The 56,567-nt window shown below is 59.1% G+C and carries 56 protein-coding genes and 1 tRNA gene (2 of these 57 only partly in view); 26 read left to right on the plus strand and 31 right to left on the minus strand.

The annotated features are described in order from the left end of the window. The 8 genes from AAID99_RS04415 to AAID99_RS04450 all read right to left on the minus strand — a co-directional run. Window positions 1-473, minus strand: the beginning of a protein-coding gene (locus AAID99_RS04415) for an ABC transporter permease (RefSeq protein ID WP_188426507.1). 544 nt of this gene lie to the left of the window's left edge; 473 of the gene's 1,017 nt are visible here — the first part of the coding sequence; its start codon is at window positions 471-473; the stop codon falls past the left edge of the window. Further along, entirely contained in the window at window positions 463-1,968 is a 1,506-nt protein-coding gene (locus tag AAID99_RS04420) for a sugar ABC transporter ATP-binding protein (protein ID WP_498493249.1), read from the minus strand. The genes AAID99_RS04415 and AAID99_RS04420 overlap by 11 nt, the downstream gene beginning before the upstream one ends. Window positions 1,969-1,985: 17 nt before the next feature. Then, a complete protein-coding gene (locus tag AAID99_RS04425) occupies window positions 1,986-2,912 on the minus strand; it encodes a substrate-binding domain-containing protein (protein WP_188426505.1) in 927 nt (308 codons plus the stop codon). Between the two features lie 30 nt (window positions 2,913-2,942). Further along, window positions 2,943-3,410, minus strand: coding sequence for an RpiB/LacA/LacB family sugar-phosphate isomerase (locus tag AAID99_RS04430; protein WP_188426504.1), 468 nt, complete (start codon window positions 3,408-3,410; stop codon window positions 2,943-2,945). 23 nt (window positions 3,411-3,433) lie between these two features. After that, entirely contained in the window at window positions 3,434-4,261 is an 828-nt protein-coding gene (locus AAID99_RS04435) for a DeoR/GlpR family DNA-binding transcription regulator (protein WP_188426503.1), read from the minus strand. Beyond that, the gene (locus AAID99_RS04440) at window positions 4,258-5,025 is read right to left on the minus strand and encodes a triose-phosphate isomerase (RefSeq protein ID WP_188426502.1); all 768 of its coding nucleotides are present in this window, start codon (window positions 5,023-5,025) and stop codon (window positions 4,258-4,260) included. The genes AAID99_RS04435 and AAID99_RS04440 overlap by 4 nt, the downstream gene beginning before the upstream one ends. A 329-nt stretch (window positions 5,026-5,354) precedes the next feature. Continuing rightward, window positions 5,355-7,046, minus strand: coding sequence for a glycerol-3-phosphate dehydrogenase/oxidase (locus AAID99_RS04445; protein WP_498493250.1), 1,692 nt, complete (start codon window positions 7,044-7,046; stop codon window positions 5,355-5,357). Window positions 7,047-7,100: 54 nt separating this feature from the next. Beyond that, window positions 7,101-8,642: an FGGY-family carbohydrate kinase gene (locus AAID99_RS04450; protein WP_498493251.1), complete on the minus strand. Its 1,542-nt coding sequence runs from the start codon at window positions 8,640-8,642 to the stop codon at window positions 7,101-7,103. Between the two features lie 282 nt (window positions 8,643-8,924). Between AAID99_RS04450 and AAID99_RS04455 the strand changes: the two genes are divergently transcribed. Continuing rightward, on the plus strand, window positions 8,925-9,740 hold the full coding sequence (locus AAID99_RS04455; RefSeq protein ID WP_188426499.1) for a DeoR/GlpR family DNA-binding transcription regulator: 816 nt from the start codon (window positions 8,925-8,927) through the stop codon (window positions 9,738-9,740). Window positions 9,741-9,787: 47 nt separating this feature from the next. Here AAID99_RS04455 and AAID99_RS04460 read toward each other — a convergent pair whose 3' ends face one another. From AAID99_RS04460 to AAID99_RS04495, 8 genes are all read right to left on the minus strand, one after another. Beyond that, the gene (locus tag AAID99_RS04460) at window positions 9,788-10,843 is read right to left on the minus strand and encodes an NAD(P)-dependent alcohol dehydrogenase (RefSeq protein WP_188426498.1); all 1,056 of its coding nucleotides are present in this window, start codon (window positions 10,841-10,843) and stop codon (window positions 9,788-9,790) included. A 121-nt stretch (window positions 10,844-10,964) separates the two neighbouring features. Beyond that, a complete protein-coding gene (locus AAID99_RS04465; protein ID WP_188426497.1) occupies window positions 10,965-14,105 on the minus strand; it encodes an efflux RND transporter permease subunit in 3,141 nt (1,046 codons plus the stop codon). A gap of 2 nt (window positions 14,106-14,107) precedes the next feature. After that, window positions 14,108-15,277 carry an efflux RND transporter periplasmic adaptor subunit gene (locus tag AAID99_RS04470; protein WP_498493252.1) on the minus strand — a complete coding sequence of 390 codons (1,170 nt, stop codon included), beginning with the start codon at window positions 15,275-15,277 and terminating at the stop codon, window positions 14,108-14,110. After that, complete coding sequence (locus tag AAID99_RS04475) at window positions 15,274-16,557, minus strand: TolC family protein (RefSeq protein ID WP_498493253.1); 1,284 nt, start codon at window positions 16,555-16,557, stop codon at window positions 15,274-15,276. The genes AAID99_RS04470 and AAID99_RS04475 overlap by 4 nt, the downstream gene beginning before the upstream one ends. 174 nt (window positions 16,558-16,731) lie before the next feature. Continuing rightward, window positions 16,732-17,073: a hypothetical protein gene (locus tag AAID99_RS04480; RefSeq protein ID WP_498493254.1), complete on the minus strand. Its 342-nt coding sequence runs from the start codon at window positions 17,071-17,073 to the stop codon at window positions 16,732-16,734. A gap of 14 nt (window positions 17,074-17,087) precedes the next feature. Beyond that, on the minus strand, window positions 17,088-18,572 hold the full coding sequence (locus tag AAID99_RS04485) for an efflux transporter outer membrane subunit (RefSeq protein ID WP_498493255.1): 1,485 nt from the start codon (window positions 18,570-18,572) through the stop codon (window positions 17,088-17,090). After that, window positions 18,569-21,724 (minus strand): efflux RND transporter permease subunit, encoded by a 3,156-nt coding sequence (locus AAID99_RS04490; RefSeq protein WP_498493256.1) that lies wholly within the window; start codon window positions 21,722-21,724, stop codon window positions 18,569-18,571. The genes AAID99_RS04485 and AAID99_RS04490 overlap by 4 nt, the downstream gene beginning before the upstream one ends. Window positions 21,725-21,733: 9 nt before the next feature. Further along, complete coding sequence (locus AAID99_RS04495) at window positions 21,734-22,969, minus strand: efflux RND transporter periplasmic adaptor subunit (protein WP_498493257.1); 1,236 nt, start codon at window positions 22,967-22,969, stop codon at window positions 21,734-21,736. A 170-nt stretch (window positions 22,970-23,139) separates the two neighbouring features. On the opposite strand from AAID99_RS04495, the gene AAID99_RS04500 reads away from it, so the two are divergent. Further along, entirely contained in the window at window positions 23,140-23,832 is a 693-nt protein-coding gene (locus tag AAID99_RS04500) for a TetR/AcrR family transcriptional regulator (RefSeq protein WP_188426491.1), read from the plus strand. A gap of 42 nt (window positions 23,833-23,874) precedes the next feature. Here the strand turns inward: AAID99_RS04500 and purF are convergent, their stop codons facing one another. The 6 genes from purF to AAID99_RS04530 all read right to left on the minus strand — a co-directional run bounded on the left by purF (window position 23,875) and on the right by AAID99_RS04530 (window position 29,369). Beyond that, a complete protein-coding gene (purF, locus tag AAID99_RS04505) occupies window positions 23,875-25,302 on the minus strand; it encodes an amidophosphoribosyltransferase (protein ID WP_229719797.1) in 1,428 nt (475 codons plus the stop codon). 54 nt (window positions 25,303-25,356) lie between these two features. Continuing rightward, on the minus strand, window positions 25,357-25,884 hold the full coding sequence (locus AAID99_RS04510) for a CvpA family protein (RefSeq protein ID WP_188426489.1): 528 nt from the start codon (window positions 25,882-25,884) through the stop codon (window positions 25,357-25,359). Continuing rightward, the gene (locus AAID99_RS04515) at window positions 25,884-26,306 is read right to left on the minus strand and encodes a hypothetical protein (RefSeq protein WP_498493258.1); all 423 of its coding nucleotides are present in this window, start codon (window positions 26,304-26,306) and stop codon (window positions 25,884-25,886) included. The genes AAID99_RS04510 and AAID99_RS04515 overlap by 1 nt, the downstream gene beginning before the upstream one ends. A gap of 90 nt (window positions 26,307-26,396) precedes the next feature. Next, window positions 26,397-26,726, minus strand: coding sequence for a DMT family transporter (locus AAID99_RS04520; RefSeq protein ID WP_229719795.1), 330 nt, complete (start codon window positions 26,724-26,726; stop codon window positions 26,397-26,399). A gap of 208 nt (window positions 26,727-26,934) precedes the next feature. Continuing rightward, window positions 26,935-28,806 (minus strand): phosphomethylpyrimidine synthase ThiC, encoded by a 1,872-nt coding sequence (gene thiC, locus AAID99_RS04525; RefSeq protein WP_498493259.1) that lies wholly within the window; start codon window positions 28,804-28,806, stop codon window positions 26,935-26,937. 314 nt (window positions 28,807-29,120) lie between these two features. Beyond that, on the minus strand, window positions 29,121-29,369 hold the full coding sequence (locus tag AAID99_RS04530; RefSeq protein ID WP_188426486.1) for a hypothetical protein: 249 nt from the start codon (window positions 29,367-29,369) through the stop codon (window positions 29,121-29,123). A gap of 221 nt (window positions 29,370-29,590) precedes the next feature. Here AAID99_RS04530 and AAID99_RS04535 point away from each other — a divergent pair, with 221 nt between their 5' ends. Together AAID99_RS04535 and AAID99_RS04540 are read left to right on the plus strand one after the other, a co-directional pair. Further along, on the plus strand, window positions 29,591-30,664 hold the full coding sequence (locus AAID99_RS04535; protein ID WP_188426485.1) for a quinone-dependent dihydroorotate dehydrogenase: 1,074 nt from the start codon (window positions 29,591-29,593) through the stop codon (window positions 30,662-30,664). A gap of 88 nt (window positions 30,665-30,752) precedes the next feature. Continuing rightward, window positions 30,753-33,116, plus strand: a complete 2,364-nt coding sequence (locus AAID99_RS04540; protein ID WP_498493260.1) for a mechanosensitive ion channel domain-containing protein — start codon at window positions 30,753-30,755, stop codon at window positions 33,114-33,116. Between the two features lie 80 nt (window positions 33,117-33,196). Here the strand turns inward: AAID99_RS04540 and ubiM are convergent, their stop codons facing one another. Further along, on the minus strand, window positions 33,197-34,405 hold the full coding sequence (gene ubiM, locus AAID99_RS04545; protein ID WP_498493261.1) for a 5-demethoxyubiquinol-8 5-hydroxylase UbiM: 1,209 nt from the start codon (window positions 34,403-34,405) through the stop codon (window positions 33,197-33,199). Next, the gene (locus AAID99_RS04550) at window positions 34,402-35,010 is read right to left on the minus strand and encodes a nitroreductase family protein (RefSeq protein ID WP_498493262.1); all 609 of its coding nucleotides are present in this window, start codon (window positions 35,008-35,010) and stop codon (window positions 34,402-34,404) included. Before AAID99_RS04550 ends, ubiM begins: the two co-directional genes overlap by 4 nt. Window positions 35,011-35,088: 78 nt before the next feature. Here AAID99_RS04550 and hisB point away from each other — a divergent pair, with 78 nt between their 5' ends. The 8 genes from hisB to AAID99_RS04590 all read left to right on the plus strand — a co-directional run bounded on the left by hisB (window position 35,089) and on the right by AAID99_RS04590 (window position 39,813). Next, window positions 35,089-35,685 (plus strand): imidazoleglycerol-phosphate dehydratase HisB, encoded by a 597-nt coding sequence (gene hisB, locus AAID99_RS04555; RefSeq protein ID WP_188426481.1) that lies wholly within the window; start codon window positions 35,089-35,091, stop codon window positions 35,683-35,685. Continuing rightward, window positions 35,682-36,029, plus strand: a complete 348-nt coding sequence (locus tag AAID99_RS04560; protein WP_498493263.1) for a hypothetical protein — start codon at window positions 35,682-35,684, stop codon at window positions 36,027-36,029. Before hisB ends, AAID99_RS04560 begins: the two co-directional genes overlap by 4 nt. Then, window positions 36,026-36,667, plus strand: a complete 642-nt coding sequence (hisH, locus tag AAID99_RS04565) for an imidazole glycerol phosphate synthase subunit HisH (protein WP_498493264.1) — start codon at window positions 36,026-36,028, stop codon at window positions 36,665-36,667. The genes AAID99_RS04560 and hisH overlap by 4 nt, the downstream gene beginning before the upstream one ends. Window positions 36,668-36,708: 41 nt before the next feature. After that, on the plus strand, window positions 36,709-37,998 hold the full coding sequence (gene hisA, locus AAID99_RS04570) for a 1-(5-phosphoribosyl)-5-[(5-phosphoribosylamino)methylideneamino]imidazole-4-carboxamide isomerase (RefSeq protein ID WP_498494258.1): 1,290 nt from the start codon (window positions 36,709-36,711) through the stop codon (window positions 37,996-37,998). Continuing rightward, window positions 37,998-38,759: an imidazole glycerol phosphate synthase subunit HisF gene (gene hisF, locus AAID99_RS04575; protein ID WP_498493265.1), complete on the plus strand. Its 762-nt coding sequence runs from the start codon at window positions 37,998-38,000 to the stop codon at window positions 38,757-38,759. The genes hisA and hisF overlap by 1 nt, the downstream gene beginning before the upstream one ends. 42 nt (window positions 38,760-38,801) lie before the next feature. After that, a complete protein-coding gene (locus AAID99_RS04580) occupies window positions 38,802-39,299 on the plus strand; it encodes a phosphoribosyl-ATP diphosphatase (RefSeq protein WP_188426477.1) in 498 nt (165 codons plus the stop codon). A 3-nt stretch (window positions 39,300-39,302) separates the two neighbouring features. Beyond that, on the plus strand, window positions 39,303-39,692 hold the full coding sequence (locus tag AAID99_RS04585; RefSeq protein ID WP_498493266.1) for a histidine triad nucleotide-binding protein: 390 nt from the start codon (window positions 39,303-39,305) through the stop codon (window positions 39,690-39,692). 45 nt (window positions 39,693-39,737) lie between these two features. Beyond that, a tRNA-Glu gene (locus AAID99_RS04590) sits at window positions 39,738-39,813 on the plus strand. A gap of 55 nt (window positions 39,814-39,868) precedes the next feature. Here AAID99_RS04590 and AAID99_RS04595 read toward each other — a convergent pair. The 6 genes from AAID99_RS04595 to AAID99_RS04620 form a co-directional block, all read right to left on the minus strand. Beyond that, on the minus strand, window positions 39,869-40,846 hold the full coding sequence (locus AAID99_RS04595) for a site-specific integrase (RefSeq protein WP_498493267.1): 978 nt from the start codon (window positions 40,844-40,846) through the stop codon (window positions 39,869-39,871). A gap of 50 nt (window positions 40,847-40,896) precedes the next feature. After that, window positions 40,897-41,127, minus strand: coding sequence for a helix-turn-helix transcriptional regulator (locus tag AAID99_RS04600; protein ID WP_498493268.1), 231 nt, complete (start codon window positions 41,125-41,127; stop codon window positions 40,897-40,899). Between the two features lie 5 nt (window positions 41,128-41,132). After that, on the minus strand, window positions 41,133-41,447 hold the full coding sequence (locus tag AAID99_RS04605) for a helix-turn-helix domain-containing protein (RefSeq protein WP_498493269.1): 315 nt from the start codon (window positions 41,445-41,447) through the stop codon (window positions 41,133-41,135). Next, entirely contained in the window at window positions 41,444-41,692 is a 249-nt protein-coding gene (locus tag AAID99_RS04610) for a hypothetical protein (protein WP_498493270.1), read from the minus strand. The genes AAID99_RS04605 and AAID99_RS04610 overlap by 4 nt, the downstream gene beginning before the upstream one ends. Next, window positions 41,689-41,976 (minus strand): hypothetical protein, encoded by a 288-nt coding sequence (locus tag AAID99_RS04615; RefSeq protein WP_498493271.1) that lies wholly within the window; start codon window positions 41,974-41,976, stop codon window positions 41,689-41,691. The genes AAID99_RS04610 and AAID99_RS04615 overlap by 4 nt, the downstream gene beginning before the upstream one ends. Window positions 41,977-42,375: 399 nt before the next feature. Next, entirely contained in the window at window positions 42,376-42,816 is a 441-nt protein-coding gene (locus AAID99_RS04620) for a helix-turn-helix domain-containing protein (RefSeq protein WP_498493272.1), read from the minus strand. Window positions 42,817-43,173: 357 nt separating this feature from the next. Between AAID99_RS04620 and AAID99_RS04625 the strand changes: the two genes are divergently transcribed. The 3 genes from AAID99_RS04625 to AAID99_RS04635 all read left to right on the plus strand — a co-directional run bounded on the left by AAID99_RS04625 (window position 43,174) and on the right by AAID99_RS04635 (window position 45,580). Next, window positions 43,174-43,680, plus strand: a complete 507-nt coding sequence (locus AAID99_RS04625) for a phage regulatory CII family protein (protein WP_498493273.1) — start codon at window positions 43,174-43,176, stop codon at window positions 43,678-43,680. Further along, window positions 43,677-44,903, plus strand: coding sequence for a hypothetical protein (locus tag AAID99_RS04630; RefSeq protein WP_498493274.1), 1,227 nt, complete (start codon window positions 43,677-43,679; stop codon window positions 44,901-44,903). The genes AAID99_RS04625 and AAID99_RS04630 overlap by 4 nt, the downstream gene beginning before the upstream one ends. Window positions 44,904-45,079: 176 nt before the next feature. Further along, window positions 45,080-45,580 (plus strand): hypothetical protein, encoded by a 501-nt coding sequence (locus AAID99_RS04635; RefSeq protein WP_498493275.1) that lies wholly within the window; start codon window positions 45,080-45,082, stop codon window positions 45,578-45,580. Window positions 45,581-45,680: 100 nt separating this feature from the next. On the opposite strand, the gene AAID99_RS04640 is transcribed toward AAID99_RS04635, so the two are convergent. Continuing rightward, window positions 45,681-46,811, minus strand: a complete 1,131-nt coding sequence (locus AAID99_RS04640) for an FAD-dependent oxidoreductase (protein ID WP_498493276.1) — start codon at window positions 46,809-46,811, stop codon at window positions 45,681-45,683. A gap of 43 nt (window positions 46,812-46,854) precedes the next feature. On the opposite strand from AAID99_RS04640, the gene AAID99_RS04645 reads away from it, so the two are divergent. The 11 genes from AAID99_RS04645 to AAID99_RS04695 form a co-directional block, all read left to right on the plus strand. Then, entirely contained in the window at window positions 46,855-47,295 is a 441-nt protein-coding gene (locus AAID99_RS04645; RefSeq protein ID WP_309680162.1) for a MarR family winged helix-turn-helix transcriptional regulator, read from the plus strand. Window positions 47,296-48,226: 931 nt separating this feature from the next. Beyond that, window positions 48,227-49,018: a tyrosine-type recombinase/integrase gene (locus AAID99_RS04650; RefSeq protein WP_498493277.1), complete on the plus strand. Its 792-nt coding sequence runs from the start codon at window positions 48,227-48,229 to the stop codon at window positions 49,016-49,018. Window positions 49,019-49,059: 41 nt separating this feature from the next. Further along, window positions 49,060-49,257, plus strand: coding sequence for a hypothetical protein (locus AAID99_RS04655; RefSeq protein ID WP_498493278.1), 198 nt, complete (start codon window positions 49,060-49,062; stop codon window positions 49,255-49,257). Then, window positions 49,254-49,865, plus strand: coding sequence for a DUF3164 family protein (locus tag AAID99_RS04660; protein WP_498493279.1), 612 nt, complete (start codon window positions 49,254-49,256; stop codon window positions 49,863-49,865). Before AAID99_RS04655 ends, AAID99_RS04660 begins: the two co-directional genes overlap by 4 nt. A gap of 25 nt (window positions 49,866-49,890) precedes the next feature. Beyond that, complete coding sequence (locus AAID99_RS04665; RefSeq protein WP_498493280.1) at window positions 49,891-50,199, plus strand: HNH endonuclease signature motif containing protein; 309 nt, start codon at window positions 49,891-49,893, stop codon at window positions 50,197-50,199. 153 nt (window positions 50,200-50,352) lie between these two features. Then, entirely contained in the window at window positions 50,353-50,916 is a 564-nt protein-coding gene (locus tag AAID99_RS04670; protein ID WP_498493281.1) for a helix-turn-helix domain-containing protein, read from the plus strand. Beyond that, entirely contained in the window at window positions 50,906-52,705 is a 1,800-nt protein-coding gene (locus AAID99_RS04675; protein WP_498494259.1) for a terminase large subunit, read from the plus strand. The genes AAID99_RS04670 and AAID99_RS04675 overlap by 11 nt, the downstream gene beginning before the upstream one ends. Continuing rightward, a complete protein-coding gene (locus tag AAID99_RS04680) occupies window positions 52,702-54,033 on the plus strand; it encodes a phage portal protein (protein ID WP_498493282.1) in 1,332 nt (443 codons plus the stop codon). The genes AAID99_RS04675 and AAID99_RS04680 overlap by 4 nt, the downstream gene beginning before the upstream one ends. Beyond that, window positions 54,026-54,655: an HK97 family phage prohead protease gene (locus tag AAID99_RS04685; RefSeq protein WP_498493283.1), complete on the plus strand. Its 630-nt coding sequence runs from the start codon at window positions 54,026-54,028 to the stop codon at window positions 54,653-54,655. Before AAID99_RS04680 ends, AAID99_RS04685 begins: the two co-directional genes overlap by 8 nt. 79 nt (window positions 54,656-54,734) lie before the next feature. Further along, window positions 54,735-55,940, plus strand: a complete 1,206-nt coding sequence (locus AAID99_RS04690) for a phage major capsid protein (protein ID WP_498493284.1) — start codon at window positions 54,735-54,737, stop codon at window positions 55,938-55,940. Window positions 55,941-55,951: 11 nt separating this feature from the next. Then, window positions 55,952-56,567, plus strand: the 5' portion of a protein-coding gene (locus AAID99_RS04695) for a hypothetical protein (RefSeq protein ID WP_498493285.1). 44 nt of this gene lie beyond the right edge of the window; 616 of the gene's 660 nt are visible here — the first part of the coding sequence; its start codon is at window positions 55,952-55,954; its stop codon lies beyond the right edge, outside the window.

Raw genomic sequence — 56,567 nt, forward strand, 5'->3', positions numbered from 1 at the left:
AGCACCAGATTGGCGCCGCCATAGACTCCTGCCATGCCGATGGTAAGCACGAGGGAGTGCAACTTCAGCTTCGTGATTAACAGACCGTTCAGCAGCCCGCATCCCGTGCCAAGCGCGAGGCAGAGCACAAGAGAGAGCCAGGGATCGAGCCCTGCCTGCACCATAAAAATGCCACCCGCAACGCCAGCGAGACCGCCTATGGCACCGACGGAGAGATCGAGTTCGCCGAGAATCATCAGAATGGCCTGGCCGATCGTGACCAAGCCGACGAAGGCGAGCGAGCGCGCGATGATCTTCATGTTGAACGCTGTCAAAAAATTCGACGAAAGCGTGCAGGAAAGAATGAAGATGACCGCGAGCGCAATCACCACCCCAAAGAGGGGATTGGATGCCACAGCCTTGAAGCGGGTCATGATATCGGGCTGGTGTGGTCTGGCAGCGCCATCATGCGGCGCAGGCGTCTCATGCGACATGGCTTGTCTCCGGTGAGCCGATGATCGAGGCGACCAATGTGCTGATTTCGGTTGTTTCGTGCTCGAATGAGCCGTTGATCCGGCCCGAATAGAGCGTGACAATACGGGTAGCGCAGCGCTGCAGCTCGCTCATCTCAGATGAGACAAGGATAATCCCCACGCCCTCTTCGGCTAGGCGCTGCATGATGCGGTAGATCTGGAACTTGGTGCCTATATCGATGCCCTTCGTAGGCTCGTCGAAAATTAGCAGACGTGGCCTGCGGGCCATCGCCCGACCGATAATGGCCTTCTGCTGGTTGCCGCCTGAAAGGAACATGATCTTCTTGGCAGATGACGAGGTGCGAACATCGAACTGCTCGATGATCTCTTTCACCAGTGCGTTTTCGCGGTAAGGCGAAATCAGCCCGGCTTTAGTGATGTTTCCTGTTACAGCAAGCGAGATATTTTCGCGCAGGCTCAGCATCGGAAAAATACCGTGATGCTTGCGTTCTTCGGAGAGATACACCATTCCGGCCTGCACCGCCCTGTCCGGTCGGTTAGGCGCAATCGGCTTGCCGTCGAGAATGACGCGGCCGCTCTGGATTTTGCGAAATCCGAACATGGCCTGCATGATTTCGGAGCGCCCTGCCCCGACCAAGCCCGCAAAGCCGAGAATTTCTCCACGCTTCAGGTCGAACGAGATATCTTCAAACCCCGGACCGGTCAGATTTTCAACCGAGAGAATAGTTTCGCCGGTACGCGCAGAGGATGCCGGCTGAAACTGCTCGTCCAGCTTGACGGTACTGCCGGACATGAGACGGATCAGCTCGCCCTCGGTCATACCGTCCATCGGGAAAGTACCGACGCTGCGACCGTTACGCAGGACGGTCACCGTATCGCCTAGCGCGAAGATTTCTTCCATCTTGTGAGAGACGAAGACAATGGCAACGCCTTGTTCGCGCAGGTCATTGACAATACGAAAGAGACGCTCCGTCTCCTTGGCCGTGAGAGACGAGGTGGGCTCGTCGAGAATCATGACGCCAAAATTTTCCTGGGTTGCCGCGCGGGCAATCTGCAGAAGCTGTTGATCGGGGACACTGATTTCAGCGACTTTCTGATCCGGCCGTGCGTGAATACCAAAACGCGCAATGAATTTCGCGGCCTCCACCTCCATTGCCTTTTCCGATACGGTGAACCTGCCGAAGCCTGAGCGGGCAAATGGCATGAACATGTTTTCTGCGACGGTGAGGTAGGGAAAGAGATTGAGTTCCTGGGGCACATAAGACACGCGCACGAAAAGCTTTTGGTCACGCAGTGCATCGGCGTCGTCAATGACAAGTGTGCCAGTATCCGGTTTGACCAGACCGGACAGGGTCTTGATAAGCGTGGATTTCCCTGCGCCGTTCTCACCGGCAAGGATATGCACCTTGCCGGGTTCGAGAGTCAGATCAATGTGATCGAGGGCTACGACCCCTGGATAGGTCTTTCGTATGCCCGAAGCCTTGAGAAGGACCATAGCCCCCTCCCGATCGGTTATTTGGAGAGCGTTGATTTGGTGATGATATCGATGCCTGTATCGATGTTTTTAGGCGTCTGCTGCCCCAGCGCTTTCTGCCAGGCGGCGATAACGGCCCAGTAGCCCTGCATTTCAGGGCGGCTTGAGGCAGAGGAATCGACCACGCCATCCTTGATCAGCTGAAGCATGTCGTTCAGATTATCCAGACCGACCTCCTGAACCTTGCCGATCTTGTCGCTTTCGCGAATGGCCTGACCGATGCCCACAGGGCCTGCTGCATCACAGGCTACCCAGCCTTCAAGGTTGGGATGGGCCTGCATGATGGCAGAGGCCTGTTTTTGCGCGGTTTCGATGCTGTCGTTATCGATACCCGTCGCCACGACCTTGATATCGGGATATTTGGCAAACACCTTCAGCTCGCAGCGCGCGCGAAGGGCATGGTTGGGCGCAGTGGGCACGCCCATCATCACTGCAACCTCACCCTTGTGATTGATCAGCCTAGCGAGCCGCTCCGCCGCTAGCGTGCCCTGCTCGCAAAAATCCGCACCGACCGCCGTGATGTCCATGCCCTCAGGTGGGAGGGAGTCGAAAACAGTCATCGGAATCTTCTCATCGACCGCTTCCTGCATGGTCGACCGGTTTCCCTTTTCGTCGAGAAGGTCGAGGATCAGACCATCGGGATGTGTCGCGATGGCGCGTTCGATGATGTCGTTCTGGGTCGAGACATCGGCGGTTTGCGGCGCGCGATATTCAACCGTGATGGTGCGTCCCGTGGACTTGCTCAGCAGGGCCGCGGCGGCTTGCGCGCCGTTATTGGCCTTGTCGAACCAAGGATGAACGGCTTTCGGTATCATGACAAACCGCATCGGCGCATTGTCCGCCGCCGCATGGGCGGCGAGCGGGGCGAAGAGCAGGGTTGCGGTGGCGAGCAGTGCTTTTTTCATGAGATCAGACCTTATGGTCGCGTTGACCCATTATTTGCAGGAATTTGGTGAATATTTACGATCGAGCGCATCGATACCATCGACATTGCGCGCCGAGGCGCTGGCCGGGTCGAATTTTTTGGAAAGGAACGAATCAACAATGGTCTTGGCGAGTTCAGCACCGACAACGCGCGCACCCAGTGTGATGATATGGGCGTTGTTGGACAGCGCTGCACGTTCCGCAGAGTAGCTGTCGTGCACCTGTGCTGCGCGGATGCCGGGGATCTTGTTGGCCGAAATCGCAACCCCGATGCCCGTGCCGCAGCACAGAATGCCGCGCTCATACTCTCCGGAAAGAATAGCAAGGCCGACGCGTTCGCTCAGCTCGGAGTAGAGCTCGCTCTTGTCATCTGCAGGGCGTGAGAGGTCGACTGCATCGAGCCCTTTTGCCTTGAGATGCGCCACGATCTGCTGGGCCAGACCCTCACCGGCGCTATCGCCACCAACTGCAATTTTCATGATCGTCTTCCTTTTATGGTGTTCTAGAGAGGGACGGTGCGCGAGGCGGGCGGCGTGTCGTCAAGTGGAGCGACATGCAGATTGATGCCCGCATCGAGCATGCGGTTCTTCTGACTTTCAGAGACGCCTGAATCGGTAATCACAACGTCAAAATCAGAGAGATTGGCCAGACGGTTCAACGCGGTGACGTCAAATTTCTGACTATCGATCATCAGGATACGACGGTCGACAATTTCCATGAGTGCCATCTTGCACTTCACGATCTCCTGCTCCTGATGATAGGCACCGAGATCGCGTACCGCAGAGACAGACATGAACAGCGTGTTTGCCCGAAGCGACTTCGTGCCCTGTTCGCAGAGAATGCCGAGAAACGCGTCGAACCGCGGGTGATATTTACCACCGAGGCAGATCAGACTGATATCGCGCATGCCTGCAAGCTGGGTAGCAATACCCATGCTGTTGGTCAGCACTGTCAGAGGCATACCCGAGGGAAGGTTTTCCGACAGAATGCGTGACGTGGTGGAATCATCGAGGGCGATGATATCGCCCGCCTTGATGAAGCTCGTCGCGACACGCGCAATGGCCTGTTTCTCACGAGAGGCACGACGCAGGCGATGGACGACGCTTGTTTCCATCACGCCGCTGGCCAGCATGGTCACGCCACCATGAACCTTGCGTACCAGTCCCTGCTCGGACAGCGCGTGCAGATCGCGATGGATCGTCATGCGACTGGTCGAGAAACGATCGACGAGCTCCTCGATCTGGGCACCCCCGTTTTCGAGCACGTAATCGAGAATTTCGCGACGCCGTGCCGAGACGGCCTTGCTCTCTACGCCGGTCGCGCCGCTCATGACACAACCGACTGGATGATGGCGGCAAGACCCGAAGGATCCCAGGCGGAACGACCGATGAACACGCCGTCGACATCGGCCAGCGCAGTATAGCGTGCTGCGTTTTCAAGCGAGACGCTGCCGCCATAGAGGATAGGCACACGGCGCGCAGTCGTTTCCCCGACCAAGTCGGCCAGGACGTGGCGCAGGCGTGTATGCGCGGTTCCGACGAAAGCGGGCTCGGCGGCCCTTCCCTTGGCGCCAATGGCCCATACGGGTTCATAGGCCAGCAGAACAGTTTCAATCTGATCCGACGTCAGCCCATGGAGGGCCATCTTGGTCTGACGGGCAAGTGTCTCATGCGTCACGCCGAACTCATATTCCTCAGCGCTGTCGCCGATGCAGATGAGCGGGCGCAAAGCGTAGCGTATGGCGGCCTTGACCTTGAGATTGACGGTGATGTCTGACTCGCCGAAATGCTCGCGACGCTCTGAATGGCCGAGTTCGACAATATCGGCACCGCATTCGCGCACCATATGGGGCGAGATTTCCCCGGTCCAAGCGCCCTCGTCTTCCCAGTGCATGTTCTGCGCACCCACGCTCCAGCGCGTATCTGCGAGGCGGGACGCAACCATTTCGAGCGATGTGAAAGGCGGAATGACGAATGGCGTCACGGAGGAGGGTACGGCTATGGACGCGATCTGCTCGGCCGCTTCCCGGGCGGCGGCTGGCCCCTTGTTCATCTTCCAGCTTGTTCCGATCCAGAGCGACTTTAAGGGCATCATGTTCTCTCTCTGTGACGCAGTGACGATAAGTGTAACGTCCTGATGTTGTGATAGGGATTTAAATAACATTAGGGTAGATAAAATATCACCTATAGCGTTCACATTGATATGATTTAGCGCTAGGAGAAGCTTGGTTTTTCAGAAAAACCGAACAAAAGCAAAGTTCTGGATTTTGTGCGATTTTGTTATCGGGCGATCACTAAATCCTGTGATCAGCAGACCTTGCCGAGCACCGTCGTGTAGCCCACCCCCAGCGCCTTACAAGCGCTGAGGCCCTTGTGACTGGTCTGCGCATTATCCTGCTTTGTCAGGACTCTCGCGCCCGCGTTTCAGCTTGCCGCGTTGCCTGCAGTGCTGTCAGAAACACCATGTTGCTCAACCGCAATTTTCCAGACGCTGTCGATTTCGGATGCGCAAATGGCCTCTGTCCAGCCAAGGGCTGGCGCCATGATCGCGCAAACCTCATCGACCACAGCACGGCTGATCTTGCCCGAGAGCGCGATCGGTGTGCGCCGGAAAAGAAGATCGGCAGCTTTGCGCACGAGTTCTTCCTTCGTGAGATACTGGATCTCGTTTCTCGTATAACCGGGAAGAGACGTGAGTTCTTGATCGGGTGTGCGTGCACAGAAAGCAGCAACGCGCTCTGCAGTAGTGCCATAGCGCTCGAATAACAGGGTCGCACGTGCCAATGACAGATCCTGCATCTCGGCAAGGTGCCGGATATAGGCGTTTCGTGATTTCTGCCCCGGGTAACCGACCCCGCCCCCGATCGCCCTCTCCCGCGAAGAGCGCGTCCGTTTACGGTGGAGAAGCCCCAGCACCTTATCGGCAGTTTCTTCCGCGAGGCCACGGAATGTGGTCCACTTACCGCCAACCAGAGACAGGACTGGGGTCGTCCCGGCATAATCGGTGTGGATGATGTGGTCTCTGCTGATCTCGCCAGGGTCGTCCGTGCGCGTGGCAGGAAGCGGTCTTACGCCGCAATAGCGATAGACGACATCGCTGTCGCTGAAATGGAAACCGGGAAACAGCTCCTGAAGCATGGCCAGCATGTAGCTCTGTTCTTCCTGTGAACAGATTGCCTTGTCGGCGTCCTTGCATGGGATATCGGTCGAGCCGATCAGAACATGGTTCATGAACGGATAGGCAAGGCAGATGCGACCGTCTGCCGTGCCGAAATAGACCATCTGCCCGTTGAGTTCGCGCAGCAATTCGGGATGGCGCATAACGAGATGCGATCCTTTCGTGCCACCAATATAGCGTGTGGAAAGGCCAATCCCGGCATTGACCTGATCGATCCATGCTCCACCGGCATTGACGACCAGATCGGTGTGGACATGCTCAACCTGACCGGTGATATCATCACGCAGGGTCACGGCCCCCTCATGGAATGACGTCACTCTCGAATAGGTTCTCACTGCGCAGCCCAAAGACAGGCGAAGCGCATCCTCGACGCATTCGAAACCCAGTCTTTCAGGTTGGGTGATGGCAGCATCATAATATCGTCCGGTCGCGATGACCTTTCGTGTCATATGCGGCCAATCGCGCCTGACAGAGCGCCCGAAAGAAAAGGTGTGGCGAGGCATCACGCGTGCGCGGCGGCCGAGATAATCGTAGATCTGCATGCCGGCTTCGGTAATCGCGACTCCCCGATCGGCAAGCTTTGTCTTTAGACCGCAGAACCGCTTGATCGAAGGCAGAATCCCGCCAAACCAGGAATGGATCGGTATGATTGTCGGAAGCGGCTTGACCACGTGCGGTGCGTTGCGCAGCAGCAGATTGCGCTCGAGGGTCGACTGCGCAACCAGACGAAACTCGCCGGTCTCGAGATATTTGATGCCGCCATGGATCAGTCTGGATGGGGCCGCTGAAGCACCAGTGCAGATATCACCCTTGTCGATCAGGAGAACATTGAGCCCCTGAAGCGCCAGTTCACGAAAGAGACCCACACCATTGATGCCTGCCCCGATGATCGTGACATCGAAATGGGCAGAGTCGATTTGTTTGGCGGAGTAGGTCATCGGGTATCTCGATTTGTGAAGCGGTTCTGAAACGGGTTAGCGACCGCGCAGGCCTCAGGCCGTGGCGGCGCGCAAAGACTGTTCATGAGGGACAGGTGCGCTGTGCAGGGATGGCCAGAAGGGCTCGAGAATCTGAGCCAGCGTCGTGTAACGCGTGTATATGGCGTCGTAATAACGTGAGAGCGCCGGGTCGGGGGCGAAGCGTGTATGCTGCATATCGAGCCCGGCAACGGCGTCCTCGAGTGTTGGATGATTGCCACAGGCAACGCTGGCCGTCAGTGCGGCCCCGAGAGCCCCTGCCTCACGCACCGGCGACGTCATGACAGGTCTGCCGAAGATATCTGCAAAGAGCTGGCCTATCTCAGGGCGGCGACTTCCGCCGCCTGAAACGCCGATGCTGTTGACCGGCCCCGTGCGCATCAGATCTTCGACATGATGACGGTGGTTGAAGATCGTGCCCTCTATCATCGCCTGAAACAGATCGGCGCGGTCATGCCAGGATTGCAGCCCCAGAAAAGAGGCCGTGGCCGGTGTCCCGAAAGGCGAGCCGAACAGATACGGATGATAAAGCGGGATCTGCCGTTCAACACGCCCCTGCTCGAACCTTGCTATGGAGGCCTCAATGAGATGGGCAGCTGCGTCGGGGTCGTCGGGCGCGATATAACGCGCCATCCACTCGAGATTGCTTGCAGAGGCCGGTGAAATTGCCATGCAATTCCACAGGCCTTTTCGATAACCGGCGCGACAGGCCCACTCTGCACCAGTCACCGGTCGATCACGCAGCACCTCATTGATCGAGAACGTTCCGGCTGTCACGGTCATGTCGCCCGCCCGCACCTGACCCAACCCGACAGAGGCGGCGATGACATCATGCAGCCCTGCGGAGACAGGTGTGCCCTGCAGCAGACCTGTCATGAGTGCCGCTTCAGCGCTGACATGGCCTGCCCGGTCGCAGGAGTTCAGCATTGGCGGCAGCGCGCTCGCAATTTCCTGCAGATCGAGCGTCTGAAGGATTTTCTGACTGTAACTCTGCGTATGAAGATCGGTGAACGCCGTGCTCGCTTCGGTCAGATCGGTCGCAATCCGGCCTGTCAGGCAGAAGCGAAGCCAGTCCTTGGCGAAAAAGACGGTGCCGATGGCCCCGTAACGCTCAGGCTCGAAACGCTTTATCCAGGCCAGTAACGTGGTTGCTGAGTAAGGATAGGGCCTCTGGCCGGCAACGGGCAGGAGGTGGTCGAGAAGCCCCGCCTCTTTCCACCCCTCGTGCACACCAAAGGCGCGGCTATCGAGGGACATGATACCTCTGCCAAGTGGTTCGGCGTGGTGGTCGAGCAGGAAAACACCATCGCCATGGGCGGTCATGCCTATGCCTGCGATATCTGCCCCCGTGCAGCCAGCATCAGCCAGCGCATCACGGATGGTTTCGGCAACGAGGAGCCACGTCGCCTTCATATCGCGCTCAACCTCCCGAGGTGTGCTCGTCACTTGGGGAACACGCGCCTGCCCTATACCGACAATGCGCCCGCCAGGTGTGAAGACGACAGATTTCGCAGTGGTCGAGCCGCAATCAACGCCCAAGACATAACCTGCACCCATGATCGCCTCTTCGCTCTTTCGGCTCGCTATCGGTGCTTGATGTTCTAAAGTTGGTTGTTGTGTTAACAAAATCACAAATTGGTGCTATATATGATATATATGGGCAGTTCCGCGGAGAAGAGCATCCTGCATAAGGTAAGCCCGAGTGCTTACGCCTGATGACAAAACCTTGATAAGGACGGCTTGTGAGGATGATATCTTTGTGATATTTTTGTTATCTTATTTTCTGCTACGCTTGGTCCCAACAAAAGCAAGCATATCTGTCAAAGGCAGTTTCAGACCATGAGTGATGACATCAAGTCAGCGCCCTCCCTGGATGGTTTTTCAGGGATCAAACGTCAGAATCTCAAATCACGTCAGCAGCAAATTCTTGATCTGCTCTTTGAGCAGGGCAATGCGAGCATCGAATTTCTGGCTGAACATTTCGATGTAAGCCGTATGACGATCCATCGCGATGCACATGCGCTGGCCAGCCAGGGGCTGATTGACAAGATTCATGGCGGCATCACTCTCAAGAACCGCGCACGTACGGAAAAGAACGTTGCCTATCGTCAGCACCGTGCAGCCAATCTGAAAAAGACGATCATCCAGCGTGCCGTCTCGATGATCGAACCCGGTCAGGTCATCATTCTTGATGATTCGACGACCGTTGCTGAAATGCTGCCGCTTCTGCCTGCCAGAGCGCCTCTTACCGTCATCACCAATGCGGTTGGTGTAGTACAGGCTCTTGCGCCCTTCCCCGGCATCAAGATCATCTGCCTTGGTGGAGATTACAGCAATTCACGCAACGCGTTTTTCGGGCTTGTCTGCGAGCAGGCAGCGCGATCGCTGCGGGCCAATGTCATGTTCATGTCCACCTCGGTGATTTCGGGTGACACGGCATTCCAGAATGACCAGGACGTGGTGAAGGTAAAGCGCGCGCTCATGGCCATTGCCGATGACAGCGTTTTGCTGGTCGACAGCACGAAATTCCGTCAGGGCGGGCTGCATCGCCTCACCTCCCTCTCGGAATTCTCACGCATCCTGACCGACAACCAGATCAAGCCTGAGACATTGTCCGAGCTTGAAACGGCCGGTATTCCGATCGAGATCTGCTGAGTTTTCACCCCCGGTAAAAGCCGGGAGTGAAAAGGCTCATACCTCGATCAGGCGGCGTTTTCGAGCGTCGCCATATCGATTACGAAGCGGTATTTCACGTCGGATTTCATCATACGTGAATATGCCGTCTCGATCTCGTCCATGGCGATCATCTCGATATCTGACGTGATGCCATGCTCACCGCAGAAATCGAGCATTTCCTGCGTTTCGGCGATACCGCCAATCAGCGAGCCGGCGAAGTTGCGACGCTTCATGATGAGGCTGAACACAGAAACAGGCAGCGGCTTTTCCGGAGCACCAACCTGAACCAGTGTGCCTTCACGCTTCAGCAGGTTGAGATAGGCATTGATGTCATGGTCGGCCGCAACCGCATCCAGAATGAAATCGAAGCTGGCAGTCTCCTTCGCCATGGCTTCCGGGTCTTTCGACAGCACGACTTCATGGGCACCGAGACGAAGACCGTCTTCCACCTTGCTCTGTGAAGTGGTGAAAAGCACCACCTGGGCACCGAAGGCGCGGGCGAACTTAACAGCCATATGGCCGAGGCCACCCAGACCCACCACACCAACACGCTGACCGGGGCCAACCTTCCAGTGACGCAGCGGCGAGTAGGTTGTGATGCCTGCGCAAAGCAGCGGCGCGACAGCCGCGAGATCGAGGTTCTCGGGGACTTTCAGCACAAAAGCCTGATCAACCACGATAGCCTTGGAGTAGCCACCATAGGTGTTGCCACGACCCTGACGGTCTTCACCGTTATAGGTGCCGACGAAGCCGTTTTCGCAATACTGCTCCAGACCTTCCTTGCAGCTCGGGCATTCGCGACAGGAATCGACCATGCAGCCAACGCCAGCAAGGTCACCCACCTTGAACTTGGTGACCGATGCGCCAACTTCGCTTACGCGGCCGACAATTTCATGACCGGGAACGCAGGGATAGACAGTGTTGTGCCACTCATTGCGCGCCTGATGAATGTCGGAGTGGCAGACACCGCAATAGAGAATGTCGATACGCACATCTTCAGGCCCCGTGTCGCGACGATCGAACTTGAAAGGGGCGAGACGGTCTGACGCTTTCTGTGCGCCATATCCAATGCAGGACAGCATGGGCTCTCTCCGGTTTCGTTATTCTGAATATTACGGAAAAAGGCGCTTGGACCCCTTGGGGTACGCGCCTGCGTCTTCCGTAACATATCGTCCTAACGCTGCCAGCCCCTCGGGGTTCGATTTACGAAACTATTCGGTTTTCTTTTCTGTTTTCACGAAATCGTGAGAGCTTGATATAGAGCGTCGGCAAGACCAGCAGGGTCAGAGCGGTACAGGAGATCAGCCCGCCAATGACCACGGTCGCCAGTGGTTTTTCTACCTCTGCGCCCTCACTCATAGAGAAAGCCATCGGAAAGAACCCGAGACAGGCGACGGTCGCTGTCGCCATGACAGGACGAAACCGCTCACGCGCCGAACTGACGGCGGCAGATACGGCATCGAACCCGGCCAGTCTCTTGTCACGTATGTAGGAAATCAGCACTACGCCGTTGAGCGTGGCGACACCGAAAAGGGCGATGAAGCCTATGCCCGCCGAGATGCTGAACGGCATGGCACGCAGCCAGAGAGCGATAATGCCACCTGTTGCGGCAAAAGGCAGGTTCACGAACACCAGACCGGCAAGCCAGACATCGCCAAGGGCCAAAATGAGCAGGCAGAAAATCAGCACGAGGGTGATCGGTACAACGATTTCGAGACGGGCAACAGCGGTCTGGAGATTACGAAACTGCCCGCTCCATTCGACGCGATAGCCCGGCGGCAGCTTAATCTGGGTTTTGACCGCCTTCTGCGCCTCCTGGACGAAGGAACTCAGATCGCGCCCGCGCACATTGGCCTGCACCATCATGCGTCGCTCACCCTGATTGCGTCTGATAGCAGCGGGGCCGTCACGCAAGGTGATATCGGCAACCTGGTCGAGACGCACCGTATGATCGTCGCGTGTCAGCACCGGCAGAAGCTTGATGTCGTCAAGGCTGTCGCGTGCCTGCGGCATGATACGGACCTCGGTCGGAATCAGCGCATCCTGCAAGGAGACGGGCGGGCCGACATGACCGCCGATGGACTCAACCACGTCGAGCACTTCTGACGTATCGACATTCAGGCGTGCTGCGGCCGTACGATCGGCATCGATATGCAGATAGGGAATGGTGCCTACATCCTGCGGCGCCACGTCTGCGGCACCCGGCACGTTGTCGACTACCTTGGCTATCTGGGCAGCCAGCTTCATGAGCTTGTCGATATCGGGGCCATAGATGCCAATCGCAATCTGTGACCGCACGCCGGATTGCAGATCATCCATACGCATCTGGATGGGCTGGCTCCAGGAGTAGAGAGACCCCGGATTGTTCTTTCGCAGCGCTGCGTCGAAGGCGCGGATGAGCCCTTCCTGCGTGTCGGCTGTCTTCCATTCGGAGCGCGGCTTGAGCAGCACATAGGTGTCTGATTGCTCGCCGCCCTGCGGGTCGGTCGGAATGGCCGAGGTGCCGCTATTGCTCACGAGCATACGAATATCGGGAAACTGCTTGAGCGTGCGCTCGATCTGCTGAATCGATCGCAAGGAGGCATCGAGCGATATGCCCGGCAGGCGTGTGGAGGTGACGATAAGATCGCCCTCCTGCAGCTGCGGAATGAATTCGCCACCAAGCCGCGTGGTCAACCCGACGGACAAGATCAGGATGACCATCGCGATACCCATCACCATTTTGCCGTGGGCCATGCACCATTGCGAGGCGGGGGCAAAACCGCGCCGCAGAAAGCGGATGAAGAACGTGTCGTGCTCAGTTCCGCGTGTTGCTTCCTCAACCCCACCATTACTGTCGGCATGGTGGCCGGGTCCGTGACCGGGCTTGATCCGCATGAGCAGTGCCGCAAAGGCAGGCACAGCTATCAGCGCATAAAGCAGCGATGCGATCAGGGCGAGAATGACCGTTTGGGCCATCGGGCGGAACATACGCCCCTCAACCCCTTCGAGCGTGAGGACCGGCAGATAGACAAGAATGATGATCAGAATGGCGAAGATCACCGGTCTTGCCACCGAGGCAACCGTCTCGGCGATGCGTCGCGTCAATGGCACATCACCGGGTGCCTGGCTGGAGAGCACACTCTCGACAATAACGAGCGCACTATCGACAACCATGCCGAAATCGATGGCACCCAGACTGAGCAGATTGGCCGAGATACCCAGATGCCGCATACCAACCATGGCTGCAACGAGCGAAAAGGGAATGACCGAAATGATCACGACCGAAGCGCGCCAGTCACCGATCACGATCAGAAGGACAATCAGAACGAGCAGGGCCCCGAGAAGGAGGTTTTCCTTGACGGTGTGGATGGTCACATCGGTCAGGGTGGCCCGGCTGTAATAGGGTTCGAGCGTGACGCCCTGCGGCAGGGTCGAGACGATTTTGGGCAAGGCCGCGTCGATACGCGCGAGCGTGGCCTTGGCATTGGCACCTTGTTGCAGCAGGATGACGGCATTAACGATCTCGCCCTCACCGTCGCGCGTGACACCTCCCAGACGGGGAAGCGTGCCCTCCTGGACCGTGCCGACATCACGCACATGCACCACGCCACCATTGGGCATGGAGCGCACCTGCACCTCACCCAGCTCATGCAGGCTGTCGATCAGGGAGCGTCCGACAATGATATGTTGCTCGTCATTATGCTCGATCCAGGCGCCACCGGCCGCCTCGTTATCGCGATCGACCGCATTGAAAACATCGGAAACCGAGACCTGGAACTGTCGCAGCGCCATCGGGTTGAGGGCCACCTCATAGGTTTGTGAGGCGCCGCCATTGATGTTGACGTCGATGACACCCGGGATGAGGCGAAGCTTTGGCACCACATTCCACGTCATGATCCGGTTCAGGGCCGCAAGAGAGCGCCCCTCGCCATGAATCTGGAGTTGCAGAATCTCTCCCATCCCCGTGGCCATTGGCCCCATCGTGATCGACAACCCGCGCACCGACACGGCAGCGCGTGCCTGCGGCAGGCGCTCGGCGATAAGCTGGCGGGCTCGATAAATATCGGTGCCGTCGTCGAACTGAAGATAGAGAACGGACACCCCGGTGCGCGAGACAGAGCGCATGGAGTTGACGCCGACCACGCCCGACATCACCGTTTCGATCGGGAACGTAACGAGACGTTCCACCTCTTCCGTTGGTAAGCCGGGTGCGCGGACAGAGATCAGAACCTGTTTGGGCGAGATATCGGGTACAGGCTCGACCGACAGCGATCTGAGATCGGCAATGCCAGCGATCATGAGCAGCACGACCGCACCCAGAATGGCAGCGCGGCCCCGCAGCAGGGAAAGCATGAATCGCATGATCAGCGCCCGCCCTCTCCGTGATTGGGCTCTGGCGCCAGAAGTGCCTGCGATTTCAGGACGAAACTGCCAGCGGTCACGACGATCTCGCCGGGCTTGAGGCCTTTCGTCACCACGATCATGCCGTCGAGATCGGGGCCGGTGCTGACCTTACGCGCCTCATAATGCGTATCGTCCAGTCTGACGAACACACAACTCTGACTGCCGATCGTCTGGATCGCCGCCTCGGGAACGAGCGTGCCCTTTACAGTTTCCGATGCGAAAAGGCGGGTCTTGACCAGCATCTCGGGCCTCAGGAGGCGTTTCGTGTTCTCGACCAGACTGCGCACCAGAACATGGCGCGTCATCGGGTCGACGCTGCCCTCGATCAGATCGATATGCGAGACGATGGGCTTTGTGTCCGGTGTCGGCCAGGTGAGCTGACGCCCGCCCCGGCTCAACTGGACAGCCTGCTGTTCCCCTACCTGCGATACAACCCAGACCCTGCTCAGGTCATCGACTTCGACAGCAGGGGCGGTGCGATTGGAAACCTCTTCGCCTACCCCGACGGTGATCTTGTCGACAATACCATCAATCGGAGAGATCACCGCAGAATGGAGCCCCTCGGTACGCTCTGAAGAAGAGCTGAACCGGGCAAGCCGCTCGCGCTCGTTCTGCACAATGGCCCGGCTGCGTTGTACCGTGCCCTCGGCCTCTTTCAGACGCGAATAACGCCGCTGTGCTTCACCTTGCGATACCGCACCGCCTTGCAGCGCCCGACCCCGGTCATAGGATAACCGCGCATCGTCGCGCAGCGCCTGAGCCTGCTGAAGCGAGGCCTCGGCGGAAAGCAGGCGCTGATTCGCATCACTCAGGCTGAAGTCGTCATAGGTGAACAGCACCTGGCCCTTTTTGACCTGCTCCCCAGGCGTGACCAGAATGCTCTGTACCCGCCCCTGCCCGACCGGATGAATGCGCGCGCTGCGCCTGTCATCCTGATCGATATAGGCAGGCACATCGATATGCGGCGGCAGCCCGCCGCTCTGGGCTTTTGCCGTATGAATACTTTCGCTTTTGAGGGCTTCCTTCGTGATGGCAATCGGGCGGCTTGGCCAGTCACTATCGGTCTGGGCCCAGGCGGCGGGGGCACAAAGTGGAAGCGCGACCAGAAGCCGCAGACAGGAATATTTCATGGATAACGCCCCGCCATCAGGCTCATTCTGATAATCGCCGCATGCCAGATGACATCGGCCTCAGCACTTCTTTGTCCTGCATCGAGCGCAGCACGGCGCGCACGCAGATATTCGATGACCGGCGTCTCACCGACACTCCAGGCATGTTCGAGATCCTGCGCGCGCGCATCGAGCGCCTGTCGCGCGGAATTCGTATGGCGCATCATGCTCAGCGCAGAGCCGAGACTTGCCCGAGTGCGTCGATACTCGGTCGTGACTTGACGCTGCGCCAGCACTGCATCGCGCTCGGCGGCCCCCATGGCCTTGACTTCCTTCATGATCATGGGGGTGTTGCGCGCCTCGCTTGGCAGGGCCATCGAAAACTGCACGCCGACCTGCGTATCCCAGGGGCTGCCATACTGTCCCTGTTTGACCACCTGCACCCCAACCTGCGGTGCGGGCATGTAGGAATGGCGTGCCAGCGCATAAGAGGCCTTTGCGCTTTTGCTGACCGCCTGAGCCATCTGGATACGCGGATCCTGCGAGGGATCGAGTGTGAGCGTCTGATTGCCTAGAATACGTCCGTCTAGCGAAAGAATATCAGGAATATCATCTGTGCCTGTCAGAGCATCGAGCTCGGCACGGGCGCTTTCGAGCGCCTGTTCCGACTGGGCAATCTGGGCGTCGATATCGCCTTGTTCACCGATGACAGCATCGAAATCGGCCGCAGCAATTTCACCGGCTCGGAGACCCTGATGCGAACTTTGAGCCACACGGCTCAACAAGGCACTGGTGGCGCGCAGATTACCGATTTTCTTCTGGAGCAGGGTCGCGTTGCTGGCGAGATCGAGTACGCGAACCGCGCTCAGCAAATGCTGCACCTTGATACGTGCCTTGGCCACTGCCTCATCGGCCAAGGCGGTGCGCATGGTGGCTGTGCCTTGCCCCGGAAGCCAGAGTGGCACGCTGATGCTGCCCTGATAGGTCGTGTAACCGAGATTGGAGCCGATGAAATGGTCATCGAGATATTGCCCGGCAACGATCGGCCCATCGGGAAACCAGGATTGCGCAGCACGAGCGTTTTTGGCGGAAGCCTTCGCATCAACGGCGAAGGATTGATTGGCCGGGTCTCTGTCCCATGCCGACTGGATGGCTTCGTGAAAGCTCTCGGCCAGACATGGTGGCGCCATCGCAACGGCACCCATGACGAAGAGTGCCCCCCTCAGTCGGGAGCTCCTGAAAGAGAAGGAATGAGCCCGCGCCTTGATGCGCTGCCTGTGCGACCTGGAAATCACTGACATGATTCCCGATCTTACGCATTAACCGCGCGTAATCCGCGACAAAACTTGGCTGAATGATAAATTAAATAATAAAATCTGCGGCAACCGGGAATTCCGGTGGCGGCACGAGCGCATCAGCTGAAGTTCGGGCCGTATTCCGAGCCTTTCCACGATGCGCTCATGATGCAGCTTGTGTCAGTTATCCAGCGTCTGGACGTGAGAGACCTTGCCGGAGCGATCATAATAGATCACCGCATTGCCACGGCGCTGAGCGTAACCATCAGGTGTCCCGTCCGGACGCTTGAACAGGATGCGATTGGCATCCGGCTGTTCGATTACCTTATCACCCTTGGGGCGGAACTTGAACATGCTGAAATCGGCCTCGGCTTTCGGCAGAGCCGAAGACCGGGCGAGCTGGTGCATGTCAGGCTTCTTCTTGCTGTCATCGTCATCCTGGGCCTGTGCCAGACCGGGGAGAATAAACGCCCCGGCCGTCATCATACCCAGAACAGCGCCGAACAGTTTTCCCTGTTTCATTCTGGTTTCCTGTCTCAACCTTTACGCGGTGCACCGGGCTGCGCGCTGGCAGTGGCAACATCCGCCGCACTCCAGCCGCCGCCAAGGGCCCGGTACAACGTTACCAGATTCTGGTAACGCGCGAGTTGCACGACTATGAGATTCTGCTGCGCATCGTAAAGGCTGCGCTGCTGAGTCAGGGTCGTGAGGTACGGGTCGATACCGGTGTTGTAGCGCATCATGGCAAGATCAAAGGCCTGCTGCGATGAGCCGACAAGCGCCTTGAGATGCGTGTCCTGGGCAAGATAGGTCTCACGCGCCGTCAGAGCGTCAGACACTTCCTTGAACGCCGTCTGGACAGTCTTCTCATAGGTCGCGATCTGGGACAGGCGACGTGCCTTCGAGACCTTAAGATTACCTTCGTTCTGACCCCAGGTGAAAATCGGCAGCTCAATATTGGGCGAGACCGACCAGGTCTGGGCGCCAGGCGTGAAGAGATGTCTGAACTGGAGCGAGCTGACACCTTCCTGTGCGGTCAGGGTGACCTTCGGGAAGAAGGCCGCGCGTGCCGCACCGATATTTGCATTGGCGCCGATCAGATTATGTTCGGCCGCCCGAATGTCGGGACGCTGCGCAATCAGATCCGAAGGCAGACCTGCAGGCAGATCGGTAAGCAGGGTCTGCGCACCGAAAGGCTGAGGCGCCGGAAGCGTGTCAGGCAGAGGCACACCAACCAGCAACTGAAGCTGATGCTCGTCCTGCGCCATCTGGCGCTCATATTGCGCCTTGTTGCTCGCCGCCTGTTCCACTTGGGTCTGGGTCTGGGCCAGGGTCAGAGCGTCTGCCTCACCATGATCGTATTTGAGCTTGGTAAGGTTGAGGGTGTTGGTCTGCGAGACCAGGGTATCGTTCGTGACACGCACGAGCTCCCTGTCCGCCAGCCAGGACAGATAGGTATTGGCCACCTGCGACACAGTGCTGATGAGCACGGATTGCGCGCTCATGCGCGAGCTGAGCACTTCTTCAGCCTGCTGTCTGGACAGGTTGCGGATGCGACCGAAAAGATCGATTTCGTAGGACGAAAACCCGATCCCCATACCGTAATAGCGTAGCATTGAAGTGCCACGACCAAGGCCCGGCGCAAAGGAGAAGCCCGCAGTCTCTGACGGCGCAAAATACTGCCCCTGCCCAGTCACGCCGATCGGCGGGAAGAGCGAGGCATGCTGCACTTCATAGCTGCCCTGTGCTTCCATGATCGCCGCAGCCTGACTGCGCAGATCACGGTTGTTCTTCAGTGCCAGCTCGATCAGCGCGCGCAGGCGCGGATCGGTAAAGAAGTGCTTCCAGCCGATATCGGAAGCAGCCTGGCCGACAAGCGGCTGCGTCTTGCCGGAATCACTCGGGAAAGCGTTCTGCACCGGTTGCGTCGGGCGCTGATATTTCGGCGCCAGATCGCAGGAGGCGAGCATGGTGAACGCCATCAGGGCGCTCACCGTCTTGAGTTTTGAAAACTGGCTCATGCGCCCTCTCCTCGAGCGGCTTCATTGCGGTGTTCGTACGGGTCAACGCGATCTTTCATGCGTGTCACCTTGAACAGACGCAGGATCACTACGAAGAAAACCGGAACGAAATACACGGCCAGAAGGGTCGCGGACAACATGCCGCCCACCACGCAGGTGCCAATGGCCACGCGGGCCGCCGAGCCGGCGCCTGTCGCAATGGCAAGCGGGAAAACACCGCAGACGAAAGCGATGGACGTCATCAGGATCGGGCGAAGACGCTCGCGACCGGCCTTAAGAACGGCATCTTCAAGAGAGTCACCCTGCTCGAAGAACTCTTTAGCGAATTCGACAATCAGAATGGCGTTCTTGACCGATAGACCGACCGTGGTCAGTAGGCCCACCTGAAAATACACGTCGTTATCCAGACCACGCCACAGCGTGGCACCAATCGCGCCGAGCACACCAAGTGGCAGCACCATCAGCACTGCAAGCGGAATGGCCCAGCTTTCATAAAGCGCCGCAAGGCAAAGCAGAATGACGATCGCTGCGAGTGCGTAGAGCGGGCCAGTCGAACCGCTGGATGCGACCTGTTCATAGGAAATGCCGGTCCACTCATACCCGATACCCTTGGGCAGATGAGTCAGGATCTTTTCCATCTCCTTCATGGCATCGCCCGAGCTTGTGCCTGGTGCGCCCTGCCCCTGCAATTCGAAGGAGTTCAGACCATTATAGTCTTCCACCTTCTGCGGGCCGACAATCCAGTTACCGGTGGCAAAGGAGTTGAACGGCACCATATTGCCGGCAGTGTTGCGCACATACCATTTATTGAGGTCCTCAGGCGTCATGCGCGCCCAGGCTTCACCTTCGATATAGACCTGTTTGACACGGTCGCTGCGCATGAACTGGTTGACGTAGATCGAGCCAAACGCCCCCTGGATGGTGGTATTGATCTCGGCATTCGTCACGCCCTGTGCGTTGGCACGCTCACGGTCGATATCCAGATGGAACTGAGGCTGGTCCTCGAGCCCCATCGGGCGCACAGCCATCAGGCGCGGGTTTTTGGCAGCCTCGGCCAGAACCTGGTTTCGGGCGGCAAGGAGGGCCTTGTGACCCAGATGCCCGTTATCCTCAAGCTCAAGATCGAAACCTGCCGCGTTGCCGAGCTCCATGACAGCAGGTGGATTGATGGCGAAGATGATCGCTTCCGGATCCATCCAGAAGTGCTTCATGATTTCGCCAGCCACCGACATAGTGGTGTTCTTGTAACCCGGACGCTCATCCCACGGCTTGAGACGAATGAAGAAGGCACCAGCGCTCTGGCCCTGACCGGCAAAATTGAAGCCGTTCATGGCGAAGACGGACTGCGCGATATCACCGTATTTGTGCATCACGTAATCGGTGATCTTGCGGTTGACCGCCGCCGTCTGGGCATTATTGGCACCCGGACGCATCGTGACCTGACCGAAGATAATGCCCTGATCTTCTTCCGGCAGGAAGCCGCCCGGAACGCGAAGGAACAGGAAAACAGCACCGGCAGCAAAAACCGCGAAGATGAGCATGCTCACCAGACGGCTGCGCACCAGGCGTCGCACGCCCTTCAGGTAGCCGTTAGTCATGCGATCAAAGTTGCGGTTGAACCAGGCGATCGGTCCGGTTTTGTGCTCCTTGTGGGTAGGCTTGAGCATTGAGCCGCACAATGCGGGCGTCATGACCGTTGCCACCAGTACCGAGAGCCACATGGCCGCTACGATGGTGATCGAGAACTGACGGTAGATCACACCGGTCGAACCGCTGAAGGCGGCCATGGGCAGGAACACCGCCGTCAGAACGAGCACGATACCTACGAGGGCACCCGTGATTTCGTCCATCGACTGACGCGAGGCCTCCTTGGGGGACAAGCCCCTCTCGCTCATCACACGCTCGACGTTCTCAACCACCACGATCGCGTCATCGACGAGGAGACCGACGGCGAGCACCATGGCCAGCATGGTCAGTGTGTTGATGGAAAAGCCCAGCGCCGCGAGCACACCGAATGTACCCAGCAGCACGACCGGCACGGCGATTGTCGGGATAAGCGTGGCACGGAAATTCTGCAGGAAGATCAGCATCACGACAAAGACGAGCGCGATGGCCTCGAGCAGCGTGATGACAACGTCCTGGATCGACAGGGTGATGAACGGCTCGGTATCGAGTGGGTAAACCGTCTTGAGGCCCTGCGGATAGAATTTCTCCAGCTCTGCAACCTTGGCGCGCACCGCCGTCTCGGTTGTCAGCTGGTTCGCACCCGGCGCGAGCTTGAGCGCCATGCCTACGGTCGGCAGGTTGTTGTAGAACGAGGTCAGGTTATAGTTCTGAGCGCCCAGTTCGACACGGGCGACATCGCTGAGCAGAACCTGTGATCCATCCTGCTGCACCTTGAGCACGATCTTCTTGAACTGCTCAGGCTCACTGAGGCGGGTCGGCCCAATGATGGTGGCGTCAAAGCCGATCTCCTTCGTGGAAGGCAGACCGCCGAGTTCACCCGATGAAACCTGGATGTTTTGCTGCTGGACGGCTGTCTGAACATCGCTGACATTAAGCGAGTATTTATAAAGCTTGTTTGGGTCCATCCACACGCGCATAGCGTATTCAGAACCGAACAGCGTATGGTCACCTACACCGGAAACGCGTGAAAGCGGATCGGATACGTTCGAAGCCACATAGTCGGCAATATCCTGACCCGACATACTGCTGTCGGTCGAGATAAAGGCGAGCACGAGCATGAAGTTCTTCACGGCCTTGGTGACGCTCAGGCCCTGATTGACAACTTCTGTCGGCAGGCGCGGCTGCGCCAGCTGCAGTTTGTTCTGCACCTGCACCTGCGCGATGTCAGGATTTGTTCCCTGAGCAAAGGTCAGGTCGATTTCCATATGGCCAGAGCCATAGGACGATGCTGAAAGATATTCGAGGTGATCGAGGCCGAACATCTGCTGCAGGATCGGCCGGACGGTGGTGTTGTTCACCGTCTCGGCGGATGCCCCGGGATAGTCAACCGTGATCGCGATCTGTGGCGGAGCAATGGAGGGGTACTGGGCAATCGGCATGCTGAAAATGGCAACGCCGCCCACCAGCATGATGATCAGCCCTATAACCCAGGCGAAGATCGGTCTGTCGATAAAGAAACGAGACATGGACTACTCTTATCCTGCGTGCGCGGGCTGGGCGTCGGCTGGCTTGCCTTCCTTGGCCTTATCGTCAGCTGATTTTTCGATCGGCTTTACGACGGCACCTGGATGGGCCTTTTGCAATCCTTCGACGATGATGCGGTCGCCATCGTTCAGGCCACCCATCACGACCCAGTCGCCATCGAGGGCACGGTCGAGCTGAACAAAGCGCATGGTCACCTTGTTGTCGCCATCGAGCGCATAAACGAAGGGATCGCCCTTGGAGTCACGCTGCAACGCCGGCTGAGGAATGGTGATGGCCTTGGGATCGACACCCTCAGCAACTTCAGCATGAACATACATACCAGGCATCAGCAGACGGTCAGGGTTCGGGAACTCCGCGCGTACGATCATGGTGCCGGTGGCCGGATCGACTGTGACTTCGGTCAGACGCAGTTGACCCGCCTTGTCGTAATGGCTGCCATCTTCAAGCGTAAGCTCTACGGCCGCGGCGTTGCCCGAGACCTTTTCCAGCTTGCCGCTGGCGAATTCGCGTCGCAGGCGCAGCATGTCAGAAGTGGCAAGGTTGACGTCCACATAGATCGGGTCCATGCGCGTGACCGTGGCAATGGCCGTGGTCTGGCCAGCGGTGACGAGTGTGCCGGGGGTCACGAGCATACGTCCGATGCGCCCGTCGATGGGGGATCGCACCTGTGTCCAATCCAGATTGACGGCGGCACTATCAACATTGGCCTTGGCCTGCGCAATATCGGCTTCTGCCTGGCGTGCCGAGGAAAGTGTATTGTCGTAGTCCTGTTTACTGACAGCATGGGCCGCAGCAAGAGGGCGATAACGGTCGAGCTGGGCGCGAATGCTCAGGGCGGCAGCTTCGGCGTGCAGGAGCTGCGCCTTGGCTTGGTCATAGCTTGCTTTGAACGGTGCAGGATTGATGACATAGAGCAGTTGCCCTGCCTTGACGTCTGTTCCCTGTTCGAAGGTCCGCTTCAGAATCACACCACCGACCTGAGGGCGCACCTGCGCCTGCTCAAAGGCCTCGACGCGGCCCGGCAGGGACGTACTCGTCTTGAGAGGGTGCGGATGAACCGTGTAAATGCCAACTGTCTGCGGCGGCGGCTTGGGAGCCGCAGCCTTGTGTTTGCAGCCTGAAAGATCGAGCGTCAAAAGAGCCAGGGGAATAAGGCGCAGGGAAAGGCTTGTTGTGGTCTTCAGGGTCCACGGCGAACGTGAAGAGAGAGACGATAATACTCGCATAGTGGCGCTATCCAGAAATAACGATGGCCCCAAGAGTCGCCGCCAACCTCGCGCTTGCGCCAAAAAAGGTTTTCGGAAACCCTTGAGTTTCTCATGCATAGGGAACTATACGGTTTCCGAACCCCGGTCAACGGACCGGACGCTGCCCTGGAGTGGTTTTTCACAGCATTATGTCAGATCTGGCCTCACCCTCTTCCACCGCCCTGCGTGATGAAAACTCTCTTCAGGGAAGGCGTCAGTGCGGGCGTCCACCCGTCCTGTGCGAAACGGAAAGGCGCGATCGAATCCTTGATGCTGCCGAGCAGGTCCTGCAGGAGCACGGCTATTCCGGTGCGTCGATGGACCGGATCGCCCAGTGCTCGAATATGTCGAAAAAGACGCTCTACCACATGTTCAGCTCCAAACAGGAGATGGTTGAGCAGCTTCTGCACGATCGCCTTCTCCTGTCAGGTCTGCGCGATCTGGAACTCAAAGGTGAAACGGTCGAGGACCAACTCGTCTATGGTCTCCAGGCCCTTGGCGCCACGATGATGGAAGAGAAGCGGCTCAATCTGATCAGGGTCGTGATTTCGGAGGTCTCCCGCAATCCGGAAGCCAGCCGCTTTGTTCGTGAGTTTTTTTCGAGCCAGAACGGCCCCTTTCCGCTCAGACTCTGGCTTGAGCGCCTCTGTGATCGTGGACTGCTGAAGATCGATGATGTCGAAGAAGCATCAGACATGCTGTTTGGCAGCGCGCTGGCCACATTCATACTCTGCGAATTGAGCCATTGCCGCCCGAAACAGTACTGGCGGGACAACCCGGATTATCTCCACCGTGTGGTAGCCATGTTTCTCAAGGGACTAGACAATAAAAACGGGGCCTGAGCCCCGTTTTTTATGCACTTCGAAAAATGAGGGCGTTTCAGGTCAGGCGACCAGACGCCCTTCCTTGTCGACCAGCTCGATGGGATAGTCGCCGGTAAAGCAGGCGTCGCAATAACGGCCTTCAGCCCCGGTGCGGTCATCGTGTCCGAGGGCGCGGTACAGACCATCGAACGAGATGAAGGCAAGGCTGTCGACGCCGATAGCCTCAGCCATTTCCTCGATGCTGTGCGTTGCAGCCAGAAGCTGGCTCTCTTCGGGCGTATCGATGCCATAGAAACAGGGATGCTTTGTGGGTGGGCTGCTGATGCGCATATGCACCTCTGTAGCCCCTGCAGCGCGTACCATGTCGACGATCTTGCGCGACGTTGTGCCACGCACGATGGAATCATCCACCAGCACCACACGCTTGCCCTGCAGCACCGGCGTATTGGCCGAATGCTTCATGCGCACGCCCAGATTGCGGATCTGATCGGTCGGCTCGATGAAGGTTCGTCCGACATAATGGTTGCGGATGATACCCATCTCGAAGGGAATGCCGCTTTCTGCGGCAAAGCCCATTGCCGAAGGTACGCCTGAATCGGGAACCGGCACGATCACATCGGCTTCGACACCGCTTTCGCGAGCCAGTTCGACGCCAATCTGCTTACGCGCCTCGTAAACCGAGTGGTTTTCGAGGATTGAATCGGGCCGGGCGAAATAGATGTATTCGAACACGCAAAAGCGCGGGCTCGTCTGGGCGAAGGGACGCATGGAGCGCACACCATCATTATCGATAATGACCATTTCGCCTGGCTCGACATTACGCACGAACTCGGCCCCAACGATATCGAGCGCACAGGTCTCGCTTGCCAGCATCCAGCCGCCATCTGCCGTACGACCGAGGATCAGCGGGCGCACGCCAAGCGGATCACGAAGCCCGACAAGGAATTCCGGTGCCAGAGCGAGGACCGAATAGGCACCCTTCACCTGCTTTGCCGCATCGACGAGCCGCTCTAGCACGGTTGCGTAAAGCGAGATAGCGATCAGATGAACAAAGACTTCGGTGTCTGTCGTGGACTGGAACAGACAGCCGCGCTTCACAAGCGCCCGCCTCAGAGTGGCAGCGTTGGTCAGATTGCCGTTATGCGCCACGGCAAGGCCACCGAACTCAAAATCGGCGTAGAGCGGCTGAACATTGCGCAGCAGCGTGCCGCCCGTCGTGGCATAACGGTTATGCCCGATGGCGCTTTTGCCCTTGAGCGTCGCCATGACACGGGCATCGCTGAATACGTCACCAACGAGACCAAGCCCCTTGTGCTGGCAGAAGCGCTCGCTGTCATGGCTGACGATGCCAGCGGCTTCCTGACCACGATGCTGAAGCGCATGCAGACCGAGTGCTGCGAGCGCGGCCGCATCGGGGGCACCCCAGATACCTACGACGCCGCATTCCTCATAGGGACGGTTCGAAGTTTCGAGTGTGTCAGGAATCATAATCTGGCGGCGCTCCTTTGCACGGTCACGCATTGGCGGTCGAGGCTGGGTCGATCAGAAGGCTGCGTCATGGCCTTTTGCGGACGGCAAGGCAAGATGAAGTTGCGGGAAATATGGCGTCAGCTCTTGCAGCACCTTCACGCCACTCAGAATGTAGGGACCCGAGCAGGTGCCTGCAACGAGGGAACGGGCAGTAATTTCACCCACAAAGGAGACAACCCCGAGATACAACACCACAAGGATAAGGGCGCCGCGAACCAGCCCGAAGCCGCAGCCAAGCAGGCGATCGGTGCCGCCGACGAGGACACTGCGCAGCCCTGTGGCAAAACGCTGGGCAATGGTCGAGAGCACCAGAACCAGCACGATGAAAGAAATGACATAGGCCAGCGCGCCTGCGGCCATGCCATCACTGATCTTCTCGGACAGCCAGGGCAGAATGAGCGGTGCAGTCTGGCCTGCCAGCACGAACGCGCCCCCCCATGCGGCAAGGCTGAAGATCTCGCGCGCGAAACCACGCGTGAATCCCCAGAGCGCCGAAAGCCCCAGAATGACGAGGCAGACGATATCTGTAGTATTATCCATCAGGGCAGTTTGGTTGATGAGGGACGCCAGAATTTGCGGGCGGTCTCGGGGCTGTGGGGGATATCGCTGTTGATCTGCGTCAGAAGATTGCCCAGCTGAAGCCGGTGATCTATTTCACGCCAGACTTCTGTCGCGTCAATATTGCGCTCTCCCCATAGACGCATCAGGGCTTCAAGAAAGGCAGCGCTGTGGGCCACCAGCTCTTCCGGTTGCTCCAGCATATAGAAGCTCGTGCATCTGACGATCGAATGCGCCAGATCACGTCGCAAGGCTTCATGAGGCAGCGTGATGACGTCTGGGCGTTGCGTCTCCCGCTTCTTGCGCCCCTTGCCCTTCTGCTGGGCGGCAGCTTTCACCGTCGCATCTCCTGTCGGAATGCGATGCGCTTCTACCAGCCTGTCGAGAATATGGGGGGGAACCATGGGCGCCTTCATACACCAGCCATATGAATTCGCCATGGCCAGCGTCAATCAAATGAATGTTTGCGCCGCAAAAATCACGCGGATTAATCCTTAGTGCCCCACAGATTTTGAAAACACGTTAACGACCACCACGCCGACGATGATAAGGCCAAGCCCTATCATCGCAGGTGCATCGAGCGCCTGCTTGAACTTGACCCAGCTGATGGCCGAGATCAGCACAATTCCCACACCCGACCAGATGGCATAGGCGATACCGGTAGGCATGGTACGAAGCGTGAACGAAAGCGCGTAGAACGAGATGCAATAACCGAAGACGCTCAGCATTCCCGGCAGGGGTCGGACAAAACTATCCGAAAGTTTCAGCATGGTCGTCGCAAAAACTTCGGAGCAGATGGCGACGAAAAGAAAGAGATAGGTCATGATGTGTCTCGTCAGGGCCAGGGTGGCGGTTACCGAGGGAACGGACACCTCAATTCGGTTTTGTCTGATCCGGCACTTTCTCTAACAACCCACCCTTTCCCTGTCACGCAGGAAGAAAACGCGCACGCCGAGCGATAGTGCCTCCCTGCATGAGCAATCGAGAACGGCCTGGCGGGATGTCGTGCCGCCAGGCCAGATAGTCTTTGTCTCAGACTTTTTCGGGTTCCTCTGCGGCGACGTAAAGCTTGTTGCCCCCGCTTCTGAACGCTTCCTTCATCTGTTCCATGCCCTGCTCACGCTCGGCGTTGCGCCGTATGTCATGGCTGATCTTCATCGAGCAGAATTTCGGCCCGCACATCGAGCAGAAATGAGCAGTCTTGTGCGCTTCCTTGGGCAGGGTCTCGTCATGGAAGCAGCGTGCCGTATCAGGGTCCAGGGCGAGATTGAACTGGTCCTGCCAGCGGAATTCAAAGCGCGCGCGCGAGATGGCGTCGTCGCGGATCTGCGCTGCCGGATGGCCCTTGGCAAGATCTGCGGCATGGGCTGCGATCTTGTAGGTGATCACACCGACCTTGACGTCGGAGCGGTCGGGCAGGCCGAGATGCTCCTTGGGTGTTACATAGCAGAGCATGGCACAGCCGTACCAGCCGATCATCGCGGCCCCGATGCCTGACGTGATATGATCATACCCCGGCGCGATATCGGTGGTCAGCGGACCGAGCGTATAGAACGGGGCCTCACCGCATTCGCGCAGCTGCTTGGTCATATTGATCTTGATCTTGTGCATGGGCACATGACCCGGCCCTTCGATCATGACCTGACACCCCTTTGCCCAGGCGATGCGGGCAAGTTCGCCAAGCGTTTCGAGCTCAGCAAATTGCGCGGCGTCATTGGCATCAGCAATCGAGCCAGGCCGCAGCCCGTCGCCAAGCGAAAATGAGATGTCATAGCGACGCATGATGTCGCAGATCTCGTCGAAATGCTCGTAGAGGAAATTCTCGCGGTGATGGGCAAGGCACCAGGCCGCCATGATCGACCCGCCACGCGAGACGATGCCAGTGGTGCGCCCTGCTGTCAGCGGCACATGGGCAATGCGCACGCCGGCATGAATGGTGAAGTAATCCACCCCCTGCTCTGCCTGCTCGATAAGGGTATCGCGATAGATCTCCCAGGTGAGATCCTCGGCGATACCGCCCACTTTTTCCAGTGCCTGATAAAGAGGCACCGTCCCAATCGGCACAGGCGAATTGCGCAGGATCCAGTCGCGGATGTTGTGAATATTACGCCCAGTCGAGAGATCCATGACCGTATCCGCCCCCCAGCGGATCGACCACACCATTTTCTCCACCTCTTCCGCGGCTGAAGAGGTCACGGCAGAATTGCCGATATTGGCATTGATCTTGACCAGAAAATTACGCCCGATGATCATCGGTTCGAGTTCCGGATGATTGATATTGGCCGGAATGATGGCGCGACCGGCAGCAATCTCGGAGCGCACGAATTCCGGCGTGATGAAAGCCGGAATCTCGGCCCCGAAATCCTCGCCATCGGCCCGTCGCTCTTCCGCCCCCTCGACCATGCTGGCACGGCCCAGATTTTCACGATGGGCGACAAAGATCATCTCTTCGGTGATGATCCCGGCGCGGGCGAACTCGTATTGCGTGACATAAGGCGCATCGACGCCATCGAATACCTTATGGGCGGCGGGACAATGAGGCACAGCCTGGGCGCCATTGGCAAAGCCATTATCCTCTGGCTTGATCGCCCGTGTTTCCGTCACGGCGGTCAGGCCGCGCCTGGTGAGCCAGGGTGCGCGCAAGGCAGGGAGCCCGAGCGCGACATCGGCGTGATAGGCCGGGTTGGTATAGGGGCCGGACGTGTCATAAACGCGTACAGGCGCCTCGTTGGCGCTCGGGTCGAGATCGATCTCGCGAAACGGCACGGTGATGTCCGATCGGCCATCCGGGCTCGAGAAAATCTTGCGCGAGCCGGAAATCGGCCCTGACGTCACCTTGCCATGAGCAGGTGCCTGATCGCGCGCGGCGACCTTGTTCTGGGTGGGAAGCGTTGAGTCGTCCATTTTCTGTCCCCTTGCGGTGTGGGGTTATGTCCGACAGCGCAAGAGCAGGATGAACGGGGTCGCAAGACGAGACTGGCCGCTCACACCAATCCCTACGCCGGTACGAACCGGATCAGGTTCTTCGCTCACATGCCGGAGCGAAAGGGTCGCTGCGCTGCGGTAAACCGCCAGCAGCCTCTCAGCCTCTTGTCGAGGCACCCCCTGGTATGGCGCGGAGTGTGACGTTGTCCGCAGGGTTCTGTCAACCGAATTAGATTGCCTGACCGTAAGGAAAAGCGTGACCTCCCTGCCGACACCCGGCCAGAGGCGCGTTTTCAGGCACGCACGCGAGAAGCACGCGCGCTCATGGGTTTGAGCTGGCCGATTTCCTGATCATGGCGGCTGAGACCGGCGGGAGTGATGTAGAAGCGACCATCTGCGCCCAAGGTCACGAATCCCATCGCCTGAAGCCGCTCGAGGCAGGGCTGATCTCGCAACGCCTGGGGACGACCTATGCCTTCGCAAAGCAGCGCACGATGCAGTGTCGAGCGACAGCAGGTCTCCAGATAGGGTTCATCCCACATGATGGCATCTCCACGACAGACAGCAAGGCGGTGTCTTCACGACCGGGTGACCTCTTTCCATGAATGCCCCCGCCCCGCAACTGCTTTGCGCATGACAGGCGGAGGTTTGAGGCCAGGCACCGCATCAGGGCTTATTATTGAACGACGCATGTTCAGGGGTTAGCCCCGGCGCCCTGCCGGGCTATAGAACGGCCACGACGCTCTCAAGCTCAGGATGACACATGGCCCCCTCACCTTTTTCGCGCCTAGCGACGAAGCTCTTTCATGGTCTTGACCCGGAGGCTGCCCATGAGGCGGCAATCGAGACACTCGCTTTGGGTCTGGGTCCGACGGCGCCAAAGGACGTCCCTGCGCTTAGCACACGCTGCATGGGGCTGCGCTTTCCCAATCCTGTCGGCCTTGCCGCCGGGTTTGACAAGAATGCGCGCGCGCCGATGGGACTGGCCCGCATGGGATTTGGCCATGTGGAATGCGGAACCGTCACCCCGCGCCCGCAGGAGGGTAACCCCAAGCCCCGTCTGTTCCGCTTGACGGAAGATGCCGCCATCATCAACCGTATGGGGTTCAATGGCTGCGGTATCGAAAGTTTCACCCGGCGTATGGAGCGTTTCAGAACGCTTCAGGCCGGGCGTAACGCGGCGCTTCGCAGCGTGCCGGTCGGTGCCAATCTCGGCATCAACAAGATCGGCGCCCGCCCGCTGGAAGATTACCCGTATCTGGCGTCACGCGTCGCCCCTCTGGCCGACTACATCACCATCAATCTTTCCTCGCCCAACACGCCCGGCCTGCGAGACCTGCAAAGCGCATCAACGCTGAGGGACATCCTGCAGGCGATCACACGTGCCAATGCCAGTCTGCCCCCGCTTCTGGTCAAGCTGGCGCCGGATCTCGACCCCGATGCGCTGCCTGAGATCGTTGAAGCCGCCGTCGAGGGTGGAGCTGCCGGGCTGATTGTCAACAACACGACCATCAGCCGCCCTCACTCGTTGCGTTCACCCCTGGCAACCGAGACCGGAGGCCTTTCCGGGCGTCCCCTCGCCCAGCTTTCACTCCAGACGCTCAAGCGCGTCGTCCCGCTGGTTCAGGGACGGCTGGCCGTCATTTCCTGTGGTGGGATCGAGACGGGCTTTGATGTCTTCGAGCGGCTGCGGTCAGGTGCGGATATGGTGCAGATCTATACCGCGCTCATCTATCACGGCCCGGCGCTGGTCACGCGCATCAAGGCCGAGCTGCTGCAGGAAATCTACAAGGCCGGTTTTGACTCCGTCGACGACCTGAAATCTGCCAGGCACTGAGCGACTGCACGGCGTGTTGGAAAACCATGGGGCGGAAACACCGTTTCCATTCCCAGAACCAGAATTACAAAGAGAGGCGATCATCGGAATGTCAGCTTTGAAGAGGCAGCCAGCCCTCACTCTCATCTACGGGCTCTTCCTTATCCTCGCCCTTTCGATATCGTCGAAACCCTCTCTCGCGGCGCCACCCGGCAGCGCGGGCAGTAACACCCTCGTTCCGACTGCCGCCGATGGCTATGGCTGGACGACCGTCTCTGCAACGCTCAACCGGCAGATCACTTCGGCCCAGAACCGCCTGAAATATATCTACGGTCAGCTCAACAGAACGGACATCGCGCTGGGCAATGAAACATTGTCTTCCCTGTCCGATCAAATCGATGAGATCAGCGGCATCGCCCAGTCGATACAGACCCAGGCGGCTTCCTATCAGACCGTCTATCAAAGCTATCTCGAAATTATAGGGGCAAAGGTCGACGGAGAGAGCGCAACGATCGTCTCCCAGCGCAGCCGCCTTGAGGCCGTGCTTCAGGATATCAAATCCACCGTGACCCAGGGCAAGCTGCTCGGACTTCAGGCCAAGCAGGTACAGCTTGAAGTGCAGCGTCGCGGCACCGTCAGCCAGCAGGCGCTTCTCTCCGAGCGCATTGCCTCACCGCTTTCTCTCGGTTTCTGGCGCGACCTTGCGGGTGAAGGCCCCGATCTGGCGCTTACCTTCGCCCCGCCAGTGAATAACGGATATGCGGGAGTCCTCTACAACTGGCCTGCCACGCTGTTTTCCCTGATCGGCGTTTTCGTACTCACCGCATTGCTGGCGCGCCCCACCTTCTGGCTGTTCCGGCAGGCTGAGGGCAATATCGTCCGCCGCTTTACGGGCGACGTGCTTCCTGAGAACCACATTTCGTTTATTCCGGTCGCGCTCAGCGGCCTGATCTGCGGCATCATCATGTTCGTGGTCTGGGAGATCATCTCAAACGTCTTTTCGCTCGATGTCGGTCGCAGCCCTGTATTCGCCCATGGCATTGCCGGGATCATGCCTCTTTGCGGGTTCATTCTCGGGGCCGGTCTGCCCGCCCTGAGCCGTGCCACGGCTGTTGACGGTGCGGCTCAGCGCTCAGCGCGTGCCCTGTGGGGCGTCGACTGGTGCGTTTCGATTTTTGTTCTGCTGCAGACTCTGTTCGTCATTGTTGGCTTCGAAAACGCATTTCCTGTCACGGCGCGCCGTCTGGTCGAGGCTGTCTTCACCCTTTTGGTGGAAATTCTCTTCGTCTGGATGTGCAAGCGCCTGACACAACGCACCGACGCCCGTCTGGCCCCGGCCATCTATGGCATCGGCTGGCTTCTTCTGGTCATCAGTTCGGCAGCGATAGCGCTTGGTTATCTCGCCTTTGCCTTCGCCCTGGCCGTATGGGCCATCGCCCTTTCTGTCAGCTTCGCTTCTTTGATGCTTCTGTCGATCGCAATGAAGGAATTTACGTCGCGCACCTTCTCGGTGGGATCGCTGATCTCGCGACGTCTCTCCCATCTGGGCGTGCATTCCAATCGTGTTGCACAGTTTGGCGTGCTGCTTTCAGGCATCGTGAATATCGGGCTGATCATCATTTTTGCGGCCATCTGTCTTTCGGATGGCAGTCTGTGCATTCCGGTTGTCGCGGATCGCGTCCAGAGCCTGTTCGTCGGTCAGACGATCAATGGCGTGCAGTTTTCGCTCAATACGGCGGTCTATTGCATCATTATCCTTATCATCGCGTATTACGCGATCGGTGCGTTTACCCAGTGGCTTGAGAAGCGCCTCTTCCCGACGACAAATCTCGATATCGGCGCCCGCACCTCAATCCTGAATATCTTCAATTATGTTGCCTGGATTGCCGTTCTCCTTCTGGTGCTGTCGGAAGCAGGTGTGACGGTCAAGAACCTGACATGGGTTGTCAGTGCGCTCTCGGTCGGTATCGGTTTTGGTCTCCAGGCAATTGTTCAGAACTTCGTGTCCGGCGTAATTCTGCTTGCAGAGCGCCCCATACGTGTCGGTGATCTGATCGAACTGGGTGGCATCAAGGGCGACGTAAAGCGCATCAGTGTGCGCTCTACAGAGATCGGTCTCGGTGACGGCTCGACGATGATCGTGCCGAACTCGCAGTTCATCACCTCGGCGGTGCGTAACGCCACGCTGGGCACCTCGCTGAGTGCCGCCTCGGCGACCGTCACCATTTCGCCGCGCGCGGATGCCACGAAAGCTCAGCTCGCCCTCATGGACATGATGACCAAGCGACAGGATATCCTGCAAAATCCGCCGCCGGGGGTGGCCATTTCCGCGATCACCGAAACGGGTATTACGCTTGCCCTGTCGGCCAAGGTTTCGTCTGTTCGTGATGTGGGTGGCGTCACAAATGCCATCATGCTGGATGCCTACCGCGTTCTGCAGGAAGCCGGGCTCGAACTCGGGAAACCGTCCTGAAGCGTTAGGCGATAAAAAAGGGGGAGGAGCTCCGGCTCCTCCCCCTTTTTTTGACTAAACCACAGGATATGAAAACACTATCAGGCGGCGTGGTCGCGATCCATCAGGAAGCCGGTCACCAGTGATTTGAGCGGCGTCAGCTTTTCGGCAATTGCCAGCCCTGCCTTGCGCAGCGCCAGAGACGGCTTTGCGTCATGGGTATAGAGCGACGCGATACCATTGGTCGCAGCGAAAAGGGGTGCCGTTGCGCGCCGATGACGCTTTTCGAAGCCGCGCAGCACGCTCGCAGCACCGGGATCGCCCTCACCTCTGGCGATCTCCTCACAGAGTATCTCCTGCCCTCTCAGCCCAAGATTGAATCCGTGCGCCGTGATGGGGTGCATACCGACAGCCGCATCGCCAATCAAAGCCAGACGGGTGGTCTCGAAGCGATGGGCGAAAACCGTCTTGAGAGGATAAGTGCATCGTGCGCTCTCGAGGCTCATGCTGCCCAGACGGCTCTGCGTCCGGCGCGTGATGTCTGCATCGAACGCGTCTTTTTCCATCGCCTTGAGTATCGCGATTTCTTCAGGGTCGAGCGTCAGCACGAGAGAGGAAAGATGCCCTGGCAATCCGTCATCGGCCACGGGAAGCAACGCGATTGTCTGACCTTCGTCGAACCATTGCAGGGCGACGCCGTCATGTGGTTCCGGATGGCGCATGCGACAGACAAGGATCTCCTTGCCAAAATCATGCACGATTGCCCCGATGCCGCGCATCTGCCTGATACGGGAGAAACGACCATCAGCAGCAACAAGCAGGCTTGAACTGATCAGCCTGCCGTCATCCAGAAGAGTGATCGCCTCATCCCTGTTGCCTGAACTCGCGACGACGCCCTTGCCCGAAAGAATCGTGATCCGGTTTTCTTCGCGCACGGTTTCATACAATGCCGTGCGGATAAGGTGATTGGGCACGAGATAACCGAGCGCGTCAGACTTCTCCTGCGGTGCCCTGAAAAGCAGGGCTGCCGAGTTGTTAGCGGGGGCTTCCTGCCCGGTTTCGATCCGTGCGGTTATGAGCGGAGAAACGGACCCTGAGGGGATGCGGTCCCATACGGCATTCTGTTCCAGCCAGTCGCGTGAATGATGCGTAAGGGCGATTTCGCGCCCATCGAAGGAGGGTGAAGCAAGAACGGTTTCGGGCGCCGGATCGATAACGGCTACGCGCCAGCCAGCCTTGGCAAGGGAGAGAGCGCAGGCAAGACCCGCCGGCCCTGCACCGGCGACGGTAACGTCGTATTTCTCTGTCACTGATCTGCCCCGAATTTAACCGGCTCACCCTTATAGAAGCCCATATATTCCTCGATATCCGGGCGCTTGCTGCCCTGTACCGGCTTGTCTGGCGTGCCAACGAACAGGAAACCGGCAAGACGCTGGGAGTCCGTCAGCCCAAGGGCCTCACGGAAGCAGGGCTGACCGGCGAAATCGCTCGACACCCAGAATCCGCCAAAACCCTCCATATGGAGCGCATTGAGGACATTCATCACGCCCGCGCCAACGGACAATTCCTGCTCCTGGAGCGGGATCTTGCTCTCTGGATCAAGCGCCATCACGAGGCCAATCGTCATGGGCATTTCGGAAAAACGCTGGCGACGTTTGGCGATCTTCTTCTCAGGCACCTCGGGATCGGCGGAGATCATGGCCTTGATCACCTGCTCGGCAAATTCGACGCGATGTTTGCCCTTGATCACGATGTAGCGCCACGGCCTTATCTTGCCGTGATCGGGTGCCCTCAGTCCCGCCGAGAGAATGCGGGCAATCTGCGCCTTGTCTGGCGCAGGCGCGCTGAGATGATCAGTCGAGGCCCTGCTCAGCAGGACGTCAAGGGCGGAGGGGGATGCGTGCGCGCTGCTCATAGGCGATAGATGGCAAGTTCCCCTCCTCTCGCCAAGAGGCCATCGCGTATTCGCTTCGAATAGTTTATGGGAGAGATCATGACAGACGCCAGACAGTCCCGCATTCACCGCAAGACCGGTGAGACCGATATCTCCGTTTCCATTAATCTGGATGGCAGCGGCCAAGCCGAGCTCGATAGCGGGATAGGCTTTTTCGATCATATGCTGACGGCACTGGCCAAGCATGGCGGCTTCGATCTCGAAGTGCGCTGCCATGGCGACCTGCATGTCGATGGCCATCATACGGTAGAAGATATCGGCATTGCGCTTGGCAAGGCCTTTGCTCAGGCCCTTGGCGACAAGCGTGGCATCACCCGTTTCGGCCATGCTCTCGTGCCGCTCGATGAAGCACTTTGCGAAGTCGTGGTCGATATTTCCGGACGCCCCTATCTGGCATGGAACGTCAGTTTCGTGCGCGAGCGTATCGGCGAGATGGATACAGATCTCTTCGAGGAATTCTACCGCGCCTTTGCCATGGCAGCGTCCATCGCCCTGCATGTCACCTGCAAGGCTGGGCGCAATGCGCATCACATCGCCGAGAGTGGATTTAAGGCCTTTGCGCGTGCCCTGCGCATGGCTGTCGCGCTTGATCCGCGTGTCGCCGGAAGTGTGCCTTCGACCAAGGGGGTCTTGTGAATTATTATCAGGCCTATCGCGCACAGAATGATGCTGTTCCGTCCATGGTACGTCAGGGCTTTTACTGGCGGCTCATGATCCTGGGGCCTGTGGGGCTGCTTTTTTCGAAGTGCTGGATCTCATTTGCACTGACTGCCTGCCTCAATGTGCTTTTCGTCCATTTTGGTGGCCCCTATGGCTGGCCTGCAGCTCTGGGCGTCAATCTTGCTCTGGCGCTTTTCGGCGCAGAACTGATCGGTTGGGAAAAACGCCTCAAGGGCAGCGCCTCGGCAGGGCTCTGGCTCGGTCGGTCTGAGGCTGACGCGCAATTGCGCTTCGCAGACAAGATGCAGGCCTCATCATGAAAAAAATAGTCGTCATCGATTATGACGGGGGCAATCTGGCCTCGGCAGCACAAACCGCCCGTCACGTCGTCAAGGAAAAAGGCCTCTCAGCCGAGGTGGTCATTACCGGCGATCCTGAGACGGTGATGAGCGCTGATCATATCATTCTGCCCGGTCAGGGTGCCTTTGCTCATTGTGCCTCCGGCCTGCAAGGCGGCTTGCGAGAGGCGCTTGTCGAAGCGACGGACCGTGGAACGCCTTTCCTGGGTATATGCGTGGGCATGCAACTCATGGCGGAATGGGGGCTCGAGCATGGCCGCACCGCCGGGCTGGGCTGGATCAAGGGCGAAATTTCGAGAATGGATTTCGCGCTGGAAGCCGGTTTGCGCCTGCCGCATATGGGCTGGAATGTGCTCGAGTTCGAGCCCGGTGCGCATCATCTCACGGCTGGGCTGGAAAAAGGTGACCACGGCTATTTCGTCCATTCCTATGCGCTTACGGGTTGGGACGAGTCCGATATCGTGGCGACAGCAGACTATGGTGGCTCCGTTCCTGCCATCGTGGCACGTGGCAATCGTTGCGGTACACAGTTCCATGTCGAGAAGAGCCAGAAGACCGGGCTGACGATCATGGCCAATTTTCTGAGCTGGACCCCGTGACACGCATCGCAGAACGCCTCTCGCGCATCGATGACACCGATATGGCAGCGTTGTGCGAAATCACGACGGCGGCCATCATCGACGGGGGCGGCCTTGGCTGGCTGACACCGCCAGGTCGCGCTGTGCTGGAACGCTATTTCAACGGGCTTTTGCTCGTGCCGGAAACCCGGTTTTTTATCGTTCGTGACGAGAGCGGGCAGATACAGGGCTGCGCCCAGCTTCTGCGCCCCTCGCGCAACAATGAGGCGCAGGCCCAGACGGCCCAGATAAGGGGCTATTTCGTCGCCCCCTATATGCGCGGCCGCGGACTTGGCTTCGTTCTGGCTGATGCTGTGATCGCAGCGGCACGCGCCATGGGCTGTCGTGTTCTGAACTGCGAAGTGCCCGAAACCCAGTCCTCTGCTCTGGCCATGTTTCGCTCGCTGGGGTTCGAGCATTGGGGCACCCACCCTTATTACGCGCGAAGCCATGAAGGCACGATCAAGGGCCTGTTCATGACCAAGATCCTCGATCGGGTTGGCGCGGCGGCGAGACACAAGAAACCCACTGAGAAGGAAAGCAGCGTGGCGACCACCGACGCAAAACCGAACCGTCACCTGACCCTGTATCCCGCCATCGACCTCAAGGACGGTGCCTGCGTTAGACTGCGGCGCGGCGAGATGGATGACGCGACCGTCTATTCTGACAATCCGGCGGCGCAGGCCCTCGAATTCGCCCGCGCCGGATGCTCGCGCCTGCATGTGGTCGATCTCAACGGTGCCTTTGCCGGGCGCTCGGCTAATGGGGCGGCGGTCGAGGCGATCATTGCAGCGACTGATCTACCGGTTCAGCTGGGCGGCGGCATTCGCGATATGGCTGGCATCACGCGCTGGCTCGAGGCGGGGCTCGACCGTGTCATTCTTGGCTCTGTAGCCGTCAAGAATCCCGAACTGGTGCGCGAGGCCTGCAAGGCCTTCCCGGGTCGGATCGTGGCTGGCATCGACGCGAGACAAGGCCGTGTCGCAACGGAAGGCTGGGCAGAAGTGTCCGAGCTTAACGCACGTGATCTCGCGTTGCGTATGCAGGATGTCGGTGTCGCTGCGGTGATCTTTACCGAGATCACACGCGACGGCATGCTTGAAGGGCTCGACCTCGAGCAGACGGCCGATCTAGCGCGCAGACTCTCCATCCCCGTTATCGCGAGCGGTGGCGTTGGCTCGGCGCAGCATCTGCGCGATTTCCGCCAGGTCGCTCAGGATGTACCTGGCCTTGAAGGCGTTATCGTTGGTCGTGCCCTCTATGACGGGCGGGTTTCTCTGGCTGAGGCGCTCAGCATTCTCGAGGAGGTCTGATGCTCAAGCTGAGAGTAATTCCCTGCCTCGATGTGAAGGACGGACGCGTCGTCAAAGGGGTGAATTTCGTCTCTTTGCGGGACGCAGGCGATCCGGTCGAACAGGCTATCGTTTATGATGCCGCAGGCGCAGACGAACTGACCTTTCTCGATATCACCGCAAGCGTCGAAAATCGCGATACCATCTATGATGTCGTGCAACGCACGGCAGAGCGGGTTTTTCTTCCCCTGACGGTGGGGGGCGGCGTTCGAGCACCCGAAGATATGCGGCGCCTTCTGCTTGCTGGAGCCGATAAATGTGCAGTCAATTCCGCAGCTGTTGTTAATCCCGATCTGATTAACGAGTCTGCCAATCGCTTCGGCAGTCAGTGCGTGGTCGTGGCTATCGATGCGCGCTCTAACGGCAAGGGCGGCTGGGAGGTCTACACGAAGGGTGGTAGGCAGCCGACCGGAATCGATGCCGTTGCTTGGGCCAAAGACGCTCAGGCGCGTGGCGCAGGTGAAATCCTGCTGACGAGCATGGATCGCGACGGCACCGGCAAGGGGTTTGATCTGGATCTGCTGCGACGCGTCTGCGGTGAAATCACCATTCCCGTCGTCGCTTCAGGTGGCGTCGGCGCCCTCGATCATTTCGTCGAAGGTGCAAAGGCGGGTGCCAGTGGCCTTCTTGCCGCCAGCGTTTTTCATTTCGGCACGTTTGGCATAGCAGGCGTCAAGGCAGCGCTCGAGAACGCAGGCCTGCCAGTGCGACCGGGCAACTGACGACACAAGCATATCATTCGGAACAAGAGACGGATCACGATCATGGCGCTGGCAACAAAACGCACGACACGCAAGACTGACGAAAGCGCAGGCAAAAAGAGCGGCGCAAAGCGGTCGGAAACCAAGGCTGCGGCAAAGAAGTCACCCGCCAAAAAATCGTCCGGCAAGAAAGACGCTATCAAACTCGATGCCGTCGAAAGCACAACGGTAGATGCCCACGTGCTGGATCGTCTTTTCGAGACCGTAGAGTCACGCCGTGGCACTAATCCAGCTCTGAGCCACTCAGCCCGCCTTCTCTCTCGCGGAAGAAAGAAGATCGCGCAGAAATTTGGAGAAGAAGCGGTCGAATGCTTGATTGAGGCCGTCGCGGGAAAGCAGTCCGAGTTCATCAGTGAAAGTGCGGATGTGCTGTATCACCTGATCGTCATGTGGGTCGATGCAGGCGTGACGCCACAGGAAGTATGGCAGGAACTGCGTCGCCGTGAAGCGATGAGCGGTGTTGAGGAGAAAGCCTCGCGCCCAACGCAGGAAGGAGCCTGATCCATGACGGTCGACCTGCAAGCGCCTTATGATGTGAACAATATCTTCGCCAGGATTCTGCGCCGCGAGATCCCTGTCGATATTATCTATGAAGACGATTATGCCCTCGCCTTCCCTGATATCGCGCCTCAGGCGCCCATCCACGTCTTGATCATCCCTAAAGGCGCCTATGTCTCCTCAGCCGATTTCGGCGCGTCTGCAAGCGATGCAGAGATCGCCGGTCTGGCACGCGCTATCACGAAAGTCGCTGAAAACTTCGGGCTGTCGCATTCCGGATATCGCCTGATTTCCAACACCGGCCCCGATGCTGGCCAGGAAGTGCCGCATTATCACGTGCACCTCCTCGCTGGCGCGAAGCTCAGCGCAAAACTGATTAAAAAAACTTCCGAATAACCCCTTGCCGGGTGCGTATAAATGTCATAGAACGCACCTCGCCTCGTCCCATTCGTCTAGAGGCCTAGGACACCGCCCTCTCACGGCGGCAACAGGGGTTCGAATCCCCTATGGGACGCCAATCGCAAGTGACAGCCGCAGAAAACTGCCATTTCTGAGAAAAGTTTGACACTTTTTCAGATCGGTTTGACACTTGCCATTCTCTCCATAGCTTCTTTTGCGATGCGCTTTTGGTCGACGGCCTTCGTGTAACGCTGCACCTCAGACAGGCTTGCGTGGCCTGTGATGGCTGCGATCTGGTGCGTTGAGCACCCTGCCTCGGCCAATCGGCGTGCCGCCGCCTTGCGCAGGCCGTGAGGGCTCAGCCCTTCTGCTAAACCGGCCTCTTCGCGCCAGGCTTTGAATCGCATGTAGAATCCGTTTGCGGTAAACGCCTCCCCATCTTGCCGTTTCAGAAATGTGCCGCCCCCTGGCGTAAGCGCCAATTCAACCGCCAGATCGGGATGAATGGGGATCATCAGGGCTGCACCAGTCTTTTGCTGCACGACTGACACCCATCCGTCAGTGACGTGGCGCGAGCCCATGCGCACGACGTCACTGCGTCGCTGCCCGGTGAACAGCAGCAGTGCGAGCGCAAGCCGGGGAACAGAGCCGGAAGGCCACCGAGCGCAGAACTGCTCGATCTGATCGTCAGTCCAGGACTCTGCCCCTTCGGCTTTTTCCTTCAGCCTTTTGATGTTCCGCGCCGGGTTGTCAGGCCGCCATCCATCATCGACAGCATAATCAAACAGCATACGGAAAAGCTTGAGCCTGTGGTTCGCTGCGGCGGGGCGATCAGCAACTCGCGCGATGAAGCGGCGGATATTCCGTGGCTCGAAATCCACCACCAGATGCACCGCGTAATCGTCGGCCTGCATATGCGCCAGAATCCGGCGATAATTGGTTTGCGTGGTGGGGCTGAGCTGTCGGAAGTGCGGCGATATAAGCCACAAGCTGACAAGGGTTGCGAATGTTCGCGGGCCTTCCGTCATGACTCTAATCGGATCCGGCCGGGCGATTGACAGCGCCGCCTGGTAGGCTGCCAGAAATCCGGTGTCAGATATGTCAGGCAACGCGATGGGCTTCATGCCCTTGCGGCGCAGGTAATATCTCACCCGACCGTGTCGATCTTTGAACTTCTGAATGTATTTCAGTCGCAGAATGGTCAAGGCAGAGCATCAAGCGGATTAATCCGCGCCTCGATCATAGTTTCAGGTGCACGCTCGATGCCCGCCAGTCGGTCAATCCAGGCATCAAGGTCGTCACGCAGCCAGGCCACGCGCCCCGCCACAGGATGCAGCTTTCTGCACCAAGGGGCGACCTCGTTACGGAATGACGAGACCGATAGGCCAACATAGCGGGCGGCATCTTCGGTTCTCAGAAGTCGTGGTGACATCGCCGTTACTCCTGCGCTCGCGTGTGTTGTGGAGCATCCCCCAGGACAATTGCTGATACCTCTTCTCGGGTCATTGCATAGGCTCTCGCCAGACGGCCAAGGCTTTCGATTGTCAGGCCCCGCCTCCCATGCTCCCATTCCACAATTTGCCGCACAGAGAACCCGCTTGCGTGGGCGCACTCATCAAGCGTCCAGCCTCGATTTTCACGCGCCGCTAGGACAGCCCAGCCACGCTGTAGGCTGGGGCAAGCCGTTATCCCATGCCGGGGCCCCTGCCTTGATGCGCACAGACCGCCCGTTGCTTCATCTGGCGCGGTCATCGGTGCGATCCGATCAGGTAGTGCAGCCTGTAGGCTGCTTTTTGCTGCATCATTTCCAGAATGGTTGAACTGACATTCTGCCAGCCATAGCGCCGACCGGGCATGGTGTAGGCGGTGCGGGCCGAGAGTTCGGCCATGAGTTCTAGCCGGTCTTGCGGTGTCAGCTCATGCCGGCTGCATGTGGCCTCGATTTCGGCTGAGGCGGCTTCGTAGGCTCGACGCTTGGCTATCGCACGATCATTCATTGGATAACCCCCCTATGTGCGGCGGTGATGGCGAGCGAGCGCAGGGCGTTCAGCTGGGCCATGTGTGCGGGCGGCGTGATGCAGCGCCGGTGCCTGGCGAGCAGTTCCGCCAGATCATGCGCGGTCGCGTCGGCGCTTTTCTGCCAGGCGGCGGCGCATTCGGGCGGGCGTCCCTCGCTCGAGCGCCGATAGGCGAACCGCCAACGGTGGAAAAGGTCCAGGGCGTTTTCCCGGTCGGGCGCGGGCAGATTGGCGATTGCCAGCGTAAAGGTCCGTTCTGTCATGCTGCAGAACTGGCATATCATGGCGATACCCTCCCCGTGTTCACACGTGGAGTACCTTGCGGACGGTATTGGCTCGGGGCTGACAAAGACTTCAGAATTTCTGCGGTGCATATCAGCATTGGTCTAGCTCCATCGTAACTTTACGACGACAAACGCTATCGTCGTTACGACGACCATGCAAGACATTTTATCGTCGTTACGACGACTATGGGGTAAAATCCGTGCTCCACAATGGAATTGTCTGTCTCGGTGGTGACCTTCGACAAAGGACCTGGCATCACGACAAATTATTTCATGGTCGCAATTACTTATCGGACAAGATATTGCGGCGTGGCAATCTTTAAGTGTATTTTACAAGAAATTAACATAGAAGCGGGGGAAACCGCATGATCCGTTATTTCAAGGTTCCGCAGAAACTGGGGTTAAAAAGCGGGAAAATTCCTCGCTGCCCCTCTGCATCAATTGTGGATTTTCGAGCGCTATATGAACCGCAAGCTCAACCGGCATCGCGGATGACATCAGACCGCGGTATAGCCAATCAAGAGTGCAGCCAGTCAGATCACAAAAGCGCACAATGAATAATTCGTCCGGATAGTTCCGACCCTTGATATATCCGTTGACTTGTTGCGATGAGACGCCCAACCGGCGTGCCAAGTCGGCCTGCGAGATACCGTAAGCACTTACAGCCGCCACAAGTCTCTCGCGCACAGCGTCTTTAAGATCTGTCGATTTAGGTGCCTTGACGTGAGCCATATACGCATTATGGCGAACGCAAGATGTTAATCCATAAAGCATACGACACTTGCTTTTATCGTCGTTACGACGATATGCTTCTGTCATGCAGTCCTCCAAAACCCTAATTGAATATTTGGGCGGTGTCCGATCGGTCGCTGAGAAGCTCAGCTACCCTTGGAAAAGCGTCCATAACTGGACTCGACCAGGACGGGGTATCCCATCACGGGTGTGGCCGCAGTTGATCAGAATTGGCCACGTTCAACAGGTGGAAATTACCCTCGAGTTGCTTGAGAGCCTCTCGGCTAATCCATCAAACGAAATCCCGTCTTACGATGCATCTGAAGATGGGACCGGAGCATCTTCGTATCACCTTAATTCCTTTAATCCGGTCGATGCGGGCGGTCCTGAACACGAACGTTCGGACATATGTCCGAGGCTCTACTCGCCAAAAGGCCCCGAACAATGAACGTCAGTCAGCTCAAGACTGCTACGCAGGCCGTCATCAAGATTGTGGGCGGGGTGGAAGCCTCGGCCTGCATCACACGCGTGAGTGCAGTACAACTTTCTAACTATCAGCGTCGGGATAATCCTCTGGTGGTGCCCGTCGATATCGCCGTTGAGCTCGATGCCTGTGCACAGCAGCCCATTATCCTGAGCGTAATGGCCTCGCAGCTGGGCTACACTCTCCTGCCCATCGATCTGGGCGAGGGCTGCGCCGCCACCTCAATGGCCGAGGTGTGCAGCACTGTGGGCGAGACCATGAGCGCCACCATGAAGGCGTTATCTGACGGCCACATAGACCAGCACGAGGCAATCGACTTGGCGCACCGGCTGAACAACATCATTCGCGTGACGTCCATCGCCCTGCAAAACATGCAAAGCCTGGCCTATCCCGAGCGTGGCAAAGCCGCCGCGCCCGCTGACGCCGCAGCAGATGTGGGGCGTAGCAGGCCAAGGGGGGCGCGATGACACCCCCTGCCCCATCGCCCGGCGTGTCGGGAATCCCGACCACGTTTGATCGTGACGCGGTGCCGTCCATGGCCTTTCTCAAGGTACTGCCAGCTGAACAACGCGGCGTGTTTCATGCGTTGCTCGATGCGCTGAAATCCGCCCGCAGTACGGCCTTTCGCATTGGGTGCCAGGCGCTCGATGAAGGCCAGATTGCACAGATGGCGTGCGAGCGGGTCGAGGTGCTGGTGCGCGTGCTCCCGGCGCTTCAGCTGGGCGGTTTCATGCTTCAGGATCATGACGAGGCCTGGTACAGCCCGCATCTGGTGGAACGCGCCATACGACGCGCCGAGCGGGCGCAGGCCCGGGCAGAACAGGCGCAGCGGCTTGAGGCATTCCATGAACGGCAGGAAGCAGGCGAGTTCGCCCCGACCGCCAGCGTCAAGGCCATGACCTCGCGTGACAACGCGGCCAAGGGGGGCCGCCCGCGCAAGGGCGAAACCCCCGAGGAAGCCAAGGACAGACGCGCTCATGAGGCCGTGCAGCAGCGGGAAATGCGCCTGCTTGCGCCCGTGGCTTCGGCACCGATGCGGGAAACCGAAAACCAAAACCGGTTTTCAAAAGCGGTTTTGGTTTCGGGCGATTTAGGTTTTGAAACTGAAACCCCGGTTTTCGTAGATCTAGAATCAGAGAAACATATATCCCCTTCTAATTCTGAATCTACGAAACCCGAGGAAACCGAAACCGCGAAACCTGATGCGGCGGTTTCCGAGCCCCTGATTGCCCAAACCGTGGCGCGGGTCATGAAGCTGGGCAAGCTGCCAGAGAGCCAGGCAGGCTTTGCCAAGAGCATTTGCGGGCGGTTCCTGCGTGATGGCGTTCCGGCTGATGCACTGGTTGAGGCGGTCGGGCGTCATACTGCGAAAATGGCCCTGAATGGCGACATCCCGCAGAAAATGGGCGTGTTCAAAAAGCCCATCGAACAGTTCTGGGCCGAATATCAGGCCGGTTGCATTGAACCCGAGCCCGAACAGGCAACCTCGCGTGAGGCGTGGGAAGCGCGGGCCCTGGCCGAGTATGCCAGGGGGATGGAGATCTGGCGCGATGCATTCAGCCATCACCGCGATTTCACCGCCGTCACGCGGGCTTGGCCCGAATTGGCCGCCAAGCACGGCCTGCCTTCCTGCCCGTTCGATAAAGAGGCTTATCTTGACTGGCATCGGCCCCGCGTTTGCGCCGCGTGACCGGCGAGCATAGCCCTGCCCTGTTTTCCCATTCGCCACGCTGCGCCAAAGAATGGGCCTGACGTGGCGTTTTGCGCCCTGGGACAGAAACCCCCAGGCCTGACAAGCCCAGCGCCCTGGCGCAGGCCGCTCTGTCAGCCGATGAAGAAAAGCAACACCACACAAGTGGACTGCCCATGACGACCAGAAACCAGGCGCAAACGCCCCTGAGCGAAAACATCATCCCCATGCTGGGCGCATGGGCTGACCGATTCACCATGACGACCGAGGGCAAAGGAAAAGAGCAATTCGACGTTATGCGCCGTGGCGTGGGGCTATACAGCCTCTTGCATAGTGGCACGATTACGCAACGCCATGTCGAGGCCGCGCAAAGCTGGGCGCGTGACGTTGAAACCGGTATCATGGGGGCCGCCGATCCTGAGCGGCGCTCGACCGGACAAGGCACGCTTGAGGATATGCTGATTGCACGATCAGCCGCCGTGACGCGCTGCGAAAGCGTGCGCCGCAACCTGGGCCGCTATGCCGCCGATTTGCTCGTGCTCCTGGTGCTCGACGGCCTGCCCGTGTCACGCATTGCCAAGATTTACGGGAGAAGCCGCCACAACGTGGCCGGAGCTGTTTCGCTCCTGCTGGACCAGTTGTGCGATTACTACGACACCACGCCTGCACCGCAGTGATTATAGATGATTTATCTCATTTATAAATGACGGGTTAGCAGGACGCGGGAGCCACCAATAATGAAGATCTGATATTAGGGATCGAACGGTAGATCTGACGTCAAACCTCCTGGATGCGTCGCTGATAATGAGAGAGTACCGAGTCCGCTCCCTGATCAGAGAAAACTTTAGCCATGCCTGCCGCAGCTCTAGCCCCAGCGCTGGCGGCGCGAGCAATCACCGTTTGCTCATAAGACTGGATGGCAGCGATCTCGCCTCCCTGTGTTAGAGCTTTTGCGAGGTCGAGCGCATCGGCCAGGGCAAGATTTACTCCCTCGCCACTAAATGGAGACATGAGATGGGCTGCATCGCCCAGCAGTGAGACCGCAGGATGCGTAATCCATTTCGCACCAATTGGCATGGCGTAGAGGGGGCGAATACCGAGAAAGTCGCCTTCGCTGATCAGTCTTTTCAGATCCGGCGACCATGAAGAGAAATACCGCGCCATTTGAGCTCGTGCATCCGCTGGCGATGCATCGCGCAGGGCTAGCGCTGCACCTTCGGTCATGCGCATACCCGCATAGAAGCGGATGTGTCCCCCACCATTGCGCTGCAATATCAGGGCACGGTTATTACCCACTGCAAACATCTTGCCGTGACCGACAAGGGCTGCCGCGGCGGGGTCACGTTTCTCTTCAAAGCCGAGTTCGAGAAAGACGACACCTTCGTAAACAGGTCTAATATCTGTGAGGAAAGAGCGAACATGCGACCATGCCCCGTCTGCGCCGATCACGATATCAAAACGCTCTGAACCGTTTCCGCAGAGAACCGAGACTTCCCCATCCTCGAAGGTGATTGCGTTGATGCGTTGGCCCCAGCGCACGACGCCGGGTTCCAGTGATTCCAGCAAGATACGCCGTAGATCGCCCCGGTCGATTTCGGGACGATTGGCGCCGTGACCGTCATGTTCGAATATCAAGCGTCCGTTCTCATCATAAAGACGGTCACCTTGATCCTCGGGGCGTGCGCAAGCCATGAAAGCTGCTTCGAGACCGGCGGCCTGCATCGCTTTTTGACCCGTTTCATCGTGCAGATCGAGTGATCCGCCCTGAGGTCTCTCTGTTGCATGTGCATCACGTTCGAGGACAGTAACGTTCATTCCCTGTCGCTTCAGCAAACGGGCCAGCAGCAGCCCACCCGGGCCGCCACCAACGATTCCGATACGCTTATCCATTGCCTTGATCGCCCTCACAAATTACATAGGAAGCTATATATTAAATATAGGATGCTATGCAATGCCAAATGCCCCATGGAACCCACTTGATCATGCAGGGCACTATCTCAGTCGTATCGGGCGTGGCCTGACCCGTATTGGTGATGCGCGACTCCGTGCACTTGGCCTTGCGTCTGCGCAACTACCGGTACTTTCCATGCTGCAAAACGGCGAGCGGCGCACGCAGAAGGAACTGGCAACTTTGGCAAAGGTCGAGCAGCCAACCATGGCGCAATTACTGTCACGAATGGAGCGCGACGGTTTGGTCCGGCGCGAGCCGGATCCCGAAGATCGACGCAGCACACTTATCTCACTGACTGAGCTTGCGCTCGAGCGCTTACCTGCGGGGCGAGAGGTGCTGCGCCAGGGTAACGCCGATATGACGAGGGGGCTAACAGCGGAGGAGAAGAAGACGCTGGTCTCCCTACTGAGACGCGTACTCGAGAATGTTGAAGCGCTTTGATTATCGACGCCGTCGAGCGTGAACTTGCATTTCATACGGCCCGTTTTAGGGAGTTTGGCTCGTGGCAAGCCTACTCTGCTCGGTTGCGCACTCTATGCGATCCTGAGAACGCTGAACCGAAATAGTAAATCAGGCATAGCTCACTACGACTATAGAAATTCTGTTGACGTGTTACAGCAACCGACAGTAAACTTCTAAGCTCTCCGCAGGCGTGTGACCGATGAAGGTCCACGCCTTTTTTATTGGCGTTCGCGTCCCTCCATAAAAGCAAATCACAATGCACGTTCCTGTAGCTGCAAGCGCGGGCGATGTGTGCTGTTCGGGTGCCCGGCACTTCTATGTGCTGGCGGTTACAGGCATGCGGGCGCTTTGCGTGCCCGTGATCCTTCACCGAACGGAAATCCATCGCGCAGATGTGCCTGTCTTGAACGGGCCATGTGAAAATTCCGGCTCCCGCATCGGCTTGATGGTCATTCGATGCACGGGCGAGTGCTGGCGCGATAATCGCTGGGACAGCCGCATTATGCGGCCCGCCCCGGCGATCATGCGAAAAATCCTGGCCTGCCTTGGCCGGGACCGGCAAGCCCGAGCGATGGAGGCAACGCCCCCAGGGCTTTACCGCTCGACCCTTTTGCATGGGCCAAAGCTTGGCGGGTGCGGTCGCAGGCGAGGCGGGCCGCCTTCGGAATGACCCGGAAAAGCCGCCATGATAACGCGGGATTATCTGTCAGCCCCTATCGGGCAGGACGCCAGATAACCCGCCTGCACCCCTCATAACCCGCCAGATAATACCTGTTATCTGGCGGTTTTCAGACCCCGGCAAAGGGGTGGAAAAACAATTAAATCAATATCTTGTCGGAGAGTTGGGGCAATGGCACCACCTACGGACGTGAAAAGGCCCCGTATCTCTGACGATGACCGCCTCACAAATATGTGGCTCCACAACCGATCAGCGAACACGGCGCGGGCCTATCGTGCGGACCTTTCCGCATTCCGCAGCTGGGCGGGCAAACCGCTGGCCGAGGTGGTGCTTGATGACCTTCAGGCCTGGTTCGACAGCCTGCCCGGTTCGGATGCCACACGCCGCCGCAAGCTGGCCTCGGTCAAATCCGCCCTCGCCTTCGGGCTGCGTGTCGGTTTTTTTGACGCAGATGTAGGCGCGGCGCTGCGCGTGGAGCGCGGGCGTGATCGTCTGAGTGAACGGATTCTGACTGAGGAAGATGTAAGGCGCATCATCGACGGCGAGCCTTGCCCGCGAAAACGGCTGGCGCTTCGCGTCCTGTATTTCATGGGGCTGCGCATTTCGGAAACGTGCGGCCTCACATGGCGAGACATGACACGGCGACAGCAAGGAGGCGTGGCCTCTGTTTGCGGCAAGGGCAACAAGACGCGTCATGTGTCTGTGCCCGCGAAGCTGTGGAAAGAGCTCATGACCGCGAGGGCTGGCGGCTGGCGTCCTGATACGCCGGTCGTCCCCGGTCATGATGGATGCCCGCTTCACTTGAGCGCGGCGCACCGCCTCGTGAAGCGGGCAACGAAACGCGCCGGACTGCCTGACGCCTCGGCGCACTGGTTCCGCCATGCGCACGCCTCCCACGCGCTCGACAATGGCGCACCGGCCCATGTGGTGCAGCAAACGCTGGGGCACGCCGACCTCAAAACGACGACGCGTTACGCTCATGTTCGTGAGGGTGACGGCGGCGCGAATTACCTCAAGGACTGACGCCCCATGATGCGGCGGCGGTCGTCACCAAAGGAGCCGACATGAGCCGCCGATACAGACGCCGCCCCGAAACACCGGAGGAGATCGAGGCCGAGAACGTCGATTTCTGGACACGCACCGCCGAGCGATACGAGCGCACGGCGCAGGATGCCCGCGCCCCCGGCGTGCGGGTGTGGGCATCGCGTGAAGCGCAACGCGCCCGCGCCATTGAAGCCAAGCGGAGACAGGAGCGGTCATGACCCCCAACCCTGACGACTACATGACGGATTCAGCGGGCCGCCTGGTGCCGCGTGCCAATGTGAAGCCCGAAGATCTGTTACAGGATGAACTGGTACGCCGCCTTTTCGAGCGTGCCCGCGCCTTGCGCGATACCATGCGCCAGTTTCGCGAGGATGCGGACAGCGAAATTCGCTGCTTCCTCGACCTGCTGGCCGAGCAATACGGGGCCAAGAAAGGCGGCGCGAAAGGCAACCTGACCCTGTGCACCTATGACGGGCGCGAGCGGGTGACGATTGCCATCAGTGATTCCATCACCTTCGGGCCTGAGCTTCAGATTGCGAAAGAGCTTGTCGACAACTGCCTGACGCGCTGGACCGAGGGCGGCAACGCCAACATTCGCGCCATTGTCACCGACGCTTTCGACGTGGGCAAAGAAGGCAAACTAAACGTCTCCAAAATCCTGGGCCTGCGTCGCCTTTCGATTGAGGATGACGAATGGCAACGGGCGATGCAGGCCATCACTGACGCAGTGAAGGTCAACGCCTCGCGGGCGTATATCCGGTTTCATGAACGCGTGACCGCCAACAGTGAGTATACGCAGGTGCCGCTTGATATTGCCAAAGCCTGAACGACGGGCGACGAGAAAAGCGACGGTGCTGCGATGCATCAACTTCGGTCTGACCGCGCTTGATACGAGCATCGCACGAGTGCCGCCCAAGACCGCCGATGGGTTCTATCTCTCGAAGGAATGGCGGGCCTTGCTTGCCAGCGTGATCAAGCAGCGCGGGCGGGTCTGCGAGCGGTGTGGCCGGACTGGCTGCCGCATCTTCGGTGATCATATCCATGAACTGAAGGACGGCGGCGCAAGGCTCGACCCCAAGAACGTGATGCTGCTTTGCGGTTCATGCCACACGACCAAGACCGCCGACGCGAAAGCCCGACGCGCCGCCAAGGTCTGGTGAGGCCCAGCCCTGACCGACCGACCGACCCAAAGGGGGGCCGGGTGAAAGTCCAGGGCGTCCAGGGGGGCGGAACCGCGCCAGGTCCACGCGTGAAAAATTTTCTCCAATTCTGAAATGAGGTGCGCACCTTCCTGCGCAGGATGGCTCAAATTGTTGAAAAAACCGCCGATAGAATGGGGGCAAATCGCCGCCGCATGTCGTGAAGGCACGAGATCAACGCGCCAGATAGCAAGGCAATTTGGGATTCCAGAAAGCACGCTGCGCAAGCGCATCAAAGCCGAAGGATGGCACGCCGCCAAACCGCCTAAACGGTGCGCAGTGCCAGCAAATCGCGCCGTTGCGCACAAGCCTGACACGCTCGACGCGGCACAAGGCGATGCCGCCGCGATTGATGAGCGCATGTTGCGCCTGGTCGATCATCTGACCAAAGAACTTGAGGAAACGACCGCGCAACATGACTCCATTATTGAGGCGATAGAGGCAGAAACCGCCGACGATCCAAGCCCGCGCCGCCGCGCCGCGATGCTCAAGGCAGTGAGCCACGCAACCCGATCAAGCACGCTCAAGACACTCGCCCAGGCCGCCGCGCTCCTGGGTGAAAAAGCGGCAGGAAAGCCGGGCAAGAAAGCCCAGCAAAGAGCGGCGGCTGAGGTTGCATCAACAGGGCGCTTCTCACCCATGCGTGCGCCCAAACTCGTGGTGGATAATGGAACATAACGATACGCCGAACGCGCTCGGGAGAGTCCGTCAGGCGACGAAAAAGGATCAAAAAGGGCGCAAATCACCCGCCAGTCCCTCAAAAAAGACTGTCAAAATTAACACAGCTACATGGTCAACGTCCTGCCCGGACTGGGAACGCCGGATTGTCGCCGGTGAAAGCCTGATCCCCTTCCCGCCTCTGTTCCCCACGGCGGCGCACGAAGGCATGGCCGTTTTCAACGCACTCAAGCTCGTGGACGTGCTCGGTGAACCCAGCATAGGCGAGTCCTGCCGTCCCTGGCTCAAGGGCTTTGCCGAGGCGTTCTTTGGCACCTACGACCCGGACACCGGCAAGCGCCAGATCAATGAGTTTTTCCTCCTGGTCAGCAAGAAGAATACGAAATCCACGATTGCCGCAGGCATCATGCTGACACAGCTGGTCCTCAACTGGCGGCGGTCAGCTGAATTCCTGATCCTGGCCCCGACCAAGGAAGCCGCAGACAACGCGTTCAAGCCTGCGCGCGACATGGTTCTGAATGACCCCGAACTGAACGCGCTTTTCCATATCCAGAATCATAACCGTATCATCACGCACCTGGGCACGGGCGCAACGCTCAAGGTCGTGGCTGCCGATGGTCAATCGGTGGTCGGCAAGAAGGCGACCGGCATTCTGGTCGATGAACTATGGGAGTTCGGCAAGAAACCGGCAGGCGAAAACATGCTCATGGAGGCGATGGGGGGCATTTCCTCACGCCCTGAGGGCTTCGTGATCTACCTCACCACGCAGGCCGAGGAAGAGCCCGCCGGGGTGTTTAAATTCAAACTCGATTACGCCCGCATGGTGCGCAACGGCAAGACGCACAACCCCCGCTTTCTGCCGGTCATTTACGAGTTTCCGCAAGCCATGATCGAGGCCGAACGGCACCACGATCCTGACACCTGGTACATCACCAATCCGAATCTTGGCGTGTCGGTCGGCCTCGATTTCCTAACCGGCCAATACGAGCAGCAGAAAGAGGCCGGTGAAGCGCCCTTGCGGGTCTGGATGGCTAAACACCTGAATGTGCAGGTGGGGCTTTCCCTGCGCGAAAAGGCCTGGGCCGGGGCGAAGTACTGGGAAGGCCGGGGCGATGAAGGCCTGACCCTGGAGGCGCTTATTGCCCGTTCACGCGTGATCACCGTGGGCATTGATGGCGGCGGCCTGGATGATTTCCTGTCCGTGGCCGTTCTGGGTTGTGATGCCCAAACAGATGACTGGCTGCACTGGCAAAAAAGCTGGGTGTTCCGCGACGTGCTCAAGACCCGCAAGGAGGAAGCCCCGCGTTACCTCGATTTCGAGCGGCAACAGGATCTCGTTCTCGTCATGGCCATGCAAGACGATGTGGCCCAGCTGGGCGAGCTGGTCGGCATGATTAATCGGTCCGGCAAACTGGCCCTTGTCGGCCTCGATCCTGCAGGTGTTGCGGAAATCGTGTTTGAACTGCGCCGGCAGGGTGTCGAGGAAAGCCAGATCGTGGGCGTGAGCCAGGGCTGGAAGCTGACCGGCCCCATCAAGACGCTGGAAAGGAAACTGGCCGATGGATCATTCCATCACGGCAGCCGGCCAATCATGGCGTGGGCAGTCGGTAACGCGAAGGCCCAGGCCAGGGGCAATAATATCGAGATCACCAAGCAGCTCGCAGGCGGCAAGAAAATAGACCCGTTGATGGCTCTGTTCGACGCCGTGGCCTGCATGTCGAAAAATCCGCAGCCGCCTGAGAGTGGCCGGATCGATGATTTCCTTTCAGCTGGGATCATAGCCGTATGAGCATCGCCACAAGACTGCGCGGCATGGCCTACAAGGCGGCAAGTGCGGCTATCCAGTCCGTCACAGGCGTGTCGCTGACCGATCTGCGCCTCGGCGCTTTCTTGGCGGGCGGGCCGAGCATTTCGGGCCAGCGCGTCTCGGTCGATACCGCGCTGCAGCTCGACACGGTCTGGGCCTGCATCCGGCTCCTGTCCGAAACCATCGGTTCCATGCCGCTCAAGCTGCATGAACAGCAAGGCGACGGGCAGTCGTCCCTTGCCCGCGACCACCCGCTTTATCGCGTGCTGGCCCGCGCGCCCAACGCCGATATGACGCCCATAGAGTTCTGGTCGTGCATGGCGGCGTGCTGCCTCGCCTGGGGCAACGGCTTCGCGCAGATCATGCGACGCGGCGACGGGCAGATCATGGCCCTCAACCCGCTGCGCCCCGACCGCATGACCGTGCAGCGTAATCCTAATACCGGGGCGCTGGTCTATCGCTACAGCTATCATGGCAGGACGCTCGTGCTCGATGAGGGCGACGTGTTCCACATCAAAGGCTTCTGCTTCGACGGGCTCATGGGCATCTCGCCCATCACGGCGGGTCGGCAATCCATCGGGGCCGCGCTGGCCGCCGAGGAAACGGCGGGGCGCATGTTCCGAAACGGCCTGCTCTCGCAGACCTATATTTCCGCCCCGACCTATCTCTCCGCGCCGCAGAAGGAACAGGCCAAGGCGATCCTCGGCGACTACTCGGGCGCGATCAACGCGGGCAAGACGCCCCTGCTCGAGGGTGGCTGGAAGGTCGAAAGCATCGGGCTCAATGCCGAGGACATGCAGCTACTCCAGACGCGCCAGGTCAATGTGGCCACGATCTGCCGGTGGTTCGGGGTGCAGCCGGTCATGATCGGGGCGATGGAGAAATCCACGGCCTGGGGCACCGGGCTGGAACAGATGAATCTCTGGTTCCTGCAATACGGCCTCATGCCCTGGCTGCAACGCATCGAGCAGGCCGTTGCGCGCTGCCTGCTCATGCCCGCCGAGCGCGATCGCTATTTCGCCCGCTTCAATGTCGATGCCCTCCTGCGTGGCGATAGCACGGCGCGTGCGGGCTACATGCAAACCGCGCTGCGCGCGGGCTGGATGACCGTCAACGAGGCCCGCGCCAATGACAATCTCGCCCCCATGCCGGGCGGCGATGTGCTCATGGTGCAGGCCCAGATGATCCCCCTTGCCGATATCGGCAAGCCTCGCAGCCTGACCGGGCTCGGCTCCGGTGGTCAGGGCCCGCCCGGCAACGATCCAGCACCAGGCACCCGCGAAGACCTGACAGGAGACGACAATGAGTGAGTATCTGGCCGCCCCTTTCGAGTGGAAGTTTGCACCCGACGCGAAGGAAGGCAGTTTCGAGGGCTATGGCAGCGTCTTCGGCCATCAGGACGCGCACGGCGATATCGTCCTGCCCGGAGCCTTTGCCGAGACCCTGGCCGAGCGCAAGGCGCAGGGACGCAGCATCCCGATGCACGTCATGCACGGTATTCTGGGCGGTGATGGCCTGCCCGTGGGTGTGTGGGAGGATGCGAGCGAAGACGCGCACGGCCTGCATCTGCGCGGGCGTCTGTCCGGCATGGATACCGATTACGGGCGCAGGCTCTACAGCCTGGTGAAAGACGGTGCCCTCGGCGGCCTCTCCATTGGCTTTTCCGTGCGCAAGAACGGCGCAACCTTCGGCACCGATCCAGGCGGCCCGCGCCGACAGATCAAGGCCGCGAACCTTCACGAGGTCAGCCTCGTGGATGACCCGTCCAACGCCCTCGCCCGCGTGACCGAAATGCGCAGGCGGTTCTACACGGTCGGGCAGCAGCGGCCCGATATGGCGGCAGAACTACGCGCCGCCAGCCGGGCGCTGATTGACGCCTTGCGCCCAGGCTTCAGCCTGCCCGATCCACGCGGGGCCAGCCGGGCGGGCTGATCGCCCCCCCCCTCTTACCCTATTCACCCGGAACACAACGCAGGGCGCTTCGAGCGCCCTTTTTCATGAGGAAAACCCCATGTCCGATTACGAACAGGCCATCCGCGACCTCAAGACCGCGACCGATGAGGTCAAGCGTTTTGCCGAAGCCTCGACTACGGAACTGCGCAACCTCGGCAAGGTCACGGAAGAAACCAAGGCCAGCGCAGACAAGGCCCTGGCCGAGATGAACGGGCTTTCCGCCCGCCTCGCCGATATCGAGCAGAAAGCCGCCCGTACAGGCCAGGCAGGCGCAGGCGAGACGCGCTCGATTGGCCAGCGTTTCATCGAGAACGATGAGGTCAAGGCCGCACTCGGCGCGGGCGACCGTTTCAAGGGCCGTCTTGCCGTCGAAGTGCGGGCCATCACCTCGGGCAGTTCGACCGGTAATTCCGGGACGACCGGGCTTGTCGTGGCCGACCGCCAGCCGGGTATCGTCCAGGCCCAGCCCGATCGCCGCATGACAATCCGCAGCCTGCTTATGCCCGGCACCACGCAATCGGGCGCAATCGACTATGTACGCGAAACGCTGTTCACCAACAGCGCCGCCCCGGTTGCGGAGAACCCGAGCACCAACAAGCCGCAATCAGAACTCAAATTCGATCTGGTGACGCTTGGCGTCAAAACCATTGCGCATTTCGTGATGGCCTCAAAGCAGATCCTGGCCGATGCACCAATGCTGGCCAGTTATGTGGATGGCCGCCTGCGCTACGGTCTGGCCCTCAAGGAGGAAGATCAGCTTCTTAATGGTGACGGCACGGGCCAGAACCTCAACGGGCTGATGAATCAAGCCACTTCTTACGCTGCGCCATCAGGCGTGACCGTCAAGAACGAGACCATGATCGATCGTCTGCGTCTCGCCATGCTCATGGCGACCCTGGCCGAACTGCCCGCAACGGGCCATGTGCTCAACCCGACCGACTGGACATCCATCGAGACGACCAAGGACACGCAGGGCCGTTACATCTTCGCCAACCCGACCGGGCTTGCCGGGCCGGGGCTTTGGGGGCTGCCGGTGGCTGAAAGCCTGAGCATGAAAGCGGGCAGCTTCCTGACCGGCGCTTTTGCCTATGCGGCGCAGATTTTCGACCGTGAGGATGCCACGGTCACGATCTCAACCGAGGACCGCGACAACTTCGTCAAGAACATGGTCACGATCCTGGCCGAGGAACGGCTTGCCCTTGCCGTCTATCGCCCGCAGGCGCTGATCAAGGGCACGTTCGGCACGCCCGCCACCGGCAGCTGATCGGGGGCAACATGACGCTCACCATCCTCGAAAGCCCCGCCAAGGGGCTCGCCCTGGTCTCGCTCGATGCCCTGCGCGAGCAGCTGGCGGGCGAGCCGGGCGGGCAGAATAATGACCCGGCCCTGAGCGAGTATCTGGCCCAGGCCACGGCCCTCGTTCAGGCCACGTTGGGCCGTCCGGTTCTGGCGGGTCTGTATCGCCAGAGCCTGCGCGTCGGGGATGGCGAGCGCCGCCTTTCGCTCGCTCTCACCGCCTCGCCCGTGGTCGAGATCGTCACCGTCACCCAGGACGGTTTCACCCTCGATCCTGGCCCCGAAGGCTGGGAGTGCGCAGCCTGGTCTGGCCTGCTTTACCCCTCCCGGCTGCAAGGTGGCTGGTGGTGGCCGGGGCGCTACCGCGTGACCTACCGGGGCGGCTGGATCCTGCCGGGCATGAAAGACGACCAGGGCGAGCCCCTGGCCCCGACCGTGCCCGCCGATATCCGCGCCGCCACGCTCTCAACCGCCCGGGCCCTGTTCTTTACCGCCCAGCGCGGCGACCCGCTCTTGCGATCCGAGAGCGAGCAAGGCGTGGGGGCAAGCAGCTGGGCTACGCCCGATGCAAGCCTTGGCGGCCTGCCACCCGATG

The sequence above is a fragment of the Asaia sp. Ae19-3 genome, assembly GCF_059801175.1.

Excerpts from the sequence above, each read along its gene's own strand:
- AAID99_RS04450 (WP_498493251.1), bottom strand. The coding sequence starts at position 8,642 with ATGGGTGCAGGTTATGTCTTGGGCGTTGATTGCGGCTCGACCACTGCG.
- AAID99_RS04420 (WP_498493249.1), bottom strand. The coding sequence starts at position 1,968 with ATGGTCCTTCTCAAGGCTTCGGGCATACGAAAGACCTATCCAGGGGTC.
- AAID99_RS04500 (WP_188426491.1), top strand. The coding sequence starts at position 23,140 with ATGTCAGATCTGGCCTCACCCTCTTCCACCGCCCTGCGTGATGAAAAC.
- AAID99_RS04630 (WP_498493274.1), top strand. The coding sequence starts at position 43,677 with ATGACACCCCCTGCCCCATCGCCCGGCGTGTCGGGAATCCCGACCACG.
- AAID99_RS04440 (WP_188426502.1), bottom strand. The coding sequence starts at position 5,025 with ATGATGCCCTTAAAGTCGCTCTGGATCGGAACAAGCTGGAAGATGAAC.
- AAID99_RS04650 (WP_498493277.1), top strand. The coding sequence starts at position 48,227 with ATGTGGCTCCACAACCGATCAGCGAACACGGCGCGGGCCTATCGTGCG.
- AAID99_RS04615 (WP_498493271.1), bottom strand. The coding sequence starts at position 41,976 with ATGACAGAACGGACCTTTACGCTGGCAATCGCCAATCTGCCCGCGCCC.
- hisB (WP_188426481.1), top strand. The coding sequence starts at position 35,089 with ATGACAGACGCCAGACAGTCCCGCATTCACCGCAAGACCGGTGAGACC.
- hisF (WP_498493265.1), top strand. The coding sequence starts at position 37,998 with ATGCTCAAGCTGAGAGTAATTCCCTGCCTCGATGTGAAGGACGGACGC.
- AAID99_RS04610 (WP_498493270.1), bottom strand. The coding sequence starts at position 41,692 with ATGAATGATCGTGCGATAGCCAAGCGTCGAGCCTACGAAGCCGCCTCA.
- AAID99_RS04585 (WP_498493266.1), top strand. The coding sequence starts at position 39,303 with ATGACGGTCGACCTGCAAGCGCCTTATGATGTGAACAATATCTTCGCC.
- AAID99_RS04635 (WP_498493275.1), top strand. The coding sequence starts at position 45,080 with ATGACGACCAGAAACCAGGCGCAAACGCCCCTGAGCGAAAACATCATC.
- hisH (WP_498493264.1), top strand. The coding sequence starts at position 36,026 with ATGAAAAAAATAGTCGTCATCGATTATGACGGGGGCAATCTGGCCTCG.
- AAID99_RS04485 (WP_498493255.1), bottom strand. The coding sequence starts at position 18,572 with ATGAGCCAGTTTTCAAAACTCAAGACGGTGAGCGCCCTGATGGCGTTC.
- AAID99_RS04495 (WP_498493257.1), bottom strand. The coding sequence starts at position 22,969 with ATGCGAGTATTATCGTCTCTCTCTTCACGTTCGCCGTGGACCCTGAAG.
- purF (WP_229719797.1), bottom strand. The coding sequence starts at position 25,302 with ATGATTCCTGACACACTCGAAACTTCGAACCGTCCCTATGAGGAATGC.
- AAID99_RS04460 (WP_188426498.1), bottom strand. The coding sequence starts at position 10,843 with ATGCTGTCCTGCATTGGATATGGCGCACAGAAAGCGTCAGACCGTCTC.
- AAID99_RS04445 (WP_498493250.1), bottom strand. The coding sequence starts at position 7,046 with ATGACCTACTCCGCCAAACAAATCGACTCTGCCCATTTCGATGTCACG.
- AAID99_RS04550 (WP_498493262.1), bottom strand. The coding sequence starts at position 35,010 with ATGAGCAGCGCGCACGCATCCCCCTCCGCCCTTGACGTCCTGCTGAGC.
- thiC (WP_498493259.1), bottom strand. The coding sequence starts at position 28,806 with ATGGACGACTCAACGCTTCCCACCCAGAACAAGGTCGCCGCGCGCGAT.
- AAID99_RS04660 (WP_498493279.1), top strand. The coding sequence starts at position 49,254 with ATGACCCCCAACCCTGACGACTACATGACGGATTCAGCGGGCCGCCTG.
- AAID99_RS04475 (WP_498493253.1), bottom strand. The coding sequence starts at position 16,557 with ATGTCAGTGATTTCCAGGTCGCACAGGCAGCGCATCAAGGCGCGGGCT.
- AAID99_RS04530 (WP_188426486.1), bottom strand. The coding sequence starts at position 29,369 with ATGTGGGATGAACCCTATCTGGAGACCTGCTGTCGCTCGACACTGCAT.
- AAID99_RS04605 (WP_498493269.1), bottom strand. The coding sequence starts at position 41,447 with ATGACCGCGCCAGATGAAGCAACGGGCGGTCTGTGCGCATCAAGGCAG.
- AAID99_RS04675 (WP_498494259.1), top strand. The coding sequence starts at position 50,906 with ATGGAACATAACGATACGCCGAACGCGCTCGGGAGAGTCCGTCAGGCG.
- AAID99_RS04690 (WP_498493284.1), top strand. The coding sequence starts at position 54,735 with ATGTCCGATTACGAACAGGCCATCCGCGACCTCAAGACCGCGACCGAT.
- AAID99_RS04515 (WP_498493258.1), bottom strand. The coding sequence starts at position 26,306 with ATGGTTCCCCCCCATATTCTCGACAGGCTGGTAGAAGCGCATCGCATT.
- AAID99_RS04455 (WP_188426499.1), top strand. The coding sequence starts at position 8,925 with ATGAGTGATGACATCAAGTCAGCGCCCTCCCTGGATGGTTTTTCAGGG.
- AAID99_RS04685 (WP_498493283.1), top strand. The coding sequence starts at position 54,026 with ATGAGTGAGTATCTGGCCGCCCCTTTCGAGTGGAAGTTTGCACCCGAC.
- AAID99_RS04510 (WP_188426489.1), bottom strand. The coding sequence starts at position 25,884 with ATGGATAATACTACAGATATCGTCTGCCTCGTCATTCTGGGGCTTTCG.
- AAID99_RS04680 (WP_498493282.1), top strand. The coding sequence starts at position 52,702 with ATGAGCATCGCCACAAGACTGCGCGGCATGGCCTACAAGGCGGCAAGT.
- AAID99_RS04625 (WP_498493273.1), top strand. The coding sequence starts at position 43,174 with ATGAACGTCAGTCAGCTCAAGACTGCTACGCAGGCCGTCATCAAGATT.
- AAID99_RS04480 (WP_498493254.1), bottom strand. The coding sequence starts at position 17,073 with ATGAAACAGGGAAAACTGTTCGGCGCTGTTCTGGGTATGATGACGGCC.
- AAID99_RS04655 (WP_498493278.1), top strand. The coding sequence starts at position 49,060 with ATGAGCCGCCGATACAGACGCCGCCCCGAAACACCGGAGGAGATCGAG.
- AAID99_RS04490 (WP_498493256.1), bottom strand. The coding sequence starts at position 21,724 with ATGTCTCGTTTCTTTATCGACAGACCGATCTTCGCCTGGGTTATAGGG.
- AAID99_RS04600 (WP_498493268.1), bottom strand. The coding sequence starts at position 41,127 with ATGTCACCACGACTTCTGAGAACCGAAGATGCCGCCCGCTATGTTGGC.
- AAID99_RS04425 (WP_188426505.1), bottom strand. The coding sequence starts at position 2,912 with ATGAAAAAAGCACTGCTCGCCACCGCAACCCTGCTCTTCGCCCCGCTC.
- AAID99_RS04540 (WP_498493260.1), top strand. The coding sequence starts at position 30,753 with ATGTCAGCTTTGAAGAGGCAGCCAGCCCTCACTCTCATCTACGGGCTC.
- AAID99_RS04580 (WP_188426477.1), top strand. The coding sequence starts at position 38,802 with ATGGCGCTGGCAACAAAACGCACGACACGCAAGACTGACGAAAGCGCA.
- AAID99_RS04465 (WP_188426497.1), bottom strand. The coding sequence starts at position 14,105 with ATGCGATTCATGCTTTCCCTGCTGCGGGGCCGCGCTGCCATTCTGGGT.
- AAID99_RS04620 (WP_498493272.1), bottom strand. The coding sequence starts at position 42,816 with ATGACAGAAGCATATCGTCGTAACGACGATAAAAGCAAGTGTCGTATG.
- AAID99_RS04535 (WP_188426485.1), top strand. The coding sequence starts at position 29,591 with ATGGCCCCCTCACCTTTTTCGCGCCTAGCGACGAAGCTCTTTCATGGT.
- hisA (WP_498494258.1), top strand. The coding sequence starts at position 36,709 with ATGGCAGCGTTGTGCGAAATCACGACGGCGGCCATCATCGACGGGGGC.
- AAID99_RS04435 (WP_188426503.1), bottom strand. The coding sequence starts at position 4,261 with ATGAGCGGCGCGACCGGCGTAGAGAGCAAGGCCGTCTCGGCACGGCGT.
- AAID99_RS04470 (WP_498493252.1), bottom strand. The coding sequence starts at position 15,277 with ATGAAATATTCCTGTCTGCGGCTTCTGGTCGCGCTTCCACTTTGTGCC.
- AAID99_RS04430 (WP_188426504.1), bottom strand. The coding sequence starts at position 3,410 with ATGAAAATTGCAGTTGGTGGCGATAGCGCCGGTGAGGGTCTGGCCCAG.
- AAID99_RS04645 (WP_309680162.1), top strand. The coding sequence starts at position 46,855 with ATGCCAAATGCCCCATGGAACCCACTTGATCATGCAGGGCACTATCTC.
- AAID99_RS04520 (WP_229719795.1), bottom strand. The coding sequence starts at position 26,726 with ATGACCTATCTCTTTCTTTTCGTCGCCATCTGCTCCGAAGTTTTTGCG.